Source organism: Rhodococcus sp. DMF-1, from assembly GCF_021441945.1.
GTDB lineage: Bacteria > Actinomycetota > Actinomycetes > Mycobacteriales > Mycobacteriaceae > Rhodococcus > Rhodococcus ruber.
Genome location: NZ_CP090442.1, coordinates 1,540,141 through 1,597,248, shown reverse-complemented (window position 1 = coordinate 1,597,248; position 57,108 = coordinate 1,540,141). Strand labels below are relative to the sequence as shown.

General features: G+C 72.1%; 53 protein-coding genes and 1 pseudogene (2 of these 54 cut by a window edge). 19 read left to right on the top strand and 35 right to left on the bottom strand.

Translation table 11 applies throughout. The annotated features are described in order from the left end of the window. A protein-coding gene (locus tag LZP97_RS07470; protein WP_010595067.1) for an Rv1476 family membrane protein crosses the window boundary here: on the bottom strand, nt 1-220 show its 5' end (the start). It extends 323 nt beyond the left edge of the window; the window shows 220 of its 543 coding nt (coding positions 1-220); its start codon is at nt 218-220; the stop codon falls past the left edge of the window. A 257-nt stretch (nt 221-477) separates the two neighbouring features. Between LZP97_RS07470 and acnA the strand changes: the two genes are divergently transcribed. Both acnA and LZP97_RS07460 read left to right on the top strand, forming a co-directional pair. Next, nucleotides 478-3,282: an aconitate hydratase AcnA gene (acnA, locus tag LZP97_RS07465; protein WP_010595068.1), complete on the top strand. Its 2,805-nt coding sequence runs from the start codon at nt 478-480 to the stop codon at nt 3,280-3,282. Nucleotides 3,283-3,395: 113 nt separating this feature from the next. Continuing rightward, on the top strand, nt 3,396-3,968 hold the full coding sequence (locus LZP97_RS07460; RefSeq protein ID WP_010595069.1) for a TetR/AcrR family transcriptional regulator: 573 nt from the start codon (nt 3,396-3,398) through the stop codon (nt 3,966-3,968). A 5-nt stretch (nt 3,969-3,973) separates the two neighbouring features. Here the strand turns inward: LZP97_RS07460 and LZP97_RS07455 are convergent, their stop codons facing one another. Both LZP97_RS07455 and LZP97_RS07450 read right to left on the bottom strand, forming a co-directional pair. Continuing rightward, nucleotides 3,974-4,219, bottom strand: coding sequence for a helix-turn-helix domain-containing protein (locus LZP97_RS07455; protein ID WP_010595070.1), 246 nt, complete (start codon nt 4,217-4,219; stop codon nt 3,974-3,976). Between the two features lie 146 nt (nt 4,220-4,365). Beyond that, nucleotides 4,366-5,994 carry an ABC-F family ATP-binding cassette domain-containing protein gene (locus LZP97_RS07450; protein WP_010595071.1) on the bottom strand — a complete coding sequence of 543 codons (1,629 nt, stop codon included), beginning with the start codon at nt 5,992-5,994 and terminating at the stop codon, nt 4,366-4,368. 125 nt (nt 5,995-6,119) lie between these two features. On the opposite strand from LZP97_RS07450, the gene LZP97_RS07445 reads away from it, so the two are divergent. From LZP97_RS07445 to ku, 3 genes are read left to right on the top strand one after another with little or no spacing between them, the layout of a single operon-like run. Then, complete coding sequence (locus tag LZP97_RS07445) at nt 6,120-6,908, top strand: SDR family oxidoreductase (RefSeq protein WP_026138110.1); 789 nt, start codon at nt 6,120-6,122, stop codon at nt 6,906-6,908. Nucleotides 6,909-6,911: 3 nt separating this feature from the next. Next, nucleotides 6,912-8,036 (top strand): lycopene cyclase family protein, encoded by a 1,125-nt coding sequence (locus LZP97_RS07440; protein ID WP_082061251.1) that lies wholly within the window; start codon nt 6,912-6,914, stop codon nt 8,034-8,036. A gap of 52 nt (nt 8,037-8,088) precedes the next feature. Beyond that, nucleotides 8,089-9,063, top strand: a complete 975-nt coding sequence (gene ku / locus LZP97_RS07435; RefSeq protein ID WP_010595074.1) for a non-homologous end joining protein Ku — start codon at nt 8,089-8,091, stop codon at nt 9,061-9,063. Between the two features lie 44 nt (nt 9,064-9,107). Here the strand turns inward: ku and LZP97_RS07430 are convergent, their stop codons facing one another. From LZP97_RS07430 to LZP97_RS07395, 8 genes are all read right to left on the bottom strand, one after another. After that, a complete protein-coding gene (locus LZP97_RS07430; protein ID WP_048773575.1) occupies nt 9,108-9,500 on the bottom strand; it encodes a MarR family winged helix-turn-helix transcriptional regulator in 393 nt (130 codons plus the stop codon). 164 nt (nt 9,501-9,664) lie between these two features. After that, nucleotides 9,665-10,045, bottom strand: coding sequence for a metal-sulfur cluster assembly factor (locus tag LZP97_RS07425; protein WP_010595076.1), 381 nt, complete (start codon nt 10,043-10,045; stop codon nt 9,665-9,667). Then, nucleotides 10,045-10,533 (bottom strand): Fe-S cluster assembly sulfur transfer protein SufU, encoded by a 489-nt coding sequence (sufU, locus tag LZP97_RS07420; RefSeq protein WP_010595077.1) that lies wholly within the window; start codon nt 10,531-10,533, stop codon nt 10,045-10,047. The genes LZP97_RS07425 and sufU overlap by 1 nt, the downstream gene beginning before the upstream one ends. Then, nucleotides 10,533-11,786, bottom strand: a complete 1,254-nt coding sequence (locus tag LZP97_RS07415; protein ID WP_010595078.1) for a cysteine desulfurase — start codon at nt 11,784-11,786, stop codon at nt 10,533-10,535. The genes sufU and LZP97_RS07415 overlap by 1 nt, the downstream gene beginning before the upstream one ends. 14 nt (nt 11,787-11,800) lie before the next feature. After that, nucleotides 11,801-12,598, bottom strand: coding sequence for a Fe-S cluster assembly ATPase SufC (sufC, locus tag LZP97_RS07410; protein WP_010595079.1), 798 nt, complete (start codon nt 12,596-12,598; stop codon nt 11,801-11,803). A gap of 43 nt (nt 12,599-12,641) precedes the next feature. Continuing rightward, nucleotides 12,642-13,871: a Fe-S cluster assembly protein SufD gene (gene sufD, locus LZP97_RS07405; protein ID WP_017682206.1), complete on the bottom strand. Its 1,230-nt coding sequence runs from the start codon at nt 13,869-13,871 to the stop codon at nt 12,642-12,644. Next, a complete protein-coding gene (gene sufB, locus LZP97_RS07400; RefSeq protein ID WP_040271542.1) occupies nt 13,872-15,317 on the bottom strand; it encodes a Fe-S cluster assembly protein SufB in 1,446 nt (481 codons plus the stop codon). A gap of 91 nt (nt 15,318-15,408) precedes the next feature. Continuing rightward, nucleotides 15,409-16,149, bottom strand: a complete 741-nt coding sequence (locus tag LZP97_RS07395; RefSeq protein WP_228287153.1) for a helix-turn-helix transcriptional regulator — start codon at nt 16,147-16,149, stop codon at nt 15,409-15,411. Between the two features lie 97 nt (nt 16,150-16,246). On the opposite strand from LZP97_RS07395, the gene mptB reads away from it, so the two are divergent. The 4 genes from mptB to LZP97_RS07375 are packed head-to-tail and all read left to right on the top strand — an operon-like array spanning nt 16,247 to nt 20,739. Then, on the top strand, nt 16,247-17,989 hold the full coding sequence (mptB, locus tag LZP97_RS07390) for a polyprenol phosphomannose-dependent alpha 1,6 mannosyltransferase MptB (RefSeq protein ID WP_010595085.1): 1,743 nt from the start codon (nt 16,247-16,249) through the stop codon (nt 17,987-17,989). Continuing rightward, nucleotides 17,986-18,930 carry an ABC transporter ATP-binding protein gene (locus LZP97_RS07385; protein WP_010595086.1) on the top strand — a complete coding sequence of 315 codons (945 nt, stop codon included), beginning with the start codon at nt 17,986-17,988 and terminating at the stop codon, nt 18,928-18,930. The genes mptB and LZP97_RS07385 overlap by 4 nt, the downstream gene beginning before the upstream one ends. After that, nucleotides 18,927-19,724 (top strand): ABC transporter permease, encoded by a 798-nt coding sequence (locus LZP97_RS07380; protein WP_010595087.1) that lies wholly within the window; start codon nt 18,927-18,929, stop codon nt 19,722-19,724. Before LZP97_RS07385 ends, LZP97_RS07380 begins: the two co-directional genes overlap by 4 nt. A 49-nt stretch (nt 19,725-19,773) precedes the next feature. After that, nucleotides 19,774-20,739: a COX15/CtaA family protein gene (locus LZP97_RS07375; RefSeq protein WP_010595088.1), complete on the top strand. Its 966-nt coding sequence runs from the start codon at nt 19,774-19,776 to the stop codon at nt 20,737-20,739. An 80-nt stretch (nt 20,740-20,819) separates the two neighbouring features. On the opposite strand, the gene LZP97_RS07370 is transcribed toward LZP97_RS07375, so the two are convergent. After that, complete coding sequence (locus tag LZP97_RS07370) at nt 20,820-21,161, bottom strand: hypothetical protein (protein WP_010595089.1); 342 nt, start codon at nt 21,159-21,161, stop codon at nt 20,820-20,822. A gap of 22 nt (nt 21,162-21,183) precedes the next feature. On the opposite strand from LZP97_RS07370, the gene LZP97_RS07365 reads away from it, so the two are divergent. Continuing rightward, entirely contained in the window at nt 21,184-22,149 is a 966-nt protein-coding gene (locus tag LZP97_RS07365) for a quinone oxidoreductase family protein (protein ID WP_010595090.1), read from the top strand. Nucleotides 22,150-22,237: 88 nt separating this feature from the next. Here the strand turns inward: LZP97_RS07365 and LZP97_RS07360 are convergent, their stop codons facing one another. Beyond that, nucleotides 22,238-23,215 (bottom strand): heme o synthase, encoded by a 978-nt coding sequence (locus LZP97_RS07360; protein WP_026138082.1) that lies wholly within the window; start codon nt 23,213-23,215, stop codon nt 22,238-22,240. Between the two features lie 184 nt (nt 23,216-23,399). Between LZP97_RS07360 and tkt the strand changes: the two genes are divergently transcribed. From tkt to pgl, 5 genes are read left to right on the top strand one after another with little or no spacing between them, the layout of a single operon-like run. Then, nucleotides 23,400-25,502 (top strand): transketolase, encoded by a 2,103-nt coding sequence (tkt, locus tag LZP97_RS07355; protein WP_048773523.1) that lies wholly within the window; start codon nt 23,400-23,402, stop codon nt 25,500-25,502. Between the two features lie 5 nt (nt 25,503-25,507). Continuing rightward, entirely contained in the window at nt 25,508-26,644 is a 1,137-nt protein-coding gene (gene tal / locus LZP97_RS07350; protein WP_026138081.1) for a transaldolase, read from the top strand. A gap of 4 nt (nt 26,645-26,648) precedes the next feature. Next, on the top strand, nt 26,649-28,190 hold the full coding sequence (gene zwf / locus LZP97_RS07345; protein ID WP_010595094.1) for a glucose-6-phosphate dehydrogenase: 1,542 nt from the start codon (nt 26,649-26,651) through the stop codon (nt 28,188-28,190). Beyond that, complete coding sequence (gene opcA / locus LZP97_RS07340) at nt 28,187-29,095, top strand: glucose-6-phosphate dehydrogenase assembly protein OpcA (protein WP_371851032.1); 909 nt, start codon at nt 28,187-28,189, stop codon at nt 29,093-29,095. Before zwf ends, opcA begins: the two co-directional genes overlap by 4 nt. Further along, complete coding sequence (gene pgl / locus LZP97_RS07335; protein ID WP_010595097.1) at nt 29,088-29,855, top strand: 6-phosphogluconolactonase; 768 nt, start codon at nt 29,088-29,090, stop codon at nt 29,853-29,855. The genes opcA and pgl overlap by 8 nt, the downstream gene beginning before the upstream one ends. A gap of 3 nt (nt 29,856-29,858) precedes the next feature. Here the strand turns inward: pgl and LZP97_RS07330 are convergent, their stop codons facing one another. Then, nucleotides 29,859-30,020 (bottom strand): hypothetical protein, encoded by a 162-nt coding sequence (locus LZP97_RS07330; protein WP_161800551.1) that lies wholly within the window; start codon nt 30,018-30,020, stop codon nt 29,859-29,861. Nucleotides 30,021-30,200: 180 nt separating this feature from the next. Between LZP97_RS07330 and LZP97_RS07325 the strand changes: the two genes are divergently transcribed. Beyond that, entirely contained in the window at nt 30,201-30,683 is a 483-nt protein-coding gene (locus LZP97_RS07325; protein ID WP_010595098.1) for an SRPBCC domain-containing protein, read from the top strand. Nucleotides 30,684-30,772: 89 nt separating this feature from the next. Further along, nucleotides 30,773-32,659, top strand: a complete 1,887-nt coding sequence (locus LZP97_RS07320; RefSeq protein ID WP_017682093.1) for an alkyl/aryl-sulfatase — start codon at nt 30,773-30,775, stop codon at nt 32,657-32,659. A gap of 39 nt (nt 32,660-32,698) precedes the next feature. On the opposite strand, the gene LZP97_RS07315 is transcribed toward LZP97_RS07320, so the two are convergent. The 16 genes from LZP97_RS07315 to rpe all read right to left on the bottom strand — a co-directional run bounded on the left by LZP97_RS07315 (nt 32,699) and on the right by rpe (nt 49,342). Continuing rightward, nucleotides 32,699-33,109: a nuclear transport factor 2 family protein gene (locus LZP97_RS07315; RefSeq protein ID WP_010595100.1), complete on the bottom strand. Its 411-nt coding sequence runs from the start codon at nt 33,107-33,109 to the stop codon at nt 32,699-32,701. 117 nt (nt 33,110-33,226) lie between these two features. Then, a complete protein-coding gene (ppc, locus tag LZP97_RS07310; RefSeq protein WP_010595101.1) occupies nt 33,227-35,998 on the bottom strand; it encodes a phosphoenolpyruvate carboxylase in 2,772 nt (923 codons plus the stop codon). Between the two features lie 70 nt (nt 35,999-36,068). After that, complete coding sequence (secG, locus tag LZP97_RS07305; protein WP_003939471.1) at nt 36,069-36,302, bottom strand: preprotein translocase subunit SecG; 234 nt, start codon at nt 36,300-36,302, stop codon at nt 36,069-36,071. Between the two features lie 73 nt (nt 36,303-36,375). Continuing rightward, the gene (tpiA, locus tag LZP97_RS07300) at nt 36,376-37,158 is read right to left on the bottom strand and encodes a triose-phosphate isomerase (protein ID WP_010595102.1); all 783 of its coding nucleotides are present in this window, start codon (nt 37,156-37,158) and stop codon (nt 36,376-36,378) included. Between the two features lies 1 nt (nt 37,159). After that, a complete protein-coding gene (locus tag LZP97_RS07295) occupies nt 37,160-38,386 on the bottom strand; it encodes a phosphoglycerate kinase (RefSeq protein ID WP_010595103.1) in 1,227 nt (408 codons plus the stop codon). Between the two features lie 20 nt (nt 38,387-38,406). After that, nucleotides 38,407-39,426, bottom strand: a complete 1,020-nt coding sequence (gene gap, locus LZP97_RS07290; RefSeq protein ID WP_010595104.1) for a type I glyceraldehyde-3-phosphate dehydrogenase — start codon at nt 39,424-39,426, stop codon at nt 38,407-38,409. A 177-nt stretch (nt 39,427-39,603) separates the two neighbouring features. After that, nucleotides 39,604-40,581 carry a DNA-binding protein WhiA gene (gene whiA / locus LZP97_RS07285; protein ID WP_017682091.1) on the bottom strand — a complete coding sequence of 326 codons (978 nt, stop codon included), beginning with the start codon at nt 40,579-40,581 and terminating at the stop codon, nt 39,604-39,606. Beyond that, a complete protein-coding gene (locus LZP97_RS07280; protein ID WP_010595106.1) occupies nt 40,578-41,633 on the bottom strand; it encodes a gluconeogenesis factor YvcK family protein in 1,056 nt (351 codons plus the stop codon). Before LZP97_RS07280 ends, whiA begins: the two co-directional genes overlap by 4 nt. Further along, complete coding sequence (gene rapZ / locus LZP97_RS07275) at nt 41,630-42,484, bottom strand: RNase adapter RapZ (RefSeq protein ID WP_172603666.1); 855 nt, start codon at nt 42,482-42,484, stop codon at nt 41,630-41,632. Before rapZ ends, LZP97_RS07280 begins: the two co-directional genes overlap by 4 nt. Before the next feature lie 71 nt (nt 42,485-42,555). Further along, the gene (gene uvrC, locus LZP97_RS07270; protein WP_048773525.1) at nt 42,556-44,724 is read right to left on the bottom strand and encodes an excinuclease ABC subunit UvrC; all 2,169 of its coding nucleotides are present in this window, start codon (nt 44,722-44,724) and stop codon (nt 42,556-42,558) included. A gap of 9 nt (nt 44,725-44,733) precedes the next feature. Continuing rightward, entirely contained in the window at nt 44,734-45,207 is a 474-nt protein-coding gene (locus LZP97_RS07265) for a PH domain-containing protein (protein WP_017682233.1), read from the bottom strand. After that, on the bottom strand, nt 45,204-45,686 hold the full coding sequence (ribH, locus tag LZP97_RS07260) for a 6,7-dimethyl-8-ribityllumazine synthase (protein WP_048773526.1): 483 nt from the start codon (nt 45,684-45,686) through the stop codon (nt 45,204-45,206). The genes LZP97_RS07265 and ribH overlap by 4 nt, the downstream gene beginning before the upstream one ends. Continuing rightward, nucleotides 45,687-46,937, bottom strand: coding sequence for a bifunctional 3,4-dihydroxy-2-butanone-4-phosphate synthase/GTP cyclohydrolase II (locus tag LZP97_RS07255; protein ID WP_006937680.1), 1,251 nt, complete (start codon nt 46,935-46,937; stop codon nt 45,687-45,689). Nucleotides 46,938-46,997: 60 nt separating this feature from the next. Continuing rightward, nucleotides 46,998-47,606 carry a riboflavin synthase gene (locus tag LZP97_RS07250; protein WP_010595111.1) on the bottom strand — a complete coding sequence of 203 codons (609 nt, stop codon included), beginning with the start codon at nt 47,604-47,606 and terminating at the stop codon, nt 46,998-47,000. A gap of 12 nt (nt 47,607-47,618) precedes the next feature. Continuing rightward, nucleotides 47,619-48,662, bottom strand: a complete 1,044-nt coding sequence (gene ribD / locus LZP97_RS07245; protein WP_228287154.1) for a bifunctional diaminohydroxyphosphoribosylaminopyrimidine deaminase/5-amino-6-(5-phosphoribosylamino)uracil reductase RibD — start codon at nt 48,660-48,662, stop codon at nt 47,619-47,621. After that, entirely contained in the window at nt 48,659-49,342 is a 684-nt protein-coding gene (gene rpe, locus LZP97_RS07240; RefSeq protein ID WP_026138115.1) for a ribulose-phosphate 3-epimerase, read from the bottom strand. The genes ribD and rpe overlap by 4 nt, the downstream gene beginning before the upstream one ends. Nucleotides 49,343-49,514: 172 nt before the next feature. Here rpe and ppsA point away from each other — a divergent pair, with 172 nt between their 5' ends. Continuing rightward, nucleotides 49,515-51,794, top strand: coding sequence for a phosphoenolpyruvate synthase (gene ppsA, locus LZP97_RS07235; protein WP_010595114.1), 2,280 nt, complete (start codon nt 49,515-49,517; stop codon nt 51,792-51,794). A gap of 65 nt (nt 51,795-51,859) precedes the next feature. Here the strand turns inward: ppsA and LZP97_RS07230 are convergent, their stop codons facing one another. From LZP97_RS07230 to fmt, 3 genes are all read right to left on the bottom strand, one after another. Further along, nucleotides 51,860-52,789 (bottom strand): 1-phosphofructokinase family hexose kinase, encoded by a 930-nt coding sequence (locus LZP97_RS07230; RefSeq protein ID WP_048773529.1) that lies wholly within the window; start codon nt 52,787-52,789, stop codon nt 51,860-51,862. Between the two features lie 91 nt (nt 52,790-52,880). Next, entirely contained in the window at nt 52,881-54,326 is a 1,446-nt protein-coding gene (locus tag LZP97_RS07225) for an RsmB/NOP family class I SAM-dependent RNA methyltransferase (RefSeq protein WP_048773530.1), read from the bottom strand. Then, complete coding sequence (gene fmt / locus LZP97_RS07220) at nt 54,323-55,246, bottom strand: methionyl-tRNA formyltransferase (protein WP_048773532.1); 924 nt, start codon at nt 55,244-55,246, stop codon at nt 54,323-54,325. The genes LZP97_RS07225 and fmt overlap by 4 nt, the downstream gene beginning before the upstream one ends. A 227-nt stretch (nt 55,247-55,473) precedes the next feature. On the opposite strand from fmt, the pseudogene LZP97_RS07215 reads away from it, so the two are divergent. Then, nucleotides 55,474-55,854 (top strand): annotated as a pseudogene (locus LZP97_RS07215) (rhodanese-like domain-containing protein); the annotation flags it as partial. Here LZP97_RS07215 and LZP97_RS07210 read toward each other — a convergent pair. Together LZP97_RS07210 and LZP97_RS07205 are read right to left on the bottom strand one after the other, a co-directional pair. Next, a complete protein-coding gene (locus LZP97_RS07210) occupies nt 55,754-56,899 on the bottom strand; it encodes a phosphatase PAP2 family protein (protein WP_048773533.1) in 1,146 nt (381 codons plus the stop codon). The pseudogene LZP97_RS07215 and the gene LZP97_RS07210 sit on opposite strands and share 101 nt — an antisense overlap. 114 nt (nt 56,900-57,013) lie before the next feature. Then, nucleotides 57,014-57,108: the final stretch of an esterase/lipase family protein gene (locus LZP97_RS07205; protein WP_010595121.1), read on the bottom strand. Its footprint extends 886 nt past the window's final position; the window shows 95 of its 981 coding nt (coding positions 887-981); its start codon lies beyond the right edge, outside the window; the stop codon is at nt 57,014-57,016.

Sequence of the window (57,108 nt, the reverse complement as noted above, 5' to 3'; positions counted from 1 at the left end):
GCAGCTGCGAATCGAGACGCGGATCGCGGTCGAGCACGACGATGCTCAGGTCGATCCCGTGCTGCTGCGCGCGTTCGACGACGGCGACGAGATCGTCGACGCGCTCCGGGGGTGCCGAGACCTGGTCGTCGGCGAGCTCGGCGAGGACCTGCTCGAGCGAGACGCCCGGCGGGAGGTCGGTGGCCGACGGCGTCAGGACACGTGGCAGGGGCGCAGACATCTCTCTCCGTGGTACTCGACGGCCACCGCTCGTGCGGCGCCGTTCGTACCCTACGCGACGAGGCGATCGCGGCGGCCGGACGCCGGATCGGCGGTTCCGTCCCACCGCTTCACAGGACAAGCGTACTGTTAGACTTGCCGCGAGACGCCTCCGACGCCGTCCGGCCCTGTTCTGCGGCCCGGCCCGGCTGCGGAGCCTCGCTTCGGCCGTCGACACAGCCCCGTCGGCGGCGAGCCTCATCGACGAGTGGAGCTGACGTGAGCACCAGTATTGATTCGTTCGGCGCCAAGGGGACGCTGGAGGTCGGAGAGAACTCGTACGAGATCTTCCGCCTCTCGGCCGTTCCCGGCACCGAGAAGCTGCCCTATGCACTGAAGGTTCTCGCCGAGAACCTGCTGCGCACCGAAGACGGTGCGAACATCACCGCCGATCACATCCGCGCCCTCGCGAACTGGGATCCGTCGGCCGAGCCGAGCGTCGAGATCCAGTTCACTCCCGCCCGGGTGATCATGCAGGACTTCACCGGCGTGCCCTGCGTGGTCGACCTCGCCACCATGCGTGAGGCCGTCACCACCCTCGGCGGCGACCCGAACAAGGTCAACCCGCTCTCCCCCGCCGACATGGTCATCGACCACTCGGTCATTCTCGACGTCTTCGGCCGGGCCGACGCCCTCGAGCGCAACGTCGACCTCGAGTACGAGCGCAACGGCGAGCGCTACCAGTTCCTGCGCTGGGGCCAGGGCGCCTTCGACGACTTCAAGGTCGTTCCCCCGGGCATGGGCATCGTGCACCAGGTCAACATCGAGTACCTGGCCCCCACCGTGATGGTGCGCAACGGCCAGGCCTACCCCGACACCTGCGTCGGCACCGACTCGCACACCACGATGGTCAACGGCCTCGGCGTGCTCGGCTGGGGCGTCGGCGGCATCGAGGCCGAGGCCGCGATGCTCGGCCAGCCGGTCTCGATGCTCATCCCGCGCGTGGTCGGCTTCAAGCTGACCGGCGAGATCCGGCCGGGCGTGACCGCCACCGACGTCGTCCTCACGGTCACCGACATGCTCCGCAAGCACGGCGTCGTCGGCAAGTTCGTCGAGTTCTACGGCGCGGGCGTCGCCGAGGTGCCGCTGGCCAACCGCGCCACCCTGGGCAACATGAGCCCCGAGTTCGGATCCACCGCCGCGATCTTCCCGATCGACGGCGAGACCATCAACTACCTGCGCCTGACCGGCCGCAGCGACGAGCAGCTCGCGCTCGTCGAGGCGTACGCCAAGGAGCAGGGCATGTGGCACGACGCGGACAAGGAGCCCGCCTACTCCGAGTACCTCGAGCTGGACCTGAGCACCGTGGTCCCGTCCATCGCCGGCCCGAAGCGCCCGCAGGACCGCATCCCGCTCACCGAGTCGAAGACCGCCTTCCGCAAGGACATCCACAACTACGTCGAGGAGCAGCACCCCGTCGAGCACACCCAGCTCGACGAGGCCGTCGAGGAGTCCTTCCCGGCGTCCGACCCGGTCGCGCTGTCCTTCGCCGACGACGGTGCCGTCGACGTCCAGTCCGCCGCCAACGGCGCGGACGGCCGGCCCACCAAGCCGGTGCGGGTCGTCTCCGAGGAGCGTGGCGAGTTCGTGCTCGACCACGGCGCCGTCGTCGTCGCGGGCATCACCTCGTGCACCAACACCTCGAACCCGTCGGTGATGCTCGGCGCCGCGCTGCTCGCCCGCAACGCCGTCGAGAAGGGCCTGTCGTCGAAGCCGTGGGTCAAGACCAACATGGCACCCGGTTCGCAGGTCGTCTCCGACTACTACGAGAAGGCCGGGCTGTGGCCGTACCTCGAGAAGCTCGGGTTCTACCTCGGTGGCTACGGCTGCACCACGTGCATCGGCAACACCGGGCCGCTGCCGGAGGAGATCTCCAAGGCCGTCAACGACAACGACCTGTCGGTGACCGCCGTGCTCTCCGGTAACCGCAACTTCGAAGGTCGCATCTCCCCCGACGTGAAGATGAACTACCTCGCGTCCCCGCCGCTCGTCATCGCGTACGCCCTGGCGGGCACGATGGACTTCGACTTCGAGACCGATCCGCTCGGACAGGACCAGGACGGCAACGACGTCTTCCTGAAGGACATCTGGCCGTCGGCCCAGGAGATCGACGACACCATCAAGTCGGCGATCAGCCAGGACATGTTCCGCAAGTCCTACGCCGATGTCTTCAAGGGCGATCACCGCTGGCAGAACCTGGAGACCCCGGAGGGCGACACCTTCGCGTGGGACGCGAACTCGACCTACGTCCGCAAGGCTCCGTACTTCGACGGCATGACGATGGATCCGGCTCCGGTCTCCGACATCAAGGGTGCCCGCGTGCTGGCCCTGCTCGGCGATTCGGTCACCACCGACCACATCAGCCCGGCCGGCCCGATCAAGCCCGGCACCCCCGCCGCGCAGTACCTCGACTCCCACGGGGTCGCGCGCAAGGACTACAACTCGCTCGGGTCGCGGCGCGGCAACCACGAGGTGATGATCCGCGGCACGTTCGCGAACATCCGCCTGCAGAACCAGCTGCTCGACGGGGTCTCCGGCGGGTACACCCGCGACTTCACGCAGGACGGTGCTCCGCAGGCGTTCATCTACGACGCCTCGCAGAACTACCAGAAGGCCGGCATCCCGCTGGTCGTCCTGGGCGGCAAGGAGTACGGTTCCGGCTCGTCCCGCGACTGGGCCGCCAAGGGCACCCGCCTGCTCGGTGTCAAGGCGGTCATCACCGAGTCGTTCGAGCGCATCCACCGGTCGAACCTGATCGGCATGGGCGTCATCCCGCTGCAGTTCCCCGCGGGTGAGTCGGCGAAGTCGCTCGGACTCGACGGCACCGAGGTGTTCGACATCGCGGGCATCGAGGAGCTCAACCAGGGCACGACGCCGCGCACGGTGCACGTCACCGCCACCAAGGCGGACGGCAGCACGGTCGAGTTCGACGCGGTCGTGCGCATCGACACCCCCGGCGAGGCGGACTACTACCGCAACGGCGGCATCCTGCAGTACGTGCTGCGCAACATGATCCGGGGCTGACACCCCCCGGATCGGCCGCCCGCACCCGCGGGCGGACCACGCTGTGCACCGGCGGCGGGCTCGGGGCGACTTCGTCTCGGGCCCGCCGTCTCCGCCCCGAAAGGACGTTCGCGGTGCCCAAGGTCAGTGAGGACCACCTCGCCGCGCGCCGGAGACAGATCCTCGCCGGCGCCCGCCGGTGCTTCGCCGAGTTCGGCTACGACGGCGCCACGGTGCGCCGCCTGGAGGACGCCACGGGACTGTCCCGCGGCGCGATCTTCCATCACTTCAAGGACAAGGACGGCCTCTTCCTGGCCCTGGCACAGGAAGACGCCGCGCGGATGGCCGACGTCGCCGCCGAGCAGGGCCTGGTGCAGGTGATGCGGGACATGCTCGCCTCACCCGAGCAGTTCGACTGGCTCGGTACCCGGCTCGAGATCACGCGGCGCCTGCGCACCGACCCGGACTTCGCGAAGGCCTGGACCCAGCACTCCGCGGAGCTGACCAAGGCGACGGTGGGCCGGCTCGAACGGCAACGCGAGGCCGGCCGGCTGCGCGACGACGTGCCGACCGAGGTCGTGCTCAGCTACCTGGACCTGGTTCTCGACGGGCTGATCGCACGGCTTGCCTCGGGCACCGCCGACGGCGAGCTGGCGGCGGTACTGGACCTGGTCGAGGAGTCCGTGCGGCGCACCGCCGCCGGCTGACCCGGTCAGGTCGAGGCGCGTGCCGCGCTGCGCCGGTTCGGTCCGCCCCGGCCGCGCAGCGCGACGTGGGACTCCACGAGCACGTTGTGCACGAACCCGTAGGAACGGCCCGTTTCCTGCGCCAGCGTCCGAATGCTCGCCCCGGCCTCGTAGCGGCGTTTCAGTTCTGCCTGCAGACGGTCACGCGATTCCCCCGTGACCCGTGTGCCCTTGGTCAGTACGCTCCCGGCGTGCTCGGATTTGCGTGCCATCGGATCCTCCCGTCGGCTCGGCAAGGCCCCGCCTCCCAGGCTAGTTCACGGCGCGGGGCACCGGGAGGAATCGCGCAGGTCCGGGCCGCAGCGGCCGCCCGGCTCCGCACCGGAGATGCGCCCGCACCCGCCGCGCAGGTCGAAGCTCAGGCGAGCTGGATCAGCTCCAGGTACTCCTGCGACCAGTGGTCCTCGGTGCCGTCCGGAAGAAGGATGACGCGCTCCGGATCGAGCGCTTCGGCGGCCCCGGGATCGTGGGTGACGAGCACGACCGCACCGGCGTAGCTGCGCAGCGCGTCGAGCACCTGTTCCCGCGAGACCGGGTCCAGGTTGTTGGTCGGCTCGTCGAGCAGCAACACGTTCGCCGCGGAGGACACGAGCCCGGCCAGCGCCAGGCGGGTCTTCTCGCCACCGGACAGCGTCCCGGCGGGCTGGTCGAGCTGGGGGCCGGTGAACATGAACGCCCCGAGCAGCCCCCGCAGGTCCTGCTCCCCGGCGTCCGGTGCCGCGTGCCGGATGTTCTCCCACACTGTCGCATCGTCGTCGAGGGTGTCGTGCTCCTGGGCGAAGTATCCGATCTTCAGGCCGTGTCCGGGCACCAGCCCGCCCGCGTCCGGGGTCTCGACCCCCGCGAGCAGCCGCAGCAGCGTGGTCTTGCCGGCACCGTTGAGGCCGAGCACGACGACGCGGCTGCCCCGGTCGATCGCCAGGTCCACGCCGGTGAAGATCTCCAGCGAGCCGTACACCTTCGTCAGGCTCTCGGCGGTGAGCGGGGTCTTGCCGCACGGCGCCGGGTCCGGGAACCGGATCTTGGCCACCTTGTCGGCCACCCGCACCTCGTCGAGTTCGGCGAGCAGCTTGTCGGCGCGCTTGGCCATGTTCTGCGCGGCGACGGCCTTGGTGGCCTTCGCGCCGAGCTTGGCCGCCTGTTGACGCAACGCGGACGCCTTCTTCTCGGCGTTGGCACGTTCGCGGCGACGGCGCGCCTCGTCGGTGGCCCGCGCGTCGAGGTACTTCTTCCAGCCCATGTTGTAGATGTCGGCCTCACCGCGCACCGCGTCGAGGAACCACACCTTGTTCACGACGTCGGCGAGCAGGTCCACGTCGTGGCTGATGACGACCAGCCCGCCGTCGTGGTTCTGCAGGAATCCGCGCAACCAGGTGATCGAGTCGGCGTCGAGGTGGTTGGTGGGCTCGTCGAGCAGCAGGGTGGTGGCGGACTTTCCGGAACCGTCGGAGGCGGCGAACAGGATGCGGGCCAGTTCGACGCGGCGGCGCTGGCCGCCCGACAGGGTGCGCAGCGGCTGGCCCAGCACCCGGTCCGGCAGGCCGAGGCTGGTGCAGATGCGGGCCGCCTCGGATTCGGCCTCGTACCCGCCGAGGGCCGAGAAGCGTTCCTCGAGCGACCCGTACTTGCGCACCGCCCGGTCGCGGACGTTCTCGTCGACGGCCTCGGCCATGACGGCCTGCTGCTTCTCCATCGCCCGCAGGATCTCGTCGAGGCCGCGGGCGGAGAGCACGCGGTCCTTGGCGAGCACGTCGAGGTTGCCCTCGCGGGGGTCCTGCGGCAGGTACCCCAGGTCACCGGAGCGGACGACGGCACCCGCGTACGGCTCCCCCTCCCCCGCGAGGATGCGCAGGGTGGTGGTCTTGCCGGCGCCGTTGCGTCCGACCAACCCGATCCGGTCGCCCGGCTGCACCCGCAGCGCCGGTCCCGGCGCCGAGAGCAGCGTCCGCACGCCGGCGCGGACTTCCAGATCGGTGGCGGTGATCACGCGTGGGACTCCTCAGGGATGTTTCGGATCGGTTGCCGATGATGCCGCAGGGGCAGGCGCACGAACCATTCATTTTACCGTCCGCAGCGCCGACTCCCGACGTGAGATGCGCTACGTTCCCCGGCATGACGACTTCCCCCCTATATCCCGCCGGCTCGGACCTGACGGGCCGGACGGCACTGGTGACCGGAGCGAGCCGCGGGATCGGCAAGGCGATCGCCGCGGCGCTGCTCGCCCGCGGCGCGAACGTGGCCCTCACGGCCCGCAAGGCCGAGCCGCTCGCCGAGGCCGCCGGCGAGCTGCGCGCCCTCGGTCACCGCGGACGGGTGCTCGAGCTGCCCGGCAACGCCGGGGACGCCGAGGCCCGCGCCGAGGCGGTGCGGCGCACCGTCACCGAGCTCGGCACCCTGGACATCCTGATCAACAACACCGGCATCAACCCCGTCTTCGGGGCGCTGATGGACGCCGACCTCGACGCCGTCCGCAAGATCTTCGACGTCAACGTCGTCGCCGCGCTGGGATTCGTGCAGCAGGCCTACCGCGCATGGATGGGTGAGCACGGCGGGTCCGTGGTCAACATCGCGAGCGTGGCGGGCCTGCGGTCGACCGGGGTGATCGCCGCGTACGGGGCTTCGAAGGCGGCGCTGATCCGGCTGACCGAGGAGCTGGCCTGGCAGCTCGGCCCGGGCGTGCGCGTCAACGCGGTGGCGCCCGGGGTGGTGAAGACGAAGTTCGCGGCCGCACTCGTCGCCGACGGCGAGGACAGCGCCGCCGCCCGGTACCCCATGCGCCGGCTCGGCACCCCCGCCGACGTCGCCGAACTGGTCGCCTTCCTCGTCTCGGATGCGGCCGGGTGGATCACCGGGGAGACTGTGCGGGTGGACGGTGGACTGCTGGCGACGGGAGCGATGTAGCGGGTGATCGACGCGAAGGTGATCGATGCGGAGGTGATCGTCGTCGGGCTCGGGCCCGCCGGGCGCGCGCTGGCCCACCGCGCCGCCGCGGCCGGTCTCGACGTGCTCGCGGTGGATCCGCGGCCGGACCGGCCGTGGACGGCGACCTACGCGGCGTGGCTCGACGAGTTGCCTCCCTGGCTGCCCGAGTCGGTACTCGCGGCGCGGGTGGCGGAACCGTCGGCGTGGACCGTGCGGCCGCACCGAATTCCGCGCCCCTACGGTGTTTTCGACACATCGGCACTGCAGCGAAGTCTGTCGCTGGACGGCGTGCGGGTCTGCACCGCCCGGGCGGACGTCGTCGCCGCCGACCACGTCGCCCTCGCGGACGGTGCGGCGCTGCGCGCGCGGGCCGTGATCGACGCGCGCGGGGTGCCTGCCCACCGCTCCCGCGCCCAGCAGACCGCCTTCGGCGTGATCGTCGACACCGCGACCGCTGCACCCGCGCTGCAGGGTCGCGACGCCTGGTTCATGGACTGGCGGCGCGACAACCGCACCGACTCGGGGGATGCGCCGTCGTTCCTGTACGCGGTGCCGCTCGGGCAGGACCGGATGCTGCTCGAGGAGACCTGCCTGGTGGGCCGGCCGGCGCTACCCCTCCCCGAGCTGCGGCGGCGACTCGAGGTCCGGCTCGCCGCGCGCGGGGTCGAACTGAGCGGATCGGAGCCCGTCGAGCGGGTGCGGTTCGGGGTGCAGCCGCCGCCGGAATCGACGCGCGGGGTGGCCCGGTTCGGGGCCCGCGGCGGTCTGATGCACCCGGGCACCGGGTACGCGGTGGCGGCCTCGCTGGCGGCGGCCGATCCCGTGGCGCACGCGCTCGCCGGGGGCCGCAAGGCCACGGCGGCGTTGTGGTCGCCCTCGGCGCGGGCGGTCGCGCAGTTGCGCGCCTCGGGGCTGCGGGTGCTGCTGAAACTGCACCCGGAACAGACCCCGGCGTTCTTCGCCGGGTTCTTCACGCTGCCGCCCGAGCGTCAGCGCTCCTACCTGTCCGGTCGCACCGACCTCGGCGGGACGGTGGCGGCGATGACCCGGATGTTCACGACGGGCTCGCCGGCCCTGCGCGGGGCCATGCTGCGCGCCCTGTGGTGACGAGTTCGCCGGGTTCCGCGCGGCGGACGCCGATCTCGATCATGATGGAACCATGCGTTCGATCTGGAAGGGTGCCATCGCGTTCGGACTGGTGAACGTGCCGGTGAAGGTCTACTCCGCCACGGAGAGCCACGACATCCGGTTCCACCAGGTGCATGCGAAGGACGGCGGCCGGATCAAGTACGACCGTGTCTGCACCGAATGCGGCGAGTCGGTGCCCTACGCCGAGATCGACAAGGCCTACGACTCCGACGAGGGCGTCCGGGTCGTGCTCACCGACGAGGACTTCGACAAGCTGCCCGTCGCGGAGAAGCACGAGATCCCGGTGCTGCAGTTCGTCCCGTCGGAGCAGATCGACCCGATCTTCTTCGAGAAGTCCTACTACCTCGAGCCGGACTCGTCGTCGCCGAAGGCGTACACGCTGCTCGCCGAGACGCTCACCCAGACCGATCGCACCGCGCTCGTGCACTTCACGCTGCGCCAACGCACCCGGCTGGCGGCACTGCGCAACCGGGACGGCGTGCTCGTGCTGCAGACCCTGCTGTGGCCGGACGAGGTGCGGTCGGTGTCGTTCCCGGTGCTCGACGACGCGGAGCCGCCGAAGCAGAAGGAAATGGCGATGGCGGAGATGCTCGTCGAGTCGATGGCCGACGATTTCCGGCCGGACGAGTTCACCGACGAGTACCAGGCCGAGCTGCGGTCGCTGATCGACGACATCATCGCCCGGGGCGGCGAGAAGGTGCTGCCGGTGACCCCGGCGGGCGAACCCGCGGCCGAGGACGCCGAGGTGCTGGATCTGGTGGCTGCGCTGCAGCGCAGCGTGGACGCCGCGTCCGGTGAGAAGAAGGGGGAGGGGGCTGCGCCGGCCCGCGGCTCGGCGGCGAAGAAGTCACCCGCCCGCAAGAGCGCCGCGAAGAAGACTCCGGCGAAGAAGACCGCCGCGAAGTCCGGCGGCACGTCGGCCGCGAAGAAGACGGCGGCAACCAAGTCGAGCGCGAAGAAGTCCACCGCCCGCAAGCGGGCCTGAGGCCCCGGCACCGGCCGGGGCCTCAGGCGTCGGACGGTACGCCCTCAGTCCAGTCCGTCGCCGAGACGGCGCAGCAGAGCGGTGAGCTGCTCGACGTCGGCGGGATCCCAGGTGGACAGGCGGCGCCGCCACCGCGCTGTCTGTTCGCGCTGCAGTGCGGTCAACCGTTCCCGGCCGTCGGCGGTGAGCGCGACGAGCCGTGCGCGGGCGTCGTGCGGATCCGGCGTCCGCTCGACCAGCCCGAGCCGGACGGCGGCGTCGATGCGTCGCGTCAACGTCGACTTCTCGATCGCGAGATCGCGGAGCAGCTCCGACATCGCCACCGCGTCCGCGCGGCCGAGCAGCACCAGCAGCGGGTAGCACGCGGGATCCAGCTGGGGGTGGACGGCGCGGGCCCGCACCCCCATCTGGTCCCGGCCGCGGCGCATCAGCGCCATGAACTCGTGTTCGAGTGCGGTGATCGGATCCACGGAGCCGGCGGCTCCCGGATCCGCGGAGCCGGCGGCTCCTGGGTCCACGGAGCCGGCGGCTCCCGGGTCCGCGGAGCCGGCACCTCCCGGATCCGGGGACACCTGGGGGACGTGCCGGGTCACCGGCCGCGTCAGACGGTGAACCCGAGCGCGCGCAACTGCTCGCGACCGTCGTCGGTGATCTTGTCCGGTCCCCACGGCGGCATCCACACCCAGTTGATGCGCAGCTCGTCGCACAGTCCGCTGCGGACGAGGGCGTTGCGGGACTGGTCCTCGATGACGTCGGTGAGCGGGCAGGCCGCCGACGTGAGCGTCATGTCGATGGTGACGGCGTCGTCGTCCTCGGAGATGCCGTAGACCAGGCCCAGGTCGACGACGTTGATCCCGAGTTCGGGGTCGACGACGTCGCGCATCGCCTCCTCGAGCTCGTCGTACCGCTCGGGATCGAGGGCGGGGGACGCGTCCGGGGCGGCGGGGGCGGTCTCGTCCGCCGGGGTCACGGGTTCGGTCATCAGTTCTGTCCTCCACTGGCTACGGGTGCGGTCCGGTGAGTGCTGTCGGTGCCGTCGGTGATCTGCACGACGGCGTCCTTGAACGCCATCCAGCCCAGCAGCGCGCACTTCACGCGCGCCGGATACTTCGAGACCCCGGCGAAGGCGATGCCGTCGCCGAGCACGTCCTCGTCACCCTCGACGGTTCCCCGGCTGCCGACCATCTCCGCGAACGCGTCGACGGTGGCCAGGGCGCGGTCCAGCGGGAGCCCGATCACCTGGTCGGTGAGCACCGAGGTCGACGCCTGGCTGATCGAGCAGCCCTGCCCGTCGTAGGAGACGTCCGCGACGGTGCCGTCGCCGGCGAGCTGCACCCGCAACGTCACCTCGTCGCCGCACGTGGGGTTGACGTGGTGCACCTGCGCTCCGTAGGGCTCGCGCAGGCCCCGGTGGTGCGGGTGCTTGTAGTGGTCCAGGATGACCTCCTGGTACATCTGTTCCATCCTCATCAGCGTGCTCCGAAGAAGTCCTGGGCCCGGCGGATCGCCGCACCGAGCGCGGCCACCTCGTCGAGCGTGTTGTACACGGCGAAGGAGGCCCGGGCGGTCGCCGCGATCCCGAATCGGCGGTGCAGCGGCCACGCGCAGTGGTGACCGACGCGGATCTCGACGCCCTCGTCGTCGAGGATCTGTCCGAGGTCGTGCGCGTGGATCCCGTCGACGACGAACGACACGGCCCCGCCGCGCTGCTCGGCCGTGGTGGGGCCGACGATCCGCACGCCGTCGATGCCCGCGAGTTCGGCCAGGGCCGCCGCGGTGAGCTCGTGCTCGTGCGCGGCGACGGCGTCCATGCCGATCTGCTGCAGGTACCGCACCGCGGCGCCGAGTCCGACGGCCTGCGACGACATCGGCGAGCCCGCCTCGAAGCGCTGCGGTGGCGGCGCGAACGTCGAGGCCTCCATGGTGACGGTCTCGATCATCGAGCCGCCGGTGATGAACGGTGGCACGTCGGCGAGCAGCTCGCGGCGTCCGTAGAGGACGCCGACGCCGGACGGGCCGAACATCTTGTGGCCCGAGAAGGCCGCGAAGTCGACCCCGAGCGCGTGGAAGTCCACGCCCATGTGCGGCACCGACTGGCAGGCGTCGAGCACGACGACCGCGCCGACGGCCTTCGCGCGCCGCACCAGCTCCTCGACCGGCGCCACGGCCCCGGTGACGTTGGACTGGTGGGTGAAGGCGACGACCTTGACCCGGTCGGTGAGCTCGAGGGAATCGAGATCGATGCGGCCGTCGTCGGTCACCCCGTACCAGCGCAGCGTGGCGCCGGTGCGGCGGGCGAGTTCCTGCCACGGCACCAGGTTGGCGTGGTGTTCGAGCTCGGTGACGACGATCTCGTCGCCGGGCCCGACCCGCCGGGGGAACCGGGCGTCGGCGAAGGCGTAGGCGACGAGATTGAGCGACTCGGTGGCGTTCTTGGTGAACACCAGCTCGTCCGCGTCCGCGCCGACGAAGTCGGCGATCACGGCGCGGGCACCCTCGTAGGCGTCGGTGGCTTCCTCGGACAGCTCGTGCGCTCCCCGGTGCACGGCCGCGTTGCAGGTGGTCAGGAACGCCCGTTCGGCGTCGAGGACCTGCGTCGGGCGCTGCGAGGTGGCCCCGGAGTCGAGGTAGACCAGGGGTTTCCCGTCGCGCACCGTGCGCCCGAGGATCGGGAAGTCGGCCCGGATCCGGGCGACGTCCACCGTGGGCACCTGCACCGTCATCGGCTCACCGTTCCTTACTTGTCGGCACCCGCGGCCGCGGCGGCCTGGGTGAAGCGCACGTAACCGTTCGTCTCGAGTTCGTCGGCGAGCTCCGGGCCGCCGGACTCGACGACGCGGCCACCGACGAACACGTGCACGAACTGCGGCTTGATGTAGCGCAGGATGCGGGTGTAGTGGGTGATCAGCAGTACGCCGCCGTGCTCGCGTTCCTGGTAGCGGTTGACGCCCTCGGAGACCACGCGCAGGGCGTCGACGTCGAGGCCGGAGTCGGTCTCGTCGAGGATGGCGATCTTCGGCGCGAGCAGGCCCAGCTGGAGGATCTCGTGGCGCTTCTTCTCGCCGCCGGAGAAGCCCTCGTTGACGGACCGGTCGCCGAACGCCGGGTCGATGTCGAGTTCGGTCATCGCCGACTTGACCTCCTTGACCCAGTGGCGCAGCTTCGGGGCCTCACCGCGGACCGCGGTCGCGGCGGTGCGCAGGAAGTTCGACATGGACACGCCCGGGACCTCGACGGGGTACTGCATGGCCAGGAACAGGCCGGCGCGGGCCCGCTCGTCCACGCTCATCGCGAGCACGTCCTCGCCGTTGAGAGTGATCGACCCGGAGGTCACCTCGTACTTGGGGTGGCCGGCGATGGCGTACGACAGGGTGGACTTGCCCGAGCCGTTGGGGCCCATGATGGCGTGGGTCTCCCCGGACCGGACGGTGAGGTTCACGCCCTTGAGGATGTCGATCGGCTCGGCGTTGTCGTCGGTCTGGGCGACGCGGACGTGCAGGTCCTTGATCTCGAGGACGTTCTGCTCGGTGGACATGTCGGTAACGGTTCCTTCGCGAATATGGGAGAACGGGTGGGGGTCAGGCGCCGACGGCGGCGAGTTCGGCCTCGATGGCGGCCTCGAGCCGCTCCCGGACGGCGGGCACGGTGATCTTCTCGACGAGTTCGTGGAAGAACCCCCGGACCACCAGCCGGCGGGCCTGCTCCTCGGAGATGCCGCGGGCACGCAGGTAGAACAGCTGCTCGTCGTCGAACCGGCCGGTGGCGCTGGCGTGGCCGGCACCGACGATCTCGCCGGTCTCGATCTCGAGGTTGGGCACCGAGTCGGCGCGAGCCCCGTCGGTGAGCACCAGGTTGCGGTTGAGCTCGAAGGTGTCGGTGCCCTCGGCCTCGGCGCGGATGAGCACGTCCCCGATCCACACCGTGTGCGCGTCCGGCTTGCCGGAGCCGGGATCGCCCTGCAGCGCCCCCTTGTACACGACGTTGGACTTGCAGTGCGGCTGCGCGTGGTCGACGAGCAGGCGCTGCTCGAGGTGCTGGCCGGCGTCGGCGAAGTACAGGCCGAGCATCTCGGCGTCGCCGCCGGGTGCGTCGTACCGGACCGTCGGGGACACGCGCACGAGGTCACCGCCGAGCCCGACGGTGAAGTGCCGCAGCACGGCGTCGCGGCCGAGGCGGGCATGGTGGGCCGCCACGTGCACCGCGTCGTCGGCCCAGTCCTGGACGGCGACGATGTTCAGGCGCGAGCTGTCGCCGAGGACGAACTCGACGTTCTCGGCGTAGGTGCCGGAACCGCGCTGGTCGAGGACCACGGTGACCGACGCGAACGGCTCGAGCCGCAGTTGCAGGTGCCCGAACGCGACCTTGCCCTCGCCGGGGCCGGTGACGGTGATCGTGACGGGCTCGGGAACCTCGACCTCGCGGCCGACCGTGACGACGGTGGCGGTGGTGAAGCCCGAGTAGGCCTGGGCGGCGACGCGGTCGGCGGGCACGCCGCCCTCGCCGAGGCGGGTGTCGTCGCGGCCGACGGTCTCGACCTGCACGCCGTCCACGGGGGTGACCTCCACGGTGGCGGTGCCGTCGGCGACCGCGGTGCCGTCGTGCAGGCCCCGCAGGCGGCGCAGCGGGGTGAATCGCCACGCCTCGTCGCGGCCGGAGGGGATCTCGAAGGCGTCCACGTCGAACGACGTGAACACCTCCCCCTTGTTCACGGCCGGCCCGGCGGCCTTCTCCGAGCGCGCGGCTCCCTGCACCCCGGTGGCGACGACCGGCGAGCCGGTGGCGGGGGTGTTCTTCGCTTCCGCAGTCATTTAGCCGACTGCCCCTTCCATCTGCAGTTCGATCAGGCGGTTGAGCTCGAGCGCGTACTCCATCGGCAGCTCCTTGGCGATGGGCTCGACGAAGCCACGCACCACCATCGCCATCGCCTCGTCCTCGGTCAGGCCGCGGCTCATCAGGTAGAACAGCTGATCGTCGGAGACCTTGGAGACGGTCGCCTCGTGCCCCATCGTCACGTCGTCCTCACGGATGTCGACGTACGGGTAGGTGTCCGAGCGGGAGATCTGATCGACGAGCAGCGCATCGCACTTGACGGTCGACTTCGACCCGTGCGCGCCCTTGTTGACCTGCACCAGGCCGCGGTAGGAGGCGCGTCCACCGCCGCGGGCCACGGACTTCGACACGATGGTCGAGGAGGTGTGCGGCGCCAGGTGCAGCATCTTCGCGCCGGTGTCCTGGTGCTGGCCCTCGCCGGCGAACGCCACGGAGAGCACCTCGCCGCGCGCGTGCTCGCCCATCATCCACACGGCCGGGTACTTCATGGTGACCTTGGAGCCGATGTTGCCGTCGATCCACTCCATCGAGCCACCGGCCTCGACCTTGGTGCGCTTGGTGACGAGGTTGTAGACGTTGTTCGACCAGTTCTGGATCGTCGTGTAGCGGCAGTGCCCGCCCTTCTTGACGATGATCTCCACCACCGCCGAGTGCAGCGAGTCCGACTTGTAGATCGGGGCGGTGCAGCCCTCGACGTAGTGCACGGAGGCGCCCTCGTCGACGATGATCAGGGTCCGCTCGAACTGGCCCATGTTCTCGGTGTTGATCCGGAAGTAGGCCTGCAGCGGGATGTCGACGTGCACGCCGGGCGGGACGTAGATGAACGAGCCGCCCGACCACACGGCGGTGTTCAGCGCGGAGAACTTGTTGTCGCCGGCCGGGATGACCGACCCGAAGTACTCCTTGAAGATCTCGGGGTGCTCGCGCAGGCCGGTGTCGGTGTCGAGGAAGATCACGCCCTGGGACTCGAGGTCCTCACGGATCTGGTGGTAGACCACCTCGGACTCGTACTGGGCGGCGACCCCGGCGACGAGGCGCTGCTTCTCGGCCTCGGGGATGCCGAGCTTGTCGTAGGTGTTCTTGATGTCCTCCGGCAGTTCTTCCCAGCTCGTGGCCTGCTTCTCGGTGGAGCGCACGAAGTACTTGATGTTGTCGAAGTCGATGCCCTCGAGGTTCGAACCCCACCCCGGCATCGGCTTCTTCTCGAAGGTGCGCAGCGCCTTGAGGCGGATGTCGAGCATCCACTCGGGCTCGTTCTTCTTCGCGGAGATGTCGCGCACGACCGCCTCGGACAGCCCTCGCTGGGCCGTGGCGCCGGCCGCGTCGGGATCCGACCAGCCGTAGCCGTAGTGACCGAGGGACGCGATGGTCTCCTCCTGTGTCAGCGGCGCGCCGGCCGACGCCTGATCCGATGTGACGGTCATGTGAGCTCCTTCCGGAGTCTTGTTCGGTGCCGGCGAGGGCTGGTCGCCGGCGGACAACGTCGTGCTTCTGTCGGGGATGTGCGGGTCCTGCTCAGGTCTTCCGGGCGTCCGACGGCGGCACCGGCACGTGGGTGGTGCAGAAGCTGTCGCCGTTGGCGATGGTCGCCAGCCGCTGGACGTGGGTGCCGAGAATCCGGGTGAACGCCTCGAGCTCGGCCTCGCAGAGCTCGGGGAACTGCTCGGCGACGTGCGAGACCGGGCAGTGGTGCTGGCAGATCTGCACGCCGGTGCCGACCCGCCGGGTCGAGGCCGCGAACCCCGCATCGGTGAACGCCGCCGCGATGTCCTCGGCGGTGTCCTCGATCTCGGCGCCGCTCCCGGACTCGACCGGGGTGACCCCGCCGAGCAGGGACTGCACGCGACGCCGGGCGAAGTCCTCGACCGCCGCCTCGCCGCCGACCTCCCGCAGGTGCCGCATCGCGGCGCTGGCCAGGTCGTCGTAGGAATGCCCCAGCCGTGCCCGGCCCACCGCGGTGAGCTGGAAGCGGCGCGCCGGCCGTCCCCGCCCCCGGCCCTCCCGCCGAGGTGGCGGAGCCGCCTGGGCCTCGCCGGTGTCGATGAGGGCGTCGAGGTGGCGGCGCACCCCGGCCGCGCTCAGTCCGAGACGGGCGCCGATCTCGGTGGCCGTGATCGGTCCCTCCTCGAGCAGCAGCTGCACCACCGCCGCCCGGGTCTGCCCCTCGTGGGCGCCCGGCACCTGGGCGACCGGCAACCCGGCAGGCGGATGACCTGCGCGTTCCCCGTGCACCCCGGTATCGGACGTCGTTTTCACAACACCAGTGTGACGGAATTGCCCCGGCCGGTCTACAAAGGGTGCCCTACCTTACAGGCGGCAAAGTCCCGGTTTCCGTCCCCGCTACGCTGCTCGCGTGCCGTCCACCGTGGAACCCGACCCGACCGGGCCGGCGCCGAGCCGCTGCGCCGCGGCCCTCGGGGCCCGCGCCGCCGAACTCGGCCGGCGCGCCCTCGGACTCGACGGGCGCGGCGGCGGCCCCGCCGTGGCCACGATCCTGCACGGCGACGAACTCGAGGGGCGTGGTCTCGACGCCACCGAGACCACCCAGCTGCACCGCATCCGGCTGTTCGGCGCGACGGGCACCGTGCTCATGGCGGTCGGCGCGCTCGGCGCGGGAGCGCAGCCGGTGCTGCAGAACCCCGTCCAGGGCCTGCGGGTGCTCGGGCTGCCCGCGCGCATGCCCAGCGCCGCGCTGACGCTGACCATGACGGGCACCGTGCTGGTGGTGCTGGCCTGGCTGCTGCTCGGTCGCTTCGCCGTCGGCCGCCGCGACCCGGACGGGGTGCCCCGACGCCTGAGCCGGTCCCAGCTCGACCGCACCCTGCTGCTGTGGATCCTGCCGTTGACGGTGGCGCCCCCGATGTTCAGCAAGGACGTCTACTCGTATCTGGCGCAGAGCGAGATCGCCGCCCGCGGCCTCGACCCCTACGGGATCGGCCCCGCCGGCGCCCTGGGGGTCGACCACGTCCTGACCCGCACCGTGCCCAACATCTGGCGCGACACGCCGGCGCCGTACGGGCCGGCGATCCTGTGGCTCGGGCAGCGGATCACCGACCTGACGGGCGAGAACATCGTCGCCGGGGTGTTCCTGCACCGCGTGACCGCGCTCGCCGGGGTCGCGCTGATCGTGTGGGCGCTGCCGCGGCTCGCGCGCCGCTGCGGTGTCGCCGCCGTCAGCGCCCTGTGGCTCGGTGCGGCCAATCCCCTGCTGCTGTTCCACCTCGTCGCCGGCATCCACAACGAGGCCCTGATGCTCGGTCTCATGCTGGCCGGTCTCGAGCTGGCGCTGCGCGGCATCCACACCGCCGATCCGGCGGCGCCGCTGCGCGGCCGGGCGCTGGGCTGGCTGCTGGCGGGCTCCGCGGTGATCGCGCTGTCGGCGATGGTCAAGGTGCCGTCGCTGCTCGCCCTCGGCTTCGTCGGGATGGCGCTCGCGCACCGCTGGGGCGGCACCGTGCGCGCGGTGGTCTCCGCCGCCGCGTTGCTCGCCGTGGTCGCCGTCGTCGTCGTGGGCGCGGTCAGCTGGGGCAGCGGGCTCGGGTTCGGCTGGACGCAGACCCTCGGGACCGCGACGGAGGTGCGCAGCTGGATGTCCATCCCGACGCTGCTCGGCCTGGGCACCGGCCTGGCCGGGGTGTTGCTCGGTCTCGGTGATCACACGACCGCGATCCTGTCGCTCACCCGGCCCGTCGCCGCGCTGATCGCGGCGCTGGTGACGGTGCGGATGATGCTGGCGGTGCTCACCGGCCGGCTGCATCCGGTGGGCGCGCTCGGGGTGTCCCTCGGCGCGATCGTGCTGCTGTTCCCGGTGGTGCAGCCCTGGTACCTGCTGTGGGCGGTGATCCCGCTGGCCGCGTGGGCCACCCGGCCGATCTTCCGGCTCCCCACCGTGGCGTTCTCGTCGCTGGTGAGCGTGATCCTGATGCCCAACGGCGGCGAGTACCAGCCGTTCATCATCGTGCAGGCGGCCATCGCGACGGTCGTCGTGGTGGGGCTCGCGATCTTCGCCACCCGCAACCGGCTGCCCTGGCGCGACGAGGACGACGCACCACCGCGTCCCGCCGATTCGCCCGGCGCCTACGCTGGAACCTCGTGACCTCGAGATCCCCCGTCGCTGCGCCGCCCGCCGTCCGCCTCGAGGGCGTCGTCAAGCGGTTCGGCGACCTCACCGCCGTCGACGGGCTCGACCTGACCGTCGACCGCGCCCAGGTGCTCGCGCTGCTCGGCCCCAACGGTGCCGGCAAGACCACCACCGTGGAGATGTGCGAGGGCTTCGTCACCCCCGACTCCGGGACCGTGCGGGTCCTCGGGCTCGACCCGATCGCCGACTCCGAGGCCCTGCGCCCGCGGATCGGGGTCATGCTGCAGGGCGGCGGCGCCTATCCGGGGTCCAAGGCCGGGGAGATGCTCGATCTGGTGGCCGCCTACTCCGCGGATCCGCTCGATCCGGCCTGGCTGCTGCGCAGCCTCGGGCTCGAGGAGGCACGGCGCACCCCCTATCGGCGGCTGTCCGGCGGGCAGCAGCAGCGGCTCGCGCTGGCCTGCGCCCTCGTCGGCCGGCCCGAACTCGTCTTCCTCGACGAACCGACCGCCGGTCTGGACGCGCAGGCGCGGCTGCTGGTGTGGGAACTGATCGACGCCCTGCGGCGCGACGGCGTCGCGGTGCTGCTCACCACGCACCTGATGGACGAGGCGGAGGAACTCGCCGACGAGGTCGTCATCATCGATCACGGCCGGATCGTGGCCGCCGGCACCCCCGCCGAGGTCGCCAGCACCGGCGCGGAGGGCCAGTTGTGGCTCACCGCCGCCCCGGGGCTGGATCTCGCTCCCCTGCGTGCCGCGGTGACGGACGCGTTCCGGGTGCGCGAGGCCGGTCCCGGCCGGTATCTCGTCGAGGGCCCCATCGATCCGCAGGTCGTCGCGGCGGCCGCCGCGTGGTGCGCCGACCAGGGTGTCCTGGCCCGCGAGATCCGGGTGGACCAGCGCAGCCTCGAGGACGTGTTCCTGGACCTGACCGGACGGGAGATCCGCGGATGAGCACCTCGCACGAGCGCCTGGCGGCGAACCGGTTCGCGCCCGGCACCTTCGCTCCCGCGCCCCGCCCGAACGGCCCGGCGGCGATGCTCGCCGCGCAGACCCGCATGGAGCTGGTGCTCCTGCTGCGCAACGGCGAGCAGCTGCTGCTGACGATGTTCATCCCGATCACCCTGCTGATCGGGCTCACCCTGCTCCCGATCGGCGATCTGGGCGAGGCCCGCGTCGAGCGCGTGCTGCCGGCGGTGATGATGGTCGCGGTGATGTCGACGGCGTTCACCGGGCAGGCCATCGCGGTCGGATTCGACCGCAGATACGGTGCATTGAAAAGACTCGGCGCCACCGCCCTGCCGAAATGGGGCATCATCGCAGGCAAGAGCGGTGCGGTGGCCCTCGTCGTCGCACTGCAGTCGATTCTGCTGGGCGGCATCGGTCTCGCCCTCGGCTGGCGCCCGGACCCGGTCGGGCTGCTGCTCGGCGCCGCCGTCATCGCCCTGGGCACCGTGACGTTCGCCACCCTGGGTCTGCTGCTCGGCGGCACCCTGCGCGCCGAGATCGTGCTGGCGCTGGCCAACATCATCTGGTTCGTGCTGCTCGGGATCGGCAGCGTCGTCCTCGCCGGCGGCGGTCTGCCCGATGCGGTGGTGCATCTGGCGCGCCTGGTCCCGTCCGGGGCGCTCGCCCTCGCCCTCGACGCGGCGCTGCGCGGCAGCGTCGACTGGCTGGCCGTGGCGATCCTCGGCGCGTGGGCGGCCGCCGGCGGGGTCCTGGCGAGCAGACTGTTCCGGTTCGTCTGACCGGCACCCCACTACAGGCTGTAGTGGACCGGCCCGTACCATCGTCGATGTGCTGTATCGCGGCTTCCTGCGCCTTGTCGACCGTCTGCCCCTGCCGTCCCTGCGGACCCAGCGGCTGCTCGCGCTGATCGCGATCCTGACCCAGGGCGGCATCGCCGTGACCGGGTCGATCGTCCGCGTGACCGCGTCCGGCCTGGGGTGCCCCACCTGGCCCCAGTGCTTCCCGGGCAGCTTCGTGCCCGTCGGTGTCTCCGAGGAGGTCGCCACCCTGCACCAGGTCGTCGAGTTCGGCAACCGGCTGCTGACGTTCGTCGTCGTCGCGTCCGCCGCGGCGGTCGTGCTGGCCGTGACCCGGGCCCGGCGCCGCCGCGAGGTTCTCGTCTACGCGTGGCTGATGCCCGCCGGCACCGTCCTGCAGGCCGTCATCGGTGGCATCACCGTGCTCGCCGGCCTGGCCTGGTGGACCGTCGCGGTGCACCTGCTGGCGTCGATGCTGATGGTGTGGCTGGCGGTGCTGCTGCATGCGAAGGTCGGCGAGCCCGACGACGGGGCGGTCGTGGAGACGATCCCGCGCCCGCTCCGGACCCTGACCGCGCTGTCCGCCGTACTGCTCGCCGGGGTGCTCGTCGCGGGCACGATGGTCACCGGCGCCGGCCCGCACGCCGGCGACAAGAGCGCCGATCGGCCGGTGCCGCGCCTCGAGATCGACATCGAGTCCCTGGTGCACCTGCACGCCGAACTGCTCGTCGGATACCTCGGCTTGCTCGTCGGCCTCGCCTTCGCGCTGTACGCCGTGGCCGCGCCGCAGGCGGTGAAGACGCGCCTGCACGTGCTGCTCGCCCTCGTCGTCGCCCAGGCCCTCGTCGGGGTCGTGCAGTACTTCACCGACGTGCCCGCCGCCCTCGTCGCCGTGCACGTCGCCGGCGCCGGGCTGTGCACGGCCGCGACGGCAGCGGTGTGGGCGGCGGGACGGGTCCGCACCACCGAACCGGCCCGCGAACCGGTCGCCGTCTGACCCCCGGGCGCACGCGCGCCGGAGAAACGGTTCCGGGGGCCACCCAGGACGGGTGACCCCCGGAGCCGTTCGAGGATCGGTCAGCGTTCGTTGCGGGCCCGCGGGAACCGGGTCTGACGGGCCACCCAGCCGGCCATCTTCTTCCAGTGGCCCTGCTGCGGCGTCGCGATGCTGGTCACTTCGCGATCCCACTCCGAGACCGTGACGCCGGGCAGCGCCTCGACCACCGCGTGCGCCGTGGCGAGATCGCGCACCACCCGGTCGCCGAGCACCCCGTCCTCGGCGACGACGGTGATGCGCACCGCGCCCCGCGCGACCGGCTGCAGCACCGCCTTGGCGGAGCCACCGTGCGCGGCGACGAAGCTGCGGAGGGATTTCACGATGTCGGCCGGTGCGGCCACGACCTGAGTATCGGCGCTCATGCCTGCAGAATACTGTGAACGTATGCGTGCAATCGAAGTGGCACGGTTCGGCGGCCCCGAGGTGCTCACCCCCGTCGAGCTCCCCGCTCCCGAGCCGGGGCCGGGCGAGCTGCTGGTCCGGACCGACGCCGTGGGCGTCAACTACATCGACACCTACTTCCGCACCGGGCTCTACCCCCGGGAGTTGCCGTACATTCCCGGATCCGAGGGCACCGGACGGGTCGTCGCGGTCGGTGAGGGCGTGGGCGGCGTCGCGGTCGGCGATCGGGTGAGCTGGGCAGCGGCCGACGGTTCCTACGCCGAACAGGTGCTCGTGCCGGCGGCGGTGGCGGTGCCCGTGCCCGACGCGGTTCCCGCCGAGCAGGCGGCGTCGGCGCTGCTCCAGGGCATGACCGCGCACTACCTGCTCAATTCGACGTATCCGGCGCAGCCCGGCGAGACCGTGCTCGTGCACGCGGGCGCCGGTGGGGTGGGCCTGCTGCTCACCCAGCTCGCCGCCGCGAAGGACGTGCGGGTGATCACGACCGTCTCCTCCGACGAGAAGGAAACCCTCTCGCGCGGCGCGGGCGCCGCCGAGGTGCTGCGCTACACCGACGACCTCGCCGAGCAGGTCCGGGATCTCACCGGCGGGGAGGGCGTCGCGGCGGTCTACGACGGCGTCGGCGCGGCCACGTTCGAGTCGTCGCTCGCCTCGCTGCGCATCCGCGGCACGTTGGCGCTGTTCGGCGCGGCCAGCGGTCCGGTGCCGCCGTTCGATCTGCAGCGGCTCAACCCCGCCGGCTCGCTGTACGTCACCCGGCCGACCCTCGCGCACCACGTGCGCACCCGCGAGGAGCTGATGTGGCGGGCGGGCGAGGTGTTCGCCGCCGTCGCGGACGGGACCCTCACCGTCCGGGTCGGCGCGCGGTACCCGCTGGCACAGGCGGAGCAGGCACACCGCGACCTCGAGGCCCGTCGCACGACCGGCTCGATCGTGCTGCTCCCCTGAGGTTCGCTCCGGGCGGAAGTACCGCTTCCGTCGCTCTCCGGCAGCGGACGGTACATTCGCCCGGTCCCGGAGCCGCGCGGAAGGCGGATCAGAAGAACGAGGCGATGGTGCGCAGGTCGAGCACCGAGTCCACGGCCAGGCCCAGGCACACCAGGGCGAGGTAGTTGTTCGACTGCAGGAACAGCTTGAGGGGCTTGACCGCCGCCCCGCCCCGGACGCTGCGGTACAGCTGATGCGCGACGAGCAGGAACCAGGCGCCGGCGGCGACGGTCACCGCCGCGTACACCAGGCCGGCGGCCGGCACGAGCACCAGCGTCGCCAGGACGGTCGCCCAGGTGTAGAGCAGGATCTGCTTGGTGACGTGCTGCTCGCTCGCGATCACGGGCAGCATGGGCACGCCGGCGGCCTTGTAGTCCTCCTTGTACCGCATCGCCAGCGCCCAGGTGTGCGGCGGTGTCCAGAAGAAGATCACCAGGAACAGCACGATCGGTTCCCAGCTCAGCGAGCCGGTGACCGCGGCCCAGCCGACCATCACGGGCATGCACCCGGCGGCCCCGCCCCACACCACGTTCTGCCAGGTCCTGCGCTTGAGGACCATCGTGTACACCAGGACGTAGAAGGCGATCGTGGCGACCACGAGCAGGCCGGCGAGCAGATTCGCCCGCCACCACAACCACAGGAACGACACGACGCCGAGCACCGCGCCGAACACGAACGCGTGCCGGGTCGGGACGGCCTGCCGGGCCAGCGGCCGCAGCGCCGTCCGCTTCATGACCTTGTCGATGTCGGCGTCGACGACGCAGTTGAGGGCATTCGCGCTCGCCGCACCCATCCACCCGCCGAACAGGGTGCTCGCGATGAGCACCAGGTCCACCTCGCCGCGGTCGGCGAAGAGCATCGCCGGGATCGTCGCCACCAGCAGCAACTCGATCACGCGCGGCTTGGTCAGCGCGATATAGGCGAGCACCGTGCCCGAAACGCGTCCCCACATCGTGTCGGGGCGAGGCGGTCCAGGTGCCTCGGGGGCGCCGAAGCCGTGACCTCCCGGCCGTTGCCCTGCCCGCACCCTGTCTCCTTGCACCACGCGATTACGCACCTTCGCTCGCCGTCGCTCTACTACGAACGATGGTAGACGTCGCGCAGGCCCGGACCGAATCGACCCGCAAAGCGCAGCACATTACTCTGGAGGGGCGCTCGAGGCTCTCGCGCCCGCACGCTCCCCGTATACCCATGTCAGGAGACTTCTGCTCGTGTCGATCACAGACGAGATCCGCTCCCTCACCCAGGCAGTGCACCCCGCCGACTGGACCGACCTCGACACCAAGGCCGTCGACACCGCCCGCGTGCTCGCCGCCGACGCGGTCCAGAAGGTGGGCAACGGGCACCCCGGCACGGCGATGAGCCTTGCCCCCGTGGCCTACACGCTGTTCCAGAAAGTGATGCGGCACGACCCGACCGACCCGCACTGGGTGGGACGGGACCGGTTCGTGCTCTCGTGCGGACACTCGAGCCTGACGCTGTACATCCAGCTGTACCTGTCGGGGTACGGGCTCGAACTCGCCGACCTCGAGGCGCTGCGCACGTGGGGTTCGAAGACGCCGGGCCACCCCGAGTTCGGGCACACCGCGGGGGTGGAGATGACCACCGGCCCGCTCGGGCAGGGCCTGGCCTCCGCCGTGGGCATGGCGATGGCGGCGCGCCGGGAGCGCGGCCTGTTCGATCCGGACACCGCGACCGGCGCGAGCCCGTTCGACCACCACATCTACGTCCTCGCCTCCGACGGCGACATCGAAGAAGGCGTGACGTCGGAGGCCTCGTCCCTCGCGGGCGTGCAGCAGCTCGGCAACCTGATCGTCTTCTACGACGACAACAAGATCTCCATCGAGCACGACACGGCGATCGCCCTCGGTGAGGACGTCGCCAAGCGCTACGAGGCCTACGGCTGGCATGTGCAGACCGTCGAGGGCGGCGAGAACGTCACCGCGATCCTCGACGCCGTCGAGGCCGCCAAGGCCGTCACCGACAAGCCGTCGCTCGTCGTGCTGCGCACGATCATCGGCTACCCGGCGCCGACCAAGATGAACACCGGCGACGTGCACGGCGCCGCCCTCGGCGCCGAGGAGGTCGCCGCCGTCAAGACCGCCCTCGGGTTCGACCCCGAGCAGCACTTCGACGTCGACCCCGCCGTGATCGAGCACACCCGCGGCGTCGTCGAGCGCGGCGCGGCGGCCCGCACCGCATGGCAGGCCGAGTTCGACGCGTGGGCCGGCCGCGAGCCGCAGCGCAAGGAACTGTTCGACCGGTTGCAGGCCGGGGAGTTCCCCGCCGGCTGGACCGAGGTGCTGCCCACCTACGAGCCGGCCGCCAAGGGTCCGGCCACCCGCAAGGCGTCCGGCAGCGCCCTCGCCGCGCTCGGCCCGGTGCTGCCCGAGCTGTGGGGCGGTTCGGCCGACCTGGCGGGCTCGAACAACACCACGATCCCCGGCTCGGACTCGTTCGGCCCGGTGTCGATCTCCACGAAGGACTGGAACGCCCAGCCCTACGGGCGGACGCTGCACTTCGGTGTGCGCGAGCACGCGATGGGTTCGATCCTCAACGGCATCGCCCTGCACGGCCCGACCCGCCCCTACGGCGGCACCTTCCTGGTGTTCAGCGACTACATGCGTCCCGCCGTGCGGCTCGCCGCGCTCATGCAGACCCCGGCGATCTACGTGTGGACCCACGATTCGATCGGTCTCGGCGAGGACGGCCCGACCCATCAGCCGGTCGAGCACCTCACCGCGCTGCGCGCGATCCCGAATCTGGCCGTGATCCGTCCCGGCGACGCGAACGAGACCTCGTTCGCGTGGGCCGCGGCGCTGGAGAACAAGACCGGCCCGACCGCCCTGGCCCTGACCCGCCAGGATGTGCCGGTGCTCGCGGGCACCCGGGAGAAGGCCGCCGAGGGCCTGCCCCGCGGCGCGTACGTGCTCGCCGAGGCGTCCACCGGCACGCCCGAGGTGATCCTGCTCGGCACCGGCTCCGAGCTGCAGCTCGCCGTCGCCGCCCGCGAGGTACTCGAGGCCGACGGTGTGCCCACCCGCGTGGTCTCCGTGCCGGTCCTCGACTGGTTCCTCCAGCAGGACCAGGCGTACCGCGACGAGGTGCTCCCGCCGGCGGTGCGTGCGCGTGTCTCCGTCGAGGCCGGACTGGCGATGCCGTGGCACCGCCTGCTCGGCGACGCCGGCGAGGCCGTCTCGCTCGAGCACTTCGGCGCCTCCGCCGACCACAAGACCCTGTTCCGCGAGTTCGGCATCACCGCCGAGGCCGTCGTCGACGCCGCCCGCCGCTCGCTGACCCGAGTGAAGGGATGATCCCGATGACCCAGCAGGTAACCCAGAACGCGAATCTCGTCCAGCTCTCGGCCGCCGGGGTGTCCGTGTGGCTCGACGACCTGTCCCGGGACCGCATCGAGACCGGCAACCTCGCCGAGCTGATCGCCACCCGCAGCGTCGTGGGTGTGACCACCAACCCGTCGATCTTCCAGGCGGCGCTCAGCAAGGGCCACGTCTACGACGCCCAGGTCCGGGAGCTCGCGCTGGCCGGCGCCGATGTGGACACCACCATCCGCACCGTCACCACCGACGACGTGCGCTCCGCGTGCGACGTCCTGGCCCCGGTGTTCGAGGCCAGCGACGGTGTCGACGGCCGGGTCTCCATCGAGGTCGACCCGCGGCTGGCGCACTCCACCGACGCGACCGTGCAGCAGGCGATCGAGCTGTGGCGCATCGTGGACCGGCCCAATCTGCTCATCAAGATCCCCGCGACGGTGGCCGGCCTGCCGGCCATCGCCCGCGTGATCGGCGAGGGCATCAGCGTGAACGTGACGCTGATCTTCTCGGTCGAGCGCTACGAACGGGTCATCGAGGCCTATCTGGACGGTCTGACCGCCGCCAAGTCGGCCGGGCACGAGCTGTCGACGATCCACTCGGTGGCCTCGTTCTTCGTCTCCCGCGTCGACACCGAGATCGACGCGCGGCTCGACGCGATCGGCACCCCCGAGGCGCTGGCGCTGCGCGGCAAGGCCGGCGTCGCCAACGCCCGCCTGGCGTACGCGGCGTACCGCCGGGCGTTCGAGTCCGGGGCCCGGTTCGAGCAGCTCGCCGCGGCCGGTGCGCGTCCGCAGCGCGCCCTGTGGGCGTCGACCGGGGTGAAGAACCCCGACTACTCGGACACCCTGTACGTCACCGAACTGGTCGCCCCGAACACGGTCAACACGATGCCGGAGAAGACCCTCGAGGCCGTCGCCGACCACGGCGAGGTCACCGGCGACACGGTCACCGGTACCGAGAAGGCGGCCGAGAACGTGTTCTCCGCGCTGTCGACGATCGGGGTGAACCTGCCCGAGGTGTTCCGCAAGCTCGAGGACGAGGGCGTCGAGAAGTTCGAGGTGTCCTGGAACGAGCTGCTCGCCGCCACCTCCGAGCAGCTGATCGCGCACGGCGCGAAGAGCTGACGCGGTGCGCGGACCCGAGACGGCGGCGTGGGTCAATCCACTCCGGGACGAGCGTGATCGTCGGCTACCCCGGATCGCCGGGCCGTGTGCCCTGGTGATCTTCGGGGTCACCGGCGACCTCGCCAGCCGCAAGCTGATGCCGGCGGTGTACGACCTGGCCAACCGCGGTCTGCTGCCGCCCGGGTTCGCGCTCGTCGGCTTCGCGCGACGAGACTGGGCCGACGAGGACTTCGGTCAGGTCGTGCACGATGCCGTGAAGGCCAACTCGCGCACCAAGTTCCGGGAGGAGGTGTGGAATCGTCTGGCCGAGGGCATCCGGTTCGTGCAGGGCAGCTTCGACGACGACGCCGCGTTCACCGAACTCGCCTCGACGCTGACCGAGCTGGACAAGGCCCGCGGCACGGGCGGCAACCACGCCTTCTACCTGTCCATCCCGCCGAACGCGTTCCCGGTGGTGTCCGCGCAGCTCAAACGGTCCGGACTCGCGATCGCGCAAGACGGCACCTGGAGCCGGGTGATCATCGAGAAGCCGTTCGGTCACGACCTGACGAGCGCCCAGGAACTGAACCGGCTGGTCGCCGAGGTGTTCCCCGAGGAGGCGGTGTTCCGCATCGACCACTACCTCGGCAAGGAGACGGTGCAGAACATCCTGGCGTTGCGATTCGCGAATCAGTTGTTCGATCCGCTGTGGAACGCGCACTACGTCGACCACGTGCAGATCACGATGGCGGAGGACATCGGTCTCGGCGGCCGCGCCGGCTACTACGACGGCATCGGCGCCGCCCGGGACGTGATCCAGAACCACCTGCTGCAGCTGCTCGCGTTCATCGCGATGGAGGAACCGATCAGCTTCGACCCGGCGGAGTTGCGGGCGGAGAAGATCAAGGTGCTGTCCGCGACCCGGCTCGCCGAGCCCCTCGACGAGACCACCGCGCGCGGCCAGTACATCGCCGGCTGGCAGAACGGCGGGCAGGTCGTCGGCCTGCACGAGGAGCAGGGCTTCGCCGCCGACTCGACCACCGAGACCTACGCGGCGATCACCTGCGAGATCGACACCCGCCGCTGGGCCGGAGTGCCGTTCTACCTGCGCACCGGCAAGCGTCTGGGCCGGCGCGTCACCGAGATCGCGATCGTGTTCAAGCGGGCCCCGCACCTGCCGTTCGACCAGACGATGACCACCGAGCTCGGCCAGAACGCCCTCGTCATCCGCGTGCAGCCCGACGAGGGGGTCACCCTCCGCTTCGGTTCCAAGGTGCCCGGCTCGAGCATGGAGGTCCGCGACGTCAACATGGACTTCAGCTACGGCCAGGCGTTCACCGAGTCCTCCCCCGAGGCGTACGAGCGGCTGATCCTCGACGTGCTGCTCGGCGTGCCGTCGCTCTTCCCTGTCGACGACGAGGTCGAGCTGTCGTGGAGGATCCTCGACCCGGTGCTCGAGCGCTGGGCGGCGCACGGCAAGCCCGAGCCGTACGAGGCCGGCACCTGGGGGCCGTCGTCGGCCGACGAGATGCTCCGCCGCTCGGGCCGCGAATGGAGACGCCCGTGAGGATGCAGCTGCGCAACGCCACCGCGATCGACATCAGCAAACAGCTCGTCCAGCTGCGGCAGACCGGCGGCATCGTCACGCAGGGGCGCGTGCTCACCCTGGTGGTGTGCACCGACGGTCCACGCGGCCTCGAGGCCGCGATCACCGCGGCCATCGGGGCGTCGCGGGAGCATCCGTGCCGCGTGATCGTCGTCGGCCGCGGCCGCGCGGGCGACGAACCGCGCATGGATGCGGAGATCCGCATAGGCGGTGACGCCGGGGCCTCGGAGGTGCTGATCCTCGCGTTGCACGGCCCGCTCGCCGACCACCAGGAATCGGTGATCGTGCCGTTCCTGCTGCCGGACACCCCGGTGGTGGTGTGGTGGCCGAACACCCCTCCCGAGGTGCCGGCGGCGGACCCGGTGGGGCGGCTCGCCGTGCGACGCCTGACCGATGCGACGAACTCGTCGCGCCCGATGACCGAGATCGTCTCGCGGCTGTCCGGCTACACCCCCGGCGACACCGACCTCGCGTGGGGCCGGATCACGTATTGGCGGGCGCTGCTCGTCTCCGCGCTCGACCAGCCACCGTTCGAGCCGGTCGAGTCGGCGCTGGTATCGGGACTCGGCAGCGAACCGGCGGTGGATCTGCTCGCGGGCTGGCTCGCGAGCCGTATCGACGGCCCGGTGCACCGCGCGGTGGGCGATCTGCGGGTCGAGTTGCGCACCCGAACCCAGACGATCTCGCTCGAGCGGCCTCAGGACGGGCGCGTGGCCACGCTGCGGCGCACCGGCAAACCCGATTCGCTGATCACGCTCGCACGCCGCGACTCCTCGGAATGCCTCGCCGAGGAACTGCGGCGGCTCGATCCCGACGAGGTGTACCACGCGGCCCTGACGGCCCTGTCGAAGGTGGAATATGTCTGACGCGCGCCACATCTCCGGGAACGTCCACGTGCGGCGCTTCGAGTCGGGCGACGAGCTCGCGCGGGCGGCCGCCGCAGCGTTCGTCGAGACCGTGGTCGCCGCGCAGCGCGACCGCGGCCACGCCGCGGTGGTGCTGACCGGCGGCGGCACCGGCATCGCCGTGCTCGACGCGGTCCTGCGGGCTCCCGGCGGAATCGACTGGTCCGCGGTCGACGTGTACTTCGGCGACGAGCGGTACCTGCCGCCGGGCGATCCCGAGCGCAACGAGGTCCAGGCCCGCGCGGCGCTGCTCGACCACGTGCCGCTCGATCCGGCGCGGGTGCACGCGATGCCCACCCTCGACGAGGCCGGGGCCGGTTCCCCCGAGTCGGCGGCCCGCGCGTACGCGCAGGTGCTCGCCGCGAACTCCTCCGACGGCAGCACCCCCGAGTTCGACGTGCACCTGCTGGGGATGGGCGGCGAGGGACACGTCAACTCGCTGTTCCCGCACACCGACGCGGTGCGCGAGCAGGATCGCTTCGTCGTCGGCGTCGACGACTCCCCCAAGCCGCCCGCCGCGCGGGTCACGCTCACCCTCCCGGCGGTCCGCCGTGCCCGGCAGGTGTGGCTCCTCGTCACCGGCGCGGCCAAGGCCGAGGCCGTCGCGGCCGCGGTGGGCGGCGCCGACGCGGTGGACATCCCGGCCGCCGGGGCGCGGGGCCGCGAACAGACCGTGTGGTTCCTCGACACGGAGGCCGCCGCGGCGCTGCCCGCGGGCTGACCGTCACCACCGCCGCCCGTCCCGGTCGGGTCCGCCGGACCGCGGATCCGGGGGCACACGGCCGTCGGTCACGCCGCAACGCAGGCGTGCCGCCCAGCTCGGATTGCGGGTCGCGCGCAGCCCGGTGAGGCGGCCACGGCGGCATCGCTCCGTCCTACGGTCCATCGCGAAGCTCCTCCCCTACGGTGTTCCCTGCCCAGTTCGGTGTTCCCAGTTCCGTGTTCCCTGCCCAGTTCGACGCCGCGGCCACCCCCGCGGTTCCCGCGGGACGGCCCGGCGCATACCCGGCGGGCTGCGCTCCGGCGGACCACAATGGGGACAGCACTGCGTGGAAAGGAGCCTTCGATGAGCACCCCGACCACCGTCCTGGGCGAGATCCGGCCCGAGCACGGCTGTCCGGACGGGTCCTCCCTCGTCACCCTGCACTACGTGCGCAGCTTCGCCCTGCCGGTCGGCGAGGTGTGGGCGGCGCTGACCGACCGGCTCGAACACTGGTACGGACGGTGGACGGGCGACCCCGCCTCGGGACGGGTGCAGCTGACGATGACCGACGAGCACGACACGGCGACGACGGACGTGCGGATCCTGCGCTGCGACCCGCCCCACGTCCTCGTCGTCGACCAGGACGGGTGGCAACTCGAGCTCACGACGAAGCAGGTGGGGGTCGTCACCACCCTCGAGTTCTCGCACCGGCACGTCCCGCGGTCGGAGACCTCGGAGATCGGTCCCGGCTGGCAGTACTACCTCGACCGGCTCGACGCCGTGCTCGGCGGCCGGGCCCTGCCGCACTGGGAGGGCTACCTCGAACTCGCCGACGAGTATCGGTGAGTCGCACCCGATTCCGGTGATCACCGGCCTGCGCCGGCAACGTCCTCTACGCTCGGGGCACCGCGCAACTTCCGGGGAGGACGGCGGCCATGAGCGCTTCCGGTGCCAGCGAGACCACTCGGCGGAACCTGCAGGCCGCGGCGGCCACGCTGCCCGCGGACGACGGGCAGGACTTCGAGGATGCGACGCGCGGGTTCGTCGGCCGCAGCGAGCAACGGACGATCACCACCGCGGACGGACGCGTGGTGTGGGACCTCGACGCCTACGCGTTCCTCGACGGGCCCGCCCCGCCGACGGCGCATCCGAGTCTGTGGCGGCAGAGCCGGCTGCTCACCGAGGACGGCCTGTTCGAGGTGGTGCCGGGGATCTACCAGTTGCGCGGGTTCGACCTGTCGGTGATGACCGTCGTCGAGGGTGACACCGGGGTGATCGTGATCGACCCGCTGATCAGCGCGGAGACCGCCGCGGCGGCGCTGACGCTGTACCGGCGGCACCGCGGCGACCGGCCCGTGTCCGGAATGATCTACACCCACTCCCATGTCGACCACTTCGGTGGCGTCGAGGGGGTGCTCGACGCGGAACTCGTCGCGGCCGGGACGGTCCCGGTCGTCGCCCCGGCCGGGTTCCTCGAACATGCGGTGTCGGAGAACCTGTTCGCGGGCACGGCGATGTCGCGGCGCTCGGGTTACATGTACGGGGCGGCGCTCGGGAAGGGGCCGGCCGGTCAGATCGGTGCCGGGCTGGGCCAGACCACGTCGGCCGGCACCGTCACGCTCATCGCGCCGACCGTCGACATCACCGCGACCGGGCAGGAGCTCACCGTCGACGGGGTACGGATGGTCTTCCAGCTGACCCCCGGCACCGAGGCCCCCGCCGAGACGAACATCTGGTTCCCCGAGCGGCGCGCGCTGTGCGCGGCCGAGAATGCCACCCACACCATGCACAACATCCTCACGTTGCGCGGTGCGGTGGTGCGCGACGCGCACGCCTGGGGCCACTACCTCAACGAGACGATCGGCCTGTGGGGCGACGCGCTCGAGGTCGTGTTCGCCTCGCACCACTGGCCGACCTGGGGCCGGGAGCGAGCGCTCGAATTCCTCGCCGTGCAGCGCGACATGTACCTGTACCTGCACGATCAGACGGTGCGGATGATGAATCAGGGCCTCGTGGGCGCGGAGATCGCCGAACGGTTCGAGTTGCCCCCGGCCCTGGCGGCGGCGTGGCACACCCACGGCTACTACGGCTCGGTGAGCCACAACGTCAAGGCGATCTACCAGCGGTACATGGGGTGGTACGACGGCAACCCCGCCAACCTGTGGGCCCATCCCCCGGCCGAGGCCGCCCGCCGGTACGTCGACGCCATGGGCGGCGCCGACGCCGCCCTCGCCGTCGCGCGAGGTGCCTTCGAGGAGGGCGACTACCGCTGGGTGCTCGAGGTCTGCAAACATCTGCTGTTCACCGACGACACCGATCAGGCCGCCCGGGACCTGCAGGCCGACGCGATGGAGCAACTCGCGTACGGCGCCGAGAACGGCACCTGGCGCTGCGTCTATCTGGCCGGCGCGAAGGAACTCCGCGAGGGAATCTTCGGGTCGCCGGTGCAGTCCTCGGGCGACTTCCTCGATGCGCTGACCGTCCCGCAGCTGTTCGACAGCCTGGCGGTGCGGGTGGACGGACCCCGCGCGTGGGATCTGCAGCTGGTGATCACGTGGGTCCTGACCGACCTCGGGACCACGTATCTCACGGAACTGCGCCACGGCGTGCTCAACCATCGGACCGTGCCCGAGCCGCCGCCGGACAGCACCGTGTTCACCCTCACCCGCCGCGCCCTGATCGGTGCCCTCACCGGGCAGCTGGATGCGGCGGCGGCCCTCGCGGACGGGACGATCGCGGTGACGGGCGACCCGACAGTGGTGGCCCGGCTCGTCGAGGTACTCGCACCGGTGGATCCGGACTTCGCGATCGTCACGCCCTGACGTCCGCCTCGGCCGGACCCGCGGTGCACGCGCCGCGGGTCAGCCGGGCCGGAGGACGCCGAAGTCGCCGAGGTCGTGGGAGATGGTGAAGGTGCGCGACGTCAGGCGCCAGCCGTCCCGGGTGCGGACCCACCGGTCGTCGTACTCGCCGAAGCACTCGTAGCTCGCCCCGGCGGCCGGGCCCGCGCCCACGTGGTGGACGCGGGCGTACGTCAGCGACCGGGCCCGGTCGCCGTCGACCTCGATGCGGTGGTTGCCCAGCAAGTGCTGCGAGGGTCCGCAGCCGCCGAGATGGGCGCGGACCACGGCGACGATGCCGTCGCGCCCCGCCACGCCGTAGCCGGTCGCGGAGTCGGTGAAGGCGGCACCGAGACCGGCCCAGTCCCGGCGGTCGAGGGCGGAGGCGAGTTCGGCGAGCCGTTCGACGATCTGTTCGCGGTCATGAGTCACCCGTCCAGGTGTAGCGGGTCACGGCCGTTCGGCGCGCCGTCGTCCCGCTGAGCGGGCAGCTCCGGCCGGTCCGGCCCGGCCGGACCGGCCGCTGCCGCCCCGGCCTGCTGCCCGGCGCTAGCCGCTGTTCCGCAGCGCGGTCGCGAGGCCGTTCATCGTCAGCTGGATGCCGCGGCGGACCCGGTCGGTGTCCTCCCCCGCCCGGAACCGGCGCAGCAACTCGACCTGCAGGTGGTTCAGCGGCTCGAGGTACGGGAAGCGGTTGTGCACCGACCGGGCGAGCGCCGGGTTGTCCGCGGTGAGCTCGGAGTGCCCCGTGATCGCCAGGTAGACGCGCACGGTGCGCTCGTGTTCCGCGGTGATCTTGTCGAACACCCGGTCCCGCAGGTCCGGGTCCGGCACCAGTTCGGCGTAGCGCGCCGCGAGACCGAGGTCGGACTTGGCCAGCACCATCGCCATGTTGGACAGCACGGTGCGGAAGAACGGCCAGCGCCGATACAGGCCGGTGAGGGTGGCCAGGCGCGCCTCGTCGCCCGCGATCCAGGTCTCGACGGCCGTCCCGGTGCCGTACCAGCCGGGCAGCATGACACGGGACTGGGTCCATGCCAGCACCCAGGGGATCGCCCGCAGGTCGGCGATCGACGACGTCGGCTTGCGCGAGGTGGGCCGGCTGCCGATGTTCAGGGCCCCGATCTCCGCGACCGGCGTGGCCGTCCGGAAGTACTCGACGAAGCCCGGGGTCTCGTGCACGAGATCGCTGTAGGCGGCGCGGGCAAGTTCGGCGAGCTCGTCGAGCACCGCGTACGCCGGGCCGGCGTCGCTGCCGAGTCCCTCGACGTCGAGGAGGGTGGACTCGAGGGTCGCGGCGACGAGGGACTCGAGATTGCGGCGCGCCAGCTTCGGCTCGGCGTACTTCGCCGCGATCACCTCACCCTGCTCGGTCAGGCGCAGCGAGCCGGCGACGGCCCCGGGCGGCTGCGCAAGGATCGCGTCGTAGCTCGGTCCGCCGCCGCGACCGACGGTGCCGCCGCGGCCGTGGAACAGGCGCAGCCGGATCCCGGCGGTGCGCGCGGCCTCCACCAGGTCGAGTTCGGCCCGGTACAGCGCCCAGTTCGCGGCGAGGTAGCCGCCGTCCTTGTTCGAGTCCGAATAGCCCAGCATGACCTCCTGGACCCCGCCGGCGGAGTCGACGAGGTTGCGGAACTCGGGGACGGCGAGGGCGGCGGTGAGGATCTCGGCGCCGTGCCGCAGATCGTCGATGGTCTCGAACAGCGGGATCACCGCGACCGGGCAGCGCGGCCCGGCGATGTCGTGCTCGACGAGGCCGGCCTCGTCGAGCAGAACCAGCGCCTCGAGCAGATCCGAGACCGAGCTGCACATGCTGACGATGTAGTGCGGCACGGCATCCGGGCCCAACCGGGTCACGGCGTCGGCGGCGGCACGGAGCACGCCGAGTTCACGGGCGGTGTCGGCGCCGAGCCGCGCGCCGGGCGCGCTGAGGGGACGGCGGGTGCGCAGTTCGGCCGCGAGCAGCGCGACCTTCTCCTCCTCGGGCAGCGCCGGGTAGTCGTCGGTGACACCGGCCCAGCTGAACAGTTCGGCGATCACCCGGCCGTGCACCTCCGCGTTCTGCCGCAGGTCGAGGGAGGCGAGGTGGAAGCCGAAAGCCTCGACGGCGCCGCGCACGTGCGCGAGCCGGTCGTCGGCGAGGACCGCGCTGCCGCCGGCGCGCAGGGCGGCGTCGAGGATGTCGAGGTCGGCGAGCAGTTCGGCGGGCGTGTCGTAGGCGGTCAGCCGGCTCGGCACCGCGTGCGGCGGTGGGTCGTCGAGCAGTCGCGCCGCGGTGGCGGTCAGGCGGCCCCGGATGCCGCGCAGCGCGCGGCGGTACGGTTCGTCGGCGCGCGACGGGGCGGCGTCACCGGAGGCGTCGGCGAGGCGGGCCAGGTCGTCGGTGACGCGGACCAGACGTGCGGACATCGACAGCTCCTGCTCGAGCCGTTCGAGCTCGGCGAGGTGATGGCCGAGGGCGGTCGCGGCGGCCCGGTCGGTGGCGCGGTGGACGACCTCGGCGGTGACGTTGGGGTTGCCGTCGCGGTCGCCGCCGATCCAGGTTCCGGTGCGCACCAACGGGTCCGGCAGCAGCGGGACGCCGGGCCAGCGTTCGCGCAGGGCGCGCCGGACCTCGGCGTTGAGGGCCGGGACGACGCGGAACAGGGCGGCGTCGTAGTAGCGCAGGCCCACTTCGATCTCGTCCTGGATGCGCAGGCGGGCGAGCCGGATGAGGGCGGTCTGCCACAGGGTGAGGATCTGCCGCCACAGGTGCAGGTCGATGTCGGATCGCTCGTCGGGTTCGGCGCGTTCGCGGCGGCGCATGAGATCGGTGATGCGGGTCTGCACGTCGAAGACGGTGCGGCGGCGGGTCTCGGTGGGGTGGGCGGTGATCACCGGGGAGACGAGGGCGCCGTCGAGCGCGGCGGCGACCTCGGCGGGGTCGAGTTCGGCGGCGTCGAGCTTGCGGTAGGTGGCGGCCAGGGAGCTGTCCTGTGCCGGCTCCCCGGCGCGCACGTGCACGGCGCGGCGGCGTTCCCGGTGCAGGTCCTCGGCGAGGTTCGCCAGCAGCGCGAAGTGGCTGAAGGCCCGGATGACGGGGAGGGTGTCGTCGGTGGGGACGTCGGCGAACATCGCCGCGAGTTCGGCGCGGTCGATCTCGGAGCGGCGCACGCGGAAGCTCTCGACGCGGGCGCGTTCGACGAGGGCGAAGAGGTGCTCGCCGGCCTGTTCGCGGACGATGCGGCCCAGCATCCCGCCGAGCAGCCGGATGTCCTGGCGCAGAGGTTCGGTGGCGGAGCGGGACCCGGAGGGGTCGGCCGGGCGGGCGGTATCCGTCATCCGGTCAGTATCGCGGCCGACGCACGACGGCGCGACCCGGAAGTCCGGGTCGCGCCGTCGTGCGCAGTGCTCAGCTGAACTTGATCTGCAGGCCGATGCCGAGGATGGCGATCAGCCAGACGATGCCGGTGAACACGGTCAGCCGGTCGAGGTTCTTCTCGGCGACACTGGAGCCGGACAGGCTGGACTGGACACCGCCACCGAACAGGGTGGACAGACCGCCGCCCTTGCCGCGGTGCAGCAGCACGAGCAGGATCAGCAGCAGGCTGGTGGTGATCAGCAGGATGTCGAGGAACAGTGCCATGGCGCCAGACTACAGGGCGCCGTCGCGGCGCCCTTCCGGGCCTCGGGGGATCCGGAAGGGCACCGCGGGTGCCTTACAGCGGCCCGCCCGCGGCGATGGCGGACAGCTGGGCGAACTCGTCGGCCTTGAGCGAGGCACCGCCGACGAGACCGCCGTCGATGTCGAGCTGGGCGATCAGTTCGCCGACGTTCTTGGCGTTGACCGAGCCGCCGTAGAGCACGCGGACGGCGTCGGCGGTCTCCGGGGAGGCGAGCTCGGCGAGGGTGGCGCGTACCGCCGCGCACACCTCCTGGGCGTCGGCGGCCGAGGCCACCTTGCCGGTGCCGATGGCCCAGACCGGCTCGTACGCGACGACGATCTTCGCGATGTCGTCGGACGAGAGCCCCGCGAGGGATCCGCGCAGCTGGGCGACGTTGTGGGACACGTGCTGACCGGCTTCGCGGATGTCGAGGCCTTCGCCGATGCACACGATCGGGGTCAGGCCGTGCCGCAACGCCGCCTTGGTCTTGGCGAGGACGATCTCGTCGGTCTCGCCGTGCAGGGTGCGTCGCTCCGAGTGGCCGACCACCACGTAGGTGCACCCCAGCTTGGCCAGCATCGCGCCGCTGATCTCTCCGGTGTAGGCACCCGAGTCGTGGGCCGAGACGTCCTGCGCACCGTAGGTGAGCAGCAGCTTGTCGCCCTCGATCAGCGTCTGCACGCTGCGGATGTCGGTGAACGGCGGCAGCACCGTCACGTCCACCTTCTCGAGGTACTTCTCCGGCAGCGCGAAGGCGATCTTCTGCACGAGGGCGATGGCCTCGAGGTGGTTGAGGTTCATCTTCCAGTTGCCGGCGATGAGCGGCTTTCGGGTCATCTCAGGCCTCCGGTGCGGTGTCGTCGAGGGCGCTGATCCCGGGCAGCTCCTTGCCCTCGAGGTATTCGAGGGAGGCGCCGCCGCCGGTGGAGATGTGGGAGAACCCGTCCTCGGGGAGGCCGAGCAGACGCACGGCCGCGGCCGAGTCGCCGCCGCCGACGACGCTGAACGCGCCGGAGCGGGTGGCCTCGACGATCGCCTCGGCGACCCCCTTGGTGCCGGCCGCGAACTTCTCGAACTCGAACACGCCCATCGGGCCGTTCCAGAACACGGTCTTGGCGCCGGTGAGGTACTGGGCGAACCGGGCCACCGACTCGGGTCCGATGTCCAGGCCCATCCAGCCGTCGGGGATCTCGGTGGTGGGCACCGTCTTCGCCTCGGCGTCGGCGGCGAAGGAGTCGGCGACGACCACGTCCTGCGGGATGTGGATGACGTCGCCGAACCGCTCGAGCAGGTCCTTGCACGTCTCGGTCATCGATTCCTCGAGCAGCGAGTTGCCCACCGGGATGCCTTGCGCGGCAAGGAAGGTGAAGCACATACCGCCACCGATGACGAGGGTGTCGACCTTGGGGGCGAGGGCTTCGATGACGGCGAGCTTGTCGGAGACCTTCGAGCCGCCGAGCACCACCGCGTAGGGCCGCTCCGGGTCGCTCGTGAGCTTGGCGAGGACCTCGACTTCGGCGGCGACGAGGTTGCCCGCGTAGTGCGGGAGCAGCTTCGCCACGTCGTACACCGAGGCCTGCTTGCGGTGCACCACGCCGAAGCCGTCGGAGACGAAAGCCCCGTCGTCGCCGACGAGTTCGACGAGGTCGCGGGCCAGCGCCTGCCGCTGCGCCTCGTCCTTGCTGGTTTCGCGCGGATCGAAGCGAATGTTCTCGAGCAGGAGGATGTCGCCGTCGGTCAGGCCTTCCGAGCGGGCCAGCGCGTCCTGCCCGACGACGTCGCCGGCGAGCTGGACGTTGCGGCCGAGCACGTCGCCGAGTTTCGCCGCGACCGGGGCGAGGGAGAACTTCGGATCGGGCTCGCCCTTGGGCCGGCCCAGGTGGGCGGTGACGACGACCTTCGCGCCCGCCTCGGCGAGCGCGGCGATCGTCGGGGCGGACGCGATGATGCGACCGGGGTCGGTGATCGTCGCGCCGTCCAGCGGGACGTTGAGGTCCGAGCGCACCAGCACGCCACGGCCCTCGACGCCGGCGGCGAGCAGATCCTCGAGAGTCTGAACTGCCACTGTTCGACTGTCCTGTTCGGTCAGAGGGACTTCGAGACCAGGCCGATGAGGTCGACCAGGCGGTTGGAGTAGCCCCACTCGTTGTCGTACCAGGAGACGATCTTGACCTGGTCGTCGATGACCTTGGTCAGGCCGGCGTCGTAGATCGACGAGTGCGGATCGGTGACGATGTCCGAGGAGACGATCTCGTCCTCGGTGTACTTGAGGATGCCCTTGAGCGGGCCCTCGGCGGCCGCCTTCATCGCCGCGTTGATCTCCTCGACGGAGGCCGGGGTGGCGAGGTTGGCGGTCAGGTCGGTGACCGAGCCGGTGGGGATCGGCACGCGCAGGGCGTAGCCGTCGAGCTTGCCGACCAGCTGCGGCAGGACGAGACCGATGGCCTTGGCGGCGCCGGTGCCGGTGGGCACGACGTTCAGGGCGGCGGCGCGGGCGCGGCGCAGATCCTTGTGCGGGCCGTCCTGCAGGTTCTGGTCCTGGGTGTAGGCGTGGACCGTGGTCATCAGGCCCTTGACGATGCCGAAGCTGTCGTCGAGGACCTTGGCGATCGGTCCGAGGCAGTTGGTGGTGCACGAGGCGTTGGAGATGATGTTCTGGCTGCCGTCGTACTTGTCGTCGTTGACACCCATCACGACGGTGAGGTCCTCGCCCTTGGCGGGCGCCGAGATGATCACCTTCTTGGCGCCGGCGTCGAGGTGACCCTTCGCCTTCGACGCGTCGGTGAAGATGCCCGTCGACTCGACGACGACGTCGACGCCCAGGTCGCCCCACGGCAGCGCGGCCGGGCCTTCCTTGACCTCGAGGGCCTTGATCCGGTGGTCGCCGACGACGATGGTGTCCTCACCGTCGAGGCTGACATCCTGCGGCAGCCGGCCGAGGATCGAGTCGTACTTGAGCAGGTGGGCCAGAGTCGCGTTGTCGGTGAGGTCGTTGACCGCGACGATCTCGATGTCGGTGGTGCCGAGCGCCTTCTGCGCCTCGACAGCCCGGAAGAAGTTACGTCCGATACGACCGAAGCCGTTCACGCCTACCCGGACAGTCACAATTACGCTCCTTTGCCCATTTCTTCTGGTTGTGCCAGTGTTGCCCGCCGCGGCGCCGGAGACATCGGCGCCCACCGGCAGGACTCATCGGTCGATGTGACCCCTACCCTATCTGCGGTGCCGGCGGAGTGCGGCAGGAGGCCCGGGCCGGCCAGCCAGCGTGCCTGGACATCACAGCTAGGCCTCGTCGAGCAGCTCCGGGGTCACTGCCGATTCGGTGTCGGGGATGCCGAGATCCTTGGCGCGGCGATCGGCCATGGACAGCAGTCGGCGGATGCGTCCGGCGACGGCGTCCTTCGTCATCGGGGGGTCGGCGAGCTGGCCCAGTTCCTCGAGGGAGGCCTGCCGGTGCTGGACGCGCAGGGCGCCCGCCGCGGCGAGGTGGTCGGGCACGTCGTCGCCGAGGATCGCCAGGGCCCGTTCGACGCGGGCGGCCGCGGCCACGGCGGCGCGCGCGGAGCGGCGCAGGTTGGCGTCGTCGAAGTTGGCGAGCCGGTTGGCGGTGGCGCGGACCTCGCGCCGCATCCGGCGCTCCTCCCAGGTCAGCCGGGTGTCCTGGGCACCCATGTGGGTGAGCAGCGCCCCGATGGCTTCGCCGTCGCGCACGACGACCCGGTCGGCGCCGCGCACCTCGCGGGCCTTGGCGGCGATGCCGAGGCGGCGGGCGGCGCCGACGAGCGCGAGCGCGGCCTCCGGGCCGGGGCAGCTGACTTCGAGGGCGGAGGAGCGGCCCGGCTCGGTGAGCGAGCCGTGGGCGAGGAAGGCGCCGCGCCACGCCGCTTCGGCGTCGGCGATGCTGCCGCCGACGACCGGGGCGGGCAGGCCCCGCACCGGGCGGCCACGCACGTCGAGCAGGCCGGTCTGACGGGCGAGGGCCTCGCCTTCCTTGGCGACGCGCACCACGTAACGTGAGCTCTTGCGCAGTCCGCCGGCGCCGAGGACGTGCACCTCCGCCGAGTAGCCGTAGAGCTCGAAGATCTCGCGGCGCAACCGGCGGGCGATCGACCCGAGGTCCACCTCGGCCTCCACGACGACGCGGCCGCCGACGATGTGCAGCCCGCCGGCGAAGCGCAGGAGGGCGGACACCTCGGCCTTGCGGCTGCTGGTGCGGGTGACCGCCAGCCGGCTCAGCTCGTCCTTGACCTCCGCTGTCATTGCCACGTCGGGATCTCCCTTCCGTCCCGCTGCGCGAGATCCCGGGGGCGGGCCGCGTCGGGCAGGTGTCGTTCCAGGACCGCCGCCAGTTTGGCGGGATCGTGTCGGTGGGTGCCGGTCTCGGCGACGTCGGCGTAGACCACCCGGGCGCCGAATCCGGCGGCCGCCCGGCACAGGTGTTCGCGTTCGCGTCCTTCGGGTACCGACGCGGAGTCGACGACCACGTGGTCGACCCGGAAGTCGGGGGCGTGCTGGGCCAGCACGTGCAGATGCCGCTCGGTGGAGAATCCGGCGGTCTCCCCCGGTTCGGCAGCGAGGTTGAGCACCAGCACCTTGTGGGCGGGCGCCGCCACCAGCGCCTCGTGCAGCTCGGGGACGAGCACGTGCGGGATGACGCTCGAGAACCACGAGCCGGGCCCGAGCACGACGAGGTCGGCGGCGCCCACCGCGTCGAGCGCGTCGGGGCACGCCGGCGGGTCGGCCGGGATCAGCCGCACGCGCCGCACCTTGCCGGGGGTGGTGGCGACGGCGACCTGCCCGCGGATGATCCGGCTGGCGCGCGGATCGGATTCGAGGCCGGAGACGTCCGCCTCGATGTCGAGGGCGATCGGCGACATCGGCAGCACCCGGCCGCGCACCTCGAGCAGCTCGGCGACGCGGTCGAGCGCGGCCACGGGGTCGCCGAGCACCTCGGTCAGTCCGGCCAGGATCAGGTTGCCGACCGAGTGTCCCGCCAGGGCGCCGGTGCCGCCGAACCGGTGCTGGACCGTCTCGGTCCAGGTGTGGATGCGGGGGGTGTCCGCGGCGAGCGCGGCCAGGGCCATGCGCAGGTCGCCGGGCGGGATGACGCCGAGTTCGGCGCGCAGCCGCCCGGAGGACCCCCCGTCGTCGGCGACGGTGACGACGGCGGTGACGCGGTTACTGAGCCGGCGGACGGCGCTGAGGGTGGCGTACAGGCCGTGGCCGCCGCCCAGGGCGACGATCGACGGTTCCGGCGCGGCGACCTGCCCGCCGGGCCCGGGTGCGGGGGCCGCGGTGCCGGGGCCCGTCATTCGCGCCCCAGATCCCGGTGCGCGACGTGCACCGCCAGCGTCGGGTCGGTTTCCAGGCGCGCGGCGAGGGCCTCGCTCATCGCCACGCTGCGGTGCTTGCCGCCGGTACATCCCACCGCGATCGTCATGTAGCGCTTTCCCTCCCGGCGGTAGCCGGCCGTGGTCAGTTCGAGGAGCCGATGATAGGTCTGCAGGTAGTCCTGGGCCCCGTCCCGGCTCAGCACGTAGTCGCGGACGTCGTCGTCCTGGCCGGTGTGCGGGCGCAGTTCGGGCACCCAGTGCGGGTTGGGCAGGAACCGCACGTCGCACACCACGTCCGCGTCCATCGGCAGACCGTACTTGAACCCGAAGGATTCGACGGTGACCCGGATCGAGTCGGCGTCGCCGTCCCCGAACGCGGAGTCGATCTTGCGGCGTAGTTCCGGACCGGACAGCGACGACGTGTCGACCACCAGATCGGCGGCCGCCTTCACCCCGGCGAGCTGGGCGCGTTCGGCGGCGATGCCGTCGGTGAGGGTGCGGTCGGCGGTGTCGGCCTGCAGCGGGTGGCTGCGCCGGACCTGCTCGAAACGACGCACGAGGACCTCGTCGGTGGCCTCGAGGAACAGCACCCGGGTGCGCACGGGCCGGGCGGCCAGTTCGGTGACGACCCAGCCGAGGTCGCCGGTGAACAGGCGGCTGCGGACGTCCATGACCACGGCGAGGCGCTGCAGGGGCGGGTCGGCCTGCACCGCGAGATCGACCATCGAGGTGACCAGTTGCGGGGGCAGATTCTCGGCGACGAACCAGCCGAGATCCTCGAGTGCCGTCGCGGCGGTGCTCAGGCCGGCCCCGGACAGGCCGGTGACCAGGGCGACCTCGGCGCGCGGGCGGAGTTCACCCCGCGGCCGGGGTCGAGGCTGCGCCGTCTGCGCCTGCTGCGTCACCGTTCCGTCTCCGTTCGTCCGCCCGACACGCCGACGGTGCCATCATCACTCACCGGCGTGTCCGGCGCAGCCTCGCCCGCCGTCTCGGTGTCCGGGGCGTCGCCGCGCAGGGCGTCGAGCACGGCGCGGGCGGTGGCGACACCGATGCCCGGCACCGCGGTGATCTCCTCCACGCTCGCCTCCCGCAGCCGGGCCACCGACCCGAAGTGCGCGACGAGCGCGTTGCGCCGCGCCTGCCCGAGCCCGCGAACCCCGTCGAGCGCGGACGCGGTCATCCGCCGGGACCGCTTGCTGCGGTGGTAGGTGATGGCGAAGCGGTGCGCCTCGTCGCGCACCCGCTGCAGCAGGTAGAGCGATTCGCTGGTGCGCGGCAGGATGACCGGGTCTTCCTCTCCCGGCACCCACACCTCCTCGAGCCGTTTGGCCAGGCCGATCACCGCGACGTCGGTGATGCCGAGTTCGTCGAGCACCTCCGCCGCGGCGGCGACCTGCGGGGCACCACCGTCGACGACGTACAGGTTCGGCGGGTACGCGAAGCGGCGGGGCCGCCCGGTGGCCGGGTCGAGCGCGGCCTCCGGGGCGAGGTCACCGCCGTCGCCGTCGCGGGCGGCGACCGGGTCACCGCGGCGGGCCGCGTCCGGGTCACCGCGGCGGGCCGCGACCAGGTCACCGCGGGCCGCGGCGAGGTCCCGGTTGTGCCGCAGGAATCGGCGCCGGGTCACCTCGGCGATGGAGGCGACGTCGTCGGAGCGGCCGTCGCCGGCGGCCTCGCGGATGGCGTAGTGGCGGTAGTCGGACTTGCGGGGCAGGCCGTCCTCGAACACCACCAGCGACGCCACGACGTCGGTGCCCTGGACGTGGCTGATGTCGACGCACTCGATGCGCAGCGGGGCCGAGTCCAGGTCGAGGGCCTCCTGGATGCCCTGCAGGGCGGCCGAGCGGGCGGTGAAGTCACCGGCGCGGCGCAGCTTGTGCTGGGTCAGCGCCTCGTGCGCGTTGCGCTGCACGGTCTCGGCGAGGGCCTTCTTGTCCCCGCGTTGCGGTACCCGCAGCCGCACCGGCCCCCCGCGCAGGGTGCCGAGCCAGCGGCTCATCTCCTCCGGGTCGGGCGGCAGGGCGGGCACGAGCACCTCCCGCGGCACCGCGCTGCCGGCCGGTTCGGCCCCGGCCGCCGACAGCGCGGCCTCCTCGCCGTAGAACTGGGTGAGGAACTGCTCGACGAGCAGCGACACCTCCGTCTCGGCGTCGGACGCGCCTGCCGCGGTCTCGGGCCGGTCGACCACGTCCCCGGACTTCTCCACCACCCAGCCGCGCTGTCCGCGCACGCGGCCGCCGCGCACGTGGAACACCTGTACGGCCACCTCGAGCTCGTCGCCGGCGAAGGCGACGAGGTCGGCGTCGGTGCCGTCGCCGAGCACCACCGCCTGCTTCTCCATGGCCCGGCGCAGCGCCCCGAGGTCGTCGCGCAGGCGCGCGGCGGTCTCGAAGTCCAGGTCTTCGGCGGCGGCCTGCATGCGCTGTTCGAGGTCGCGGACCAGCTTGTCGGTGCGGCCGGCGAGGAAGTCGCAGAAGTCCTCGACGATGCGCCGGTGCTCGTCGGCGTCGACGCGGCCCACGCACGGCGCCGAGCACTTGTCGATGTAGCCGAGCAGGCACGGGCGGCCGATCTGCGCGTGACGCTTGAACACCCCGGCGGAGCAGGTGCGGGCCGGGAACACCCGCAGCAGCAGGTCCAGGGTCTCGCGGATGGCCCAGGCGTGGGAGTAGGGCCCGAAGTACCGCACGCCCTTGCGGCGCGGTCCTCGGTAGACGAACAGCCGCGGGTAGTCCTCGTTCAGCGTCACCGCGAGCATGGGGTAGGTCTTGTCGTCGCGGTAGCGGACGTTGAAGCGCGGATCGAACTCCTTGATCCAGTTGTATTCGAGCTGGAGCGCCTCGACCTCGGTGCCCACCACGGTCCACTCGACGGACCCGGCGGTGGTCACCATCTGGCGGGTCCGCGGGTGCAGCGACGCGACGTCGGCGAAGTACGAGTTCAGCCGCGAGCGCAGGCTCTTGGCCTTTCCGACGTAGACGACGCGGCCGTGCGGGTCGCGGAACTTGTACACCCCCGGCTCCACCGGGATGGTGCCGGGAGCAGGGCGATAGGTCGAGGGGTCGGGCACGGGTCCAGGCTAGTCGGCGGTGCCGACGCTCCCGCCGTACCGCTGTTCGAGCTCGCGGAACGCGGTCAGCGCCGCGACGGCGTGCTCGCCGTCGCGGGCCTGTACCGCGACGACGGGCACGTACTCGTCCTGCGGCAGCTCGAGCCTCGGCCACGGCTTGCCCTGGGGGAAGCTCATGCCCCGGACCTGATCCCAGCCGAACGTCTTCTCGCCGAGGATGTTGCGGACCGCCACGCCGGCGGCCCCGGCGCGCAGCCGGGGCCGGGTCAGCAGCAGCACACCGCCGGAGACGACCACCCCCACGCAGACGATGGCGATCTGATCGGCGAGGCGCAGGTTCACGCCGGTGTCGCCGCCGGCGCGCAGCACGAGCGCGGCCCCGATGTGGCCGAGCATGAGCAGGACCGCCGCGACGATCGCCCACCGGGTCATCTTGCGGCTGCGGACCTCGAGGTCCCAGACGGTGTCGGCGGCGGAGGTCACCGCGCGGCCCCGCGCAGCCGCCGCAGGGTGACGGCGGTGTCGAGGGCGGCGGCGCACGCCTGGCCGCCCTTGTCCTCGACGGAGCCGGGCAGTCCGGCCCGGTCGAGGGCCTGTTGTTCGTCGTTCGTGGTCAGGACGCCGTTGCCGACGGGGGTGCCCTCGTCCAACGCGATGCGGGTCAGCCCGTAGGTGACCGCGTCGCACACGTACTCGAAGTGCGGGGTGCCGCCGCGGATCACGACGCCGAGGGCGACGACCGCGTCGTGGGTACGGGCCAGCTGCTGGGCGACGACCGGCAGCTCGATCGCACCGGCGACGCGTTCGACGGTGACGTCGGTGACGCCGGCCCGCTCGGCGACGCGCTGCGCCCCGGCGACGAGCGCCTCGGAGATCTCGGTGTGCCAGCGGCCGGCGACGATGGCCAGCTTCAGCCCGGCCGCCTCGGACAGCTGCAGCTCGGGCAGTCCTTCGCCGCTCATCTACGCGTCCCCCGCCTCGTAGTCGTCCAGGCCGATCAGGTCGTGGCCCATGCGGTCCCGCTTGGTGCGCAGATAGGTGATGTTCTCGGAATTCGCGCGCAGCGGCATCGCCACCCGCTCGGTGATCTGCAGCCCGTAACCGTCGAGGCCGACCCGCTTGGCCGGGTTGTTGGTGAGCAACCGCATCGACGAGATGCCCAGGTCCACGAGGATCTGCGCGCCGATGCCGTAGTCGCGGGCGTCGGCGGGCAGGCCGAGCTGCAGGTTCGCGTCCACGGTGTCCGAGCCGGAGTCCTGGAGCTGGTAGGCCTGCAGCTTGTGCATCAGCCCGATGCCACGGCCCTCGTGTCCGCGCATGTACAGCACCACGCCGCGGCCCTCCATGGCCACCATCTCGAGTGCGGCGTCGAGCTGCGGGCCGCAGTCGCAGCGCAGCGAGCCGAACACGTCGCCGGTCAGGCACTCCGAGTGCACCCGCACGAGCACGTCGGCGCCCTCGCCGTCCGGGCCGGGGATGTCGCCGAGCACCAGCGCGACGTGTTCGACCTCGTCGTAGACGCTCTGGTAGCCGACGGCGGTGAAGTCGCCGTGCCGGGTGGGGATGCGGGCCTCGGCGATGCGCACCACGTGCTTCTCGTGCTTGCGGCGCCAGGCGATCAGGTCGGCGATGGAGATCAGGGCGAGCTTGTGTTCGTCGGCGAAGACCCGCAGTTCCTCGGTCTGAGCCATGTGGCCCTCGTCCTTCTGCGAGACGATCTCGCAGATCACCCCCGCCGGACGCAGGTCGGCCATGCGGGCGAGGTCGACGGCGGCCTCGGTGTGGCCGGGCCGGCGCAGCACGCCGCCCTCCTTGGCGCGCAGCGGCACCACGTGCCCGGGGCGGGTGAAGTCCTGCGCGGTGCTGTTCGGATCGGCGAGCAGGCGCATCGTCGTGGCCCGGTCCGACGCGGAGATGCCGGTGCCGATCCCCTCGCGCGCGTCGACGGTCACCGTGTAGGCGGTGCCGTGCTTGTCCTGGTTGGTCGAGTACATGGGGGGCAGGCCGAGGCGGTCGCAGTCCTCACCGGCCAACGGCACGCACAGGTACCCGGAGGTGTAGCGCACCATGAACGCCACGAGTTCGGGGGTGGCCTTCTCGGCCGCGAAGATGAGGTCGCCCTCGTTCTCGCGGTCCTCGTCGTCGACCACGACGACCGCCTTGCCGGCTGCGATATCGGCGATCGCGCGCTCGATGGTGTCGAACCTCGTCACTTGCGTGGGCTCCAAAATCTCGTGTACGGACAAACTGATTGCCGAGTTCAACAGTACGACTCAGCGGCCGGCGGCCTGCAGCCGCTCCACATACTTGGCGATGACGTCGACCTCGAGGTTGACGAGCGTGCCGGGCGCGGCACTGCCCAGGGTGGTCAGCGACAACGTCGTCGGGATCAGGGAGATCTCGAACCACTCGTCGCCGGGCGTCCCGCCGAGGGCGGAAACGGTCAGCGAGACCCCGTCCACGGTGATCGAGCCCTTGTGCACCACGTACCGGGACACCTCCGCCGGCAGCGAGATCCGCACCACGGTCCAGTTCTCCGACGGGGTGCGGGAGAGCACGGTGCCGGTGCCGTCGACATGCCCCTGGACCAGGTGCCCGCCGAGACGGCTGTTCAGCGCCGCGGCCCGCTCCAGGTTGACGCGGCTGCCCGGACCGAGCTGCGACAGGCTCGAACGGTCGAGGGTCTCCTTCATCACATCGGCGGTGAAGGAGTCACCGCCCTGGACGTCGACGACGGTCAGGCACACACCGTTGACGGCGATGGAGTCGCCGTGGCCGGCGTCGGAGGTCACCACGGGCCCGCGGACGGTGAACCGCGCCGCGTCGGCGAGGTCCTCCCGCGCGACGATCTCCCCCAGTTCCTCCACGATCCCGGTGAACACGTACCCGCTCCTTCACTCCCGGTCGGGGACCAGGGTCAGCAACACGTCGGCGCCGACGGTTTCGACGCGCTCCCGACGAAACCGTAGCGCCTCGGCGATCGTGCCCACGCCCGCGTCCCGTACGGCGGACGGTCCGGCCCCGAGCAGGACCGGCGCGAGGTAGGCCTGGATGCGGTCGACCCGGCCGGCGGCGAGGAACGCCCCGGCCAGGCGCGGGCCGCCCTCGAGCAGCACGTCCGCCCGGTCCGCGAGCGCGCCGAGCACCTCGTCGGGGTCGTGGGTGCGCAGCACCAGGGTCGGCGCGGCGTCGTCGAGAACCCGTGCGGTCCTGGGGATTTCACTTCGGCCGACGACGACGCGCAGCGGTTGGTGCGGGGCCAGCGAGCCGTCCGGCCGCCGGGCGGTCAACCACGGGTCGTCGGCGAGGACGGTGCCGGTGCCGACGACGATCGCGTCGAGGCGGGCACGCTCGGCGTGCACGCGGGCCCGTGCCTGCGGGCCGGAGATCCAGCGGCTCGTGCCGTCGGCCGCGGCGCTGCGCCCGTCCAGGCTCGCCGCGTACTTCCAGGTCACATGGGGACGTCCCGTGCGCTGCCGGTGCAGCCAGGCGCGCAGCGCGCCCGCCTCGGCGAGTTCGGCGCCGAACCCGCCGTGCACGCTCACCCCGGCGGCGCGCAGGGTCTGTGCGCCGCCGGCGGCGGGCGGATTCGGATCGGTCACCGCGTAGTAGACGGCGGCGACGCCGGCACGCAGCAGCGCCTGCGCGCACGGCCCGGTGCGGCCGGTGTGGTTGCACGGCTCGAGGGTGACCACCGCGGTGCCGCCGCGGGCCCGCTCCCCCGCTTCGGTCAGGGCCACGACCTCGGCGTGCGGGCCGCCCGGCGGGCAGGTCGCCCCCACCCCGGCGACCTGCCCGGCCGCGTCGAGGATCACCGCGCCGACCGGCGGGTTGGGGGTGGTGGTGCCGCGCACCGATTCGCCGGCGTCGAGCGCGAGGCGCAGGGCCGCGTCGAGCGGTGCGCCGCTCACCGCCGCCCCACGCGGAGCACCGCTCACGGGGCCAGGGTCAGGTGCGGGGAGGCGTGCGCGGCCCGCTCGCGCAGCTTGCGCACCGCCTCGCCCGGGTCGTCGGCCCCGTACACGGCCGACCCGGCGACGAAGCAGTCGACACCGGCCTCGGCGGCCGCCTCGATGGTGTCGGCGTTGATGCCCCCGTCGATCTCGACGAGCAGGGTCAGCTCGCCGGCGTCGACGAGCCGGCGGACGGCGCGGGCCTTGTCGAGCACGTCCGGGATGAAGGACTGGCCGCCGAATCCGGGCTCGACGCTCATCACCAGCAGCGTGTCGAACTCCTCGAGGATCTCGAGGTACGGCTCGATCGGGGTGCCGGGCTTGACGCTCAGCCCGGCCCGCGCACCGGCGGCCCGGATGTCGCGGGCGACGGCGACGGGGTTGTCGGTGGCCTCGACGTGGAAGGTGACGTTGTGGGCGCCCGCCTCGGCGTAGGGCGGCGCCCAGCGACCCGGATCCTCGATCATCAGATGGCAGTCGAGCGGGATGTCGGTCGCCTTCAGCAACGACTGCACGACCGGAAGGCCGAGGGTCAGGTTCGGGACGAAGTGCGCGTCCATGACGTCGACGTGCAGCCAGTGCGCGTCGGCGACCGCGGCGGCCTCGTCGGCGAGCCGGGCGAAGTCCGCGGAGAGGATGGAGGGAGCAATCATCGGGTGGGCCACGTCCACCGAGTTTAACGGTCCCGGCGGCGGACTCTGCCGCCCGTCACGGTGCCCGCGCCGCCGGCGCGGGTTTTCATGACTTTCGACCCCTGGTTCGGTCTGCTGGGCGATGCTTGAGTGGACGATGGCGGGTCCGGAACCGCTGGGCCCGATGCGGCAGTGGGGAGCGAGAATGGCCACGCACACGGTGTGGGTTCGACCGATCGGCGACGTGGGCGCGGAGGACGCGCCGACGGTGGGCGGCAAGTCCGCCAACCTCGGGGAGATGACCCGCGCCGGGTTCCCCGTGCCGCCCGCCTTCGCCATCACCACCGCCGCCTATCTCGATGCGATGGCCGCGGCGGGAGTGCGCGACCGGCTGCGCGCCGAGGCCGTCCCGGCCCCCGACATCGACGACGCGACGCTGATCCGCACCTCGGCGGAACTGGCGGCGCTGGTGACCGAGTCCACGGTGCCCGACGAAATTCGCGCCGCCATCGTCGCCGCCTACGAGAAACTGGGCGTGGACGTGCCGGTGGCGGTGCGGTCCTCCGCGCCCGCCGAGGACGCCGCGGACACCTCCTTCGCGGGAATCCACGAGTCGTACACCAACATCGCCGGTGCCGACGCGGTGGTGCGCGCCGTGCAGGCGTGCTGGGCGTCGCTGTGGTCCGAACGCGCCCGCACCTACCGCGGCCTGCGCGGGGTGACCGACGAACCGTCCATCGCCGTCGTGGTGCAGGTGATGGTGCGCTCGGAATCGTCGGGGGTGGCGTTCACGGCCGATCCGCGCACCGGCGAACTCGATCGCATCGTCGTCGAGGCCGCCCTCGGTCTGGGCGAGGTCGTCGTCGGGGGGCAGGTCGAGCCCGACACCTACGTCGTCGCCAAGGACGGCTTCACGGTGCTCGATGTACATCTCGGGCATCAGGAGTTCCAGATCGCCTCCACCGACGCCGGCGACAGCCGCGTCGCGGTCGATTCGTCACGGCAGATCCGCGTGCTCGACGAGGAGCAGCTCGGGAAGGTCGCGCGGCTCGCCGCGGACGTCGAACAGCACTACGGCCGGCCGCAGGACCTCGAGTTCGCGTTCGCCGAGGGTGAGCTGTGGATCGTGCAGACCCGCCCGATCACCACCCTCGGGATGCCTGCCGCCGCTGCGGCGTCGGGCAACGGACAGGCGGCGCCGCTGCTGACCGGGCTCGGTGCCGGCCCCGGCCGGGCCACCGGACGGGTCCGGGTGCTGCACGAGCTGGTCGACGGCAAGCGCCTGAGCGACGGGGAGATCCTGGTGGCCCCGATGACGCGCCCCGACTGGCTGCCGATCCTGCGCCGCGCCGGCGGCATCGTCACCGACGGCGGCGGCATCACCTGCCACGCCGCGATCGTCGGCCGCGAACTCGGCAAACCCGTCGTCGTGGGTGCCCGCACCGCGACGCAGGACCTGCAGGACGGCCAGCTGATCACCGTGGACGGCGACGCCGGCGTCGTCTTCGACGGGGAGGTCCGCGCCGAGCGGCCGGCCGCGGCCCAGACCGCCGCCCCGGCGGCCGCCGCATCCGCGCCGACCGTCACCGCGACAGCCGTGTACGTCAATCTCGCCACCCCGGACGCCGCGCAGGCCGTCGCCGACACCGACGTCGACGGGGTGGGGCTGCTGCGGGCGGAATTCATGATCACCGAGGCGCTCGCCGGCCAGCATCCCGCCTACATGATCGCGCAGGGCCGGCGCGAGGAGTACGTGTCGAAGATGGCCGACGGCGTCGCGCGGATCGCGGCGGCCTTCGCCCCGCGTCCGGTGGTGTACCGCGCGATCGACCTGCGCAGCAACGAGTTCGCGAACCTCGAGGGCGGCGAGACGGAGCCGGACGAGGAGAACCCGATGATCGGGTACCGCGGCTGCTTCCGCTACGTGCGCGACCCCGAGCTGTTCTCGCTCGACCTCGACGTCCTGCATCGCGTACGCGCGCAGCATCCCAACGTGCACCTGATGATCCCGTTCGTGCGCACCCGCTGGGAGCTGAAGGAATGCCTGGGCCAGCTCGACGCGCATCCGCTCGGCACCGATCGGCGGATGCTGCGCTGGATCATGGCCGAGGTCCCGTCGGTGGTGTACTGGCTGCCCGAATACGCGAAGCTCGGCATCCACGGCGTGTCGATCGGCAGCAACGACCTGACCCAGCTCGTGCTCGGCGTCGACCGCGACTCCGAGATGTGCAAGGACCTGTTCGACACGCTCGACCCGGCGGTGCTGGACGCGATCGACCACATCATCGAACGCGCGTCGGCGGCCGGCCTGACCACGTCGCTGTGCGGGCAGGCCGTCTCCACCAGCACCGAGCTCGCCGAGCATCTCGTGCGCCGGGGCATCACGTCGGTGTCGGTCACGCCGGACGCGGCCGCACAGACCCGGCGCACGGTGGCGCGGGCCGAGCAGCGGATCGTTCTGGACCGCGCCCGGCACGAGCACTGACGACCCCGGGCGACCGGACCCGTCGGCCCGCTCGGCACCGCCCGGACGACGGGGACGATCGGGTGTCACCGCTCGCGCGCGAGGACGTCGAACCGTTCGACGTCCTCGCGCCGGCAAACCTGGCTGCCCGGGGTGAGCAGCGCCGCCGAGCCGGCGGCGATGCCCAGTGCCAGGGCGTCGCGCAGCGACCGCCCCCGCAGCAAGCCGACGACCAGTCCGGCGACCATGCTGTCGCCCGCGCCGACGGCGCTGCGCACGGGCACGTCCAGCGCTTTCACCCGCGCGGTCGTGTCGGCGGAGACCAGCAGCGCCCCGTCCGGCCCGAGCGAGACCACCACGACCTCGGCGATGCCGGCGTCGACGAGCTCGTGGGCGGCCGCGGCCTGTTCGTGCGGGGTGCGCAGTTCCCGGCCCACCCACTCGCGCAGCTCCCGTAGGCTCGGTTTGACCAGGTGCACACCGGACTTGATGCGGCGCAGCGCGTCCCCCGACGAGTCGAGGACGAAGCGGGCGCCGGCATCGGTGGCCGCGTCGGCCACGCGCTGGACGAACTCGCCCGGCACACCCGGCGGCAGGCTGCCGCTGGCGACGACGTACCGCGCACCGGTGGCGGTCTCGACGAGCACGTCCAGGCACCGTTCCTGATCCCGCACGCTCAGCTCCGGGCCGGGCAGCACGAACCGATACTCCTGGCCGGTGCTGCGCTCGATCGCCGTGAACGACTCCCGGGTCATGCCGTCGATGTCGATGCGCCGGCTGTCGACGCCGCCGCCGGACAGCAGCGCCGAGAGCATGTCCCCGGTCGGGCCGCCGGCCGGATACACCGCTGCGGCCGAGACACCGAGCACCCCGGCGACCTTCGCGACGTTGATCCCGCCGCCGCCGGCCTCGAGTCGCGGCGCCTCGCAGCGCAGTTTGCTGGTGGGCCGCACCTGCTCGGTGTAGGTGGTCATGTCGAGCGCCGGGTTCATGGTCACGGTGACGATGTCGGGCACGACGTGCCTCCTGCCGGGAGCGGGCGGGTCGCGTCCGACCGTATCCGAGCGCGGACCGATTCTCCCGGCGTTCGCGCGGCGAGCTCGCCGGTCAGCTCGCCGGGGCGCGCAGCGCGGCCATGAACATCGCGTCGGTGCCGTGCCGGTGCGGCCACAGCTGCACGGACGGACCGTCGCCGAGACGCGGCACGCCAGGCACGAGCTCGCGCGTGTCGAGCTGCTCGACCCGGTGCCGCCGGACGGCGTCGGCGACGACGGCGAGGGTCTCGGACGTGTGCGGCGAGCACGTCGCGTACAGCACCACCCCACCCGGCCGCAGCAGCCCGATCGCCGAGGCGAGGAGCTGCTTCTGCAACCGCACCAGCTCGGCGACGTCGCCGGGGTTGCGCCGCCACCGGGATTCGGGCCGGCGACGCAGGGCGCCGAGCCCGGTGCACGGCGCGTCGACCAGGATGCGGTCGTAGCCGGGCCCCAGGCCGGGCTCGCGGCCGTCGGCCACGTGCACCGTCACGGGGAGGCCGCGGGTGGACTTGCGGACCAGTTCGGCGCGGTGCTCGACCGGTTCGACGGCGTCGACGGTGAAGCCGTCGATGTCGGCGAGCGCGCCGAGCAGGGCGGCCTTGCCGCCCGGGCCGGCACACAGGTCCAGCCACCGGCCGTGGTCGGGCCCGTCGAGGGGGGCGAGGGTGAGCGCCCGCGCCACCAGCTGACTGCCCTCGTCCTGCACTGCGGCCATGCCCTCGCGCACGGCGTCGAGCTTGCCGGGATCACCGCCGGCATCGAGATGCACGGCGTAGGGCGACCAGGGCCCGATCTCGCCACCGGTGGCCAGCGCGAGTTCCTCCGCGGTGATCACCCCCGGGCGGGCCACCAGGTGCACCACCGGTCGGGCGTCGTCCGCCGCGAGCACCTCCTCGAGCTCCCCGGCGTCCGGGCCGAGCGCGACCGCGAAGGCCTTCGCGATCCACTCCGGGTGCGCATACCGGAAGGCCAGGTGTCCCACCGGGTCGCGAGCCGGGTCGGGGGCGAGCTCGGCGATCCACTGTTCCTCCGGCTTCTCCGCGACGCGGCGCAGCACCGCATTGACGAAGCCGGACTTGCCGTGGCCGAATTCGCCGCGGACGATGTCGACACTCGTCGCGACGGCCGCGTGCGGGGCGATGCGGGTCCGCAGCAGCTGATACGTGCCCAACCGCAGGGTGTCCAGCAGCGCCCCGTCGATCTCGGTGACGGGCCGGTGGGCACAGGCGGCGATCACGGCGTCGAGCAGGCCCTGGGCGCGGGCGGCGCCGTATGTCAGCTCGGTGGCCAGGGCGGCGTCGCGCCCGTCGAGTCGTCGCTCGCGCAGCAGCGCCGGCAGCACCAGGTTGGCGTAGGCGTCGCGCTCCCGGACGGCGCGCAGCACGTCCCGGGCGGCGAGCCGAGCCTGGTCGAGGCCGGCCTCGGCGGGCGACGGCCGGCGGGCCTGCCGGGGCTTGTTGTTGCGGTCCCCGGGCCCGCGGCGGGACCGGCGGGCGGGGCGGCGGGACTCGGTCACTGGGCGCGTACCTCCGGGTCGAGGCGGGCGCCGCGAACCCAGTCCGCGGCCGCCATCGTCTTCTTGCCGGGCGGCTGGACCTGCCCGAGTCGCACGGCGGTGCTGCCGGTGCCGACGAGGACACCGTCCTTGCGGGCCAGGATCTGCCCGGGCGCGAGGGTCTCGTCGGTGCCGGTCACGGGTCCGAGCTTCACGCGCAGGTCGCCGATCATCGTCCAGGCCCCGGGTGCGGGCGTGACCGAACGGATGTGGCGGTCGACGAGGTGTGCGGGACGGTCCCAGCTCACCCGAGCCGACTCGACGGTGACCTTCGGGGCGTGCGAGACGCCGTCCGGGGGTTGGGGCACCGCCGTGAGCATCCCGTCCTCGAGGCCGTCGAGGGTCGATTCGAGCAGCACGGCTCCGGAGTCGGCGAGCCGGGCGAGCAGATCTCCCGCGGTGTCGTCGGGCCGGATCGTCTCGGTGACCACCCCGTAGACCGGGCCGGTGTCGAGGCCCGCCTCGAGCCGGAACGTGCTCGCGCCGGTCACCTCGTCCCCCGCGGCGAGCGCGGCCTGGACGGGCGCGGCGCCGCGCCAGGCGGGCAGCAGCGAGAAGTGGAGGTTCACCCAGCCGAACTTCGGGATGTCGAGCACCGGCTGCGGGATGAGCGCGCCGTAGGCGACGACCGGGCAGCAGTCGGGGGCGAGTTCGGTCAGCCGGGCGACGAAGTCGGGGTCGCGGGGCCGCTCCGGGGTGAGGACCTCGATGCCGTGTTCGTCGGCGAGCCGCCCCACGGCCGAGCGGACGACGCGCCGTCCGCGGCCGGCGGTGGTGTCGGGCCGGGTCACCACCGCGACCACCTCGTGGCGCGGCGAGTCGAGCAGGCGGCGCAGGGCCGGTACGGCCGGTTCGGGGGTCCCGGCGAACACCAGCCGCACGTCAGCGGCCCGTCCGCGGGCGGGAAACGAGGCCCCGGCCCCGGGACGAGGACCGTGCTGGGCCGACCGAACTGTTCACGAATGCTGCTCCCGGATCTCGACGACGAATGGTGCCCTCAGTCTAGGGACCGGGCCTGCGGGCGGTGACAGCCGTCCGCGAACCCGACGGGCCGGGCCGGGCGTGACGAATCCCGGCACCCGTCGGGCCGCGTCGATAGGCTGAGCCGATGGCAGAGACGCGAGAACGGATGGAACGGTCCCCCCGGGTGCGCTCGGCGGATCCCGCGGGCGTGCCCTGGCCGGCGGCGCAGGAGCAGGACGTGGTCCTGGTGGACACCACGTGGGGCGAGCTGCAGCCGCTGCAGTGCGCGCCCGGGGTGGTGACCGTCGGCGAGCTGGAACTGACCGAGCTGGTCGCGAACGGAGCGGTGCTCGTCGACACCCGGGTCCCGGACTCGCGCAAGGGCAGGTCCATTCCGGGCGCGATCAATCTGCCGCACGGCCGGATCACGGAGCTGCGGGACCGGCTCGATCCGTCCCGGGTGTCGATCCTGTTCTGCAACGGCCCGCAGTGTCCGCAGTCCCCGATGGCGATCCGGGAGCTGCTCGAGGCGGGGTACCCGGCGTCCGCGCTGGCGTACTACCGCGGTGGCCTGCACGACTGGGTGACGCTGGCGATGCCGCTGGAGCAGGTGGACTGACCTGCGGGGCACGCCGCGCCCCGCGGCGCGCCTCCCAGGCTCGGGCGGCCAGGACGGCGAGCCCGACGTAACCCCAGCCGAGCAGCACGTCGACCAGGTAGTGTTCGCCGCCGTAGACGAGCGTGAAGGCCATGGCCAGCGGGAACGCCACCAGCAGGGCCCGCATCCAGGCGCGCCGCGCGATCGGCCACAGGGCGACCGCCACGAGCAGGGCGAATGCCGAGTGCAGCGACGGCAGCGCGGCGACCGGGTTGCCCTGCGCCTCCAACCATCGGGTGCCGACGTCGATGGGCACCACGCCGAACCCGAAGCCGGTGACCCGGCCGACGCCTTCCGGCAGGACGCCCACCTCGGACGCATACCACGGCGGGGCCGCCGGCACGAGGATGTAGGTGATGAGCCCGAAGTACGACAGGAGCAGCACCCGTCGCATGTATCCGGCCCAGCGCGCCCGCGACTGCAGGTACAGCACGGCCGCGAGCAACCACGGCACGAGGAAATGGCTGGTGTAGACGACCGAGGTGAGCATCGTCCAGCCGGGCCGCTCCCCGTCCGCGCCGAGCAGGCGTTCCTGCAGCCACACCGTCGGGACCGTGCCGAACAGCCAGCTCTCCACGGCGACCAGTTCGTGTATTCGAACGGGCAGGCCGAGTTCGTCGGCGATGCCACGGGTGTGGTCGTAGACCACGAGCGCCGCGACCAGGGGCAACCAGTCGACGACGACGCGCACGTGCCCGCGCCACGGCCGGTCGATCGCGAAGGCGATCAGCCCGGCGACGATCCAGGCCGCCTGGTACACCCGGTCGGCGGGGATGCCCATCGTGACGACGGTGCCGACCAGCGCGATGAGGTACCCGCACCGCGCGGCCACCCGGAGGTACTGCCGCGGCGGCACGAGCTGCGGCGCCCGCATCACCGCGAGAGCGCGTGCCGGAAGCGAGGGGGCGTTCACCGCTACCTCCCTTCGGCGCGCCGTCCCGGGCGCCGGTGACCGTCGTCCGCAGGGGCTCGTGCCGCCCGCATACCCATGATCGGGGTACCGGACACGCCCCGGGGACGGAACGGCTCAGGAGTTGCTCTCGATGATCAGTTCGGGGATGCCCGTGCCGAGCCGCACCGGGACACACTCGCCGGGGGCGTACCGCTCGGGGTCGAGGGCGT

What these genes read in the sequence shown, in the direction of transcription:
- LZP97_RS07430 (WP_048773575.1), bottom strand. Translation starts at nt 9,500, where the DNA reads ATGGCGCTGATGCGCCGCGGCCGGGACCAGATGGGGGTGCGGGCCCGC.
- sufU (WP_010595077.1), bottom strand. Translation starts at nt 10,533, where the DNA reads ATGAGGATGGAACAGATGTACCAGGAGGTCATCCTGGACCACTACAAG.
- LZP97_RS07370 (WP_010595089.1), bottom strand. Translation starts at nt 21,161, where the DNA reads ATGAGCGCCGATACTCAGGTCGTGGCCGCACCGGCCGACATCGTGAAA.
- LZP97_RS07320 (WP_017682093.1), top strand. Translation starts at nt 30,773, where the DNA reads ATGAGCGCTTCCGGTGCCAGCGAGACCACTCGGCGGAACCTGCAGGCC.
- LZP97_RS07425 (WP_010595076.1), bottom strand. Translation starts at nt 10,045, where the DNA reads ATGACCGAACCCGTGACCCCGGCGGACGAGACCGCCCCCGCCGCCCCG.
- tpiA (WP_010595102.1), bottom strand. Translation starts at nt 37,158, where the DNA reads ATGACCCGAAAGCCGCTCATCGCCGGCAACTGGAAGATGAACCTCAAC.
- LZP97_RS07455 (WP_010595070.1), bottom strand. Translation starts at nt 4,219, where the DNA reads ATGGCACGCAAATCCGAGCACGCCGGGAGCGTACTGACCAAGGGCACA.
- pgl (WP_010595097.1), top strand. Translation starts at nt 29,088, where the DNA reads ATGTCTGACGCGCGCCACATCTCCGGGAACGTCCACGTGCGGCGCTTC.
- ku (WP_010595074.1), top strand. Translation starts at nt 8,089, where the DNA reads ATGCGTTCGATCTGGAAGGGTGCCATCGCGTTCGGACTGGTGAACGTG.
- LZP97_RS07415 (WP_010595078.1), bottom strand. Translation starts at nt 11,786, where the DNA reads ATGACGGTGCAGGTGCCCACGGTGGACGTCGCCCGGATCCGGGCCGAC.
- ppsA (WP_010595114.1), top strand. Translation starts at nt 49,515, where the DNA reads ATGGCCACGCACACGGTGTGGGTTCGACCGATCGGCGACGTGGGCGCG.
- sufD (WP_017682206.1), bottom strand. Translation starts at nt 13,871, where the DNA reads ATGACTGCGGAAGCGAAGAACACCCCCGCCACCGGCTCGCCGGTCGTC.
- LZP97_RS07445 (WP_026138110.1), top strand. Translation starts at nt 6,120, where the DNA reads ATGACGACTTCCCCCCTATATCCCGCCGGCTCGGACCTGACGGGCCGG.
- LZP97_RS07365 (WP_010595090.1), top strand. Translation starts at nt 21,184, where the DNA reads ATGCGTGCAATCGAAGTGGCACGGTTCGGCGGCCCCGAGGTGCTCACC.
- whiA (WP_017682091.1), bottom strand. Translation starts at nt 40,581, where the DNA reads ATGACAGCGGAGGTCAAGGACGAGCTGAGCCGGCTGGCGGTCACCCGC.
- LZP97_RS07325 (WP_010595098.1), top strand. Translation starts at nt 30,201, where the DNA reads ATGAGCACCCCGACCACCGTCCTGGGCGAGATCCGGCCCGAGCACGGC.
- sufC (WP_010595079.1), bottom strand. Translation starts at nt 12,598, where the DNA reads ATGTCCACCGAGCAGAACGTCCTCGAGATCAAGGACCTGCACGTCCGC.
- ribH (WP_048773526.1), bottom strand. Translation starts at nt 45,686, where the DNA reads ATGAGCGGCGAAGGACTGCCCGAGCTGCAGCTGTCCGAGGCGGCCGGG.
- sufB (WP_040271542.1), bottom strand. Translation starts at nt 15,317, where the DNA reads ATGACCGTCACATCGGATCAGGCGTCGGCCGGCGCGCCGCTGACACAG.
- ppc (WP_010595101.1), bottom strand. Translation starts at nt 35,998, where the DNA reads ATGACGGATACCGCCCGCCCGGCCGACCCCTCCGGGTCCCGCTCCGCC.
- LZP97_RS07380 (WP_010595087.1), top strand. Translation starts at nt 18,927, where the DNA reads ATGAGCACCTCGCACGAGCGCCTGGCGGCGAACCGGTTCGCGCCCGGC.
- secG (WP_003939471.1), bottom strand. Translation starts at nt 36,302, where the DNA reads ATGGCACTGTTCCTCGACATCCTGCTGATCACCACCAGCCTGCTGCTG.
- LZP97_RS07330 (WP_161800551.1), bottom strand. Translation starts at nt 30,020, where the DNA reads ATGGACCGTAGGACGGAGCGATGCCGCCGTGGCCGCCTCACCGGGCTG.
- tal (WP_026138081.1), top strand. Translation starts at nt 25,508, where the DNA reads ATGACCCAGCAGGTAACCCAGAACGCGAATCTCGTCCAGCTCTCGGCC.
- LZP97_RS07280 (WP_010595106.1), bottom strand. Translation starts at nt 41,633, where the DNA reads ATGACGGGCCCCGGCACCGCGGCCCCCGCACCCGGGCCCGGCGGGCAG.